Below are 57,671 nucleotides of genomic sequence, written 5' to 3' on the forward strand. Positions count from 1 at the left end.
ACCCCCCTCCTCTCAACCCGGGGGCCCCCCCCCCCGGCTCAGCCACCCCCCCGGGGCCGACTTGTAACCCTAAAACCCCCACGCCCGCGGGTGCTTCGGTGCTCAACCGATCCCCCGCCAGCCGTCGGGGTCCACCCCACCCGGCACAGGAGCCTCCTCGTCGTACGGCTGACGCGTGAACACGAACGACCCGAGGTCCAGATGACTCACGGTCCCGTCAGGCCGTCGTACGGCCCTCAGAAGCTCTCCGGCGTAGTAGCCCTCAAGTCCGGTCCAGGTGCCGTCACCGTTCGCCCGGAACCGCGAACGGCGGCCCGAGCCGGACAACGGCTCCAGCGCCACACTCCCGCCGGACGTCAACCGCAGCGCGAACGCATACGTCCCCCAGTACCAGGGCCCGAGCAACTCCATTACAGCTGCGTCGACTTCGGGCAGAGGACGCCACGGCTCCGGGATGCGCGGCTCGGCCTCGGCGACGATACGCACGAGATCGGCGCCGACAGTGGACAGCGGCGGCCCGGAGGTGCAGTTGGCCAGCACCACCGAGGCGACATCGTCGTCGATGCCGATGGTCAGGTTCGCGAGAAAGCCGGGCAGTGAACCGGAGTGCCCGATGAGCAGCCGGCCGTGCCGGTGCTGGATCTGCAGCCCGAGCCCGTACGAGGCCCCGTCAGCCACGTCCGCCGCCTCCACCGGCGCCGCGGGTGTCCGCATCTCCCGCACCGACTCGGCACTCAGGACCCGCTCGTCCCCCTGCGCCAGGAACACGGCGAACCGTGCCAAGTCAGCTGTGGTTGACCAGAGTTGGCCCGCTGAGGCCATCCGCCCGAGGTTCTCGCTGGGTTCGGGCAACAGGACGTCAGCCCAGGGGTGCACCGCCCAGCCACCCGCGTGGGGCGCCCGCGGGTGGGCGCTCGTGCCGTCGAGCCCCAGGGGCTCGAGCACTTCACGCCGCAGCACCTCCTCCCAAGGGGCTCCACGCAGCTTCTCGATGAGCGCGCCGAGCACGGTGTAGCCCGGGTTGGAGTAGTGGAAGCGGCGACCGACCGGATGCAGCTGGAGCTGCTCGCCCAGGACGTCGGCGAGTTCGGGGCGCAGCGATCCCGGGGTGCGCTCCCACCACGGGCCCGGCGACTCGGCCGCCAGTCCGCCGGTGTGGGCGAGGAGGTCGGCGATCGTGGCCTCCCCCGCGCCCGTGCCCGGCAGGTGTTTCTCCAGGGCGTCTCCCAGATCGAGGAGTTCCTCGTCGCGCAGCCGCAGCACAAGGACAGCCGTGAACGTCTTGGTGATCGAGCCGATGCGGTACTGCACGTTCTCGTCCGGGCCGTGTCCGTCCAGCGAGGTCCGCGCCCCGTGCCACACCGTCCGCCCGCCCCGGACGACCGCCGCGACCAGCGACGGCGCACGCCCTTCGGTCTGGGCCACGGCGATGCGGTGCAGCAGCGCCCGACGGGTACCGGGAAGCAGCTCTTCCTGAGAAGTCGTCATGCCCCCAGTCCATCCCGGGGGACACTCGGCCGTCGAGTTCATTTGCCCCTGGGAGGTCCGGGCGGGCGGATCAGGTCTGCGCCATGTCCACGAAGCGCGAGTAGTGGCCCTGGAAGGCGACCGTGATCGTCGCCGTCGGGCCGTTACGGTGCTTGGCCACGATCAGGTCGGCCTCGCCCGCGCGCGGCGACTCCTTCTCGTAGGCGTCCTCGCGATGCAGCAGGATGACCATGTCGGCGTCCTGCTCGATGGAGCCGGACTCACGAAGGTCGGAGACCATCGGCTTCTTGTCGGTGCGCTGCTCGGGACCACGGTTGAGCTGGGACAACGCGATCACCGGGACCTCCAGTTCCTTGGCGAGCAGCTTGAGGTTACGGGACATGTCCGAGACCTCCTGCTGACGGTTCTCGGCGCGCTTGGAGCCGCCCGACTGCATCAGCTGGAGGTAGTCGATGACGACCAGGCGGATGTCGTTGCGCTGCTTGAGGCGGCGGCACTTGGCGCGGATCTCCATCATCGACAGGTTCGGGGAGTCGTCGATGAACAGCGGTGCGGCGGAGACGTCGGGCATCCTGCGGGCCAGGCGAGTCCAGTCCTCGTCGGTCATCGTCCCGGAGCGCATGTGGTGCAGGGCGACCCGGGCCTCTGCGGAGAGCAGACGCATCGCGATCTCGTTGCGCCCCATCTCGAGGGAGAAGATGACGCTCGGCAGATTGTGCTTGATGGAGGCGGCCCGGGCGAAGTCCAGCGCGAGCGTGGACTTACCCATGGCGGGACGCGCGGCGATGACGATCATCTGCCCGGGATGCAGGCCGTTGGTGAGCGAGTCGAAATCGGTGAACCCGGTGGGCACACCCGTCATCTCGCCGCTGCGGGAGCCGATCGCCTCGATCTCGTCGAGCGCGCCTTCCATGATGTCGCCGAGCGGCAGGTAGTCCTCGCTGGTGCGCTGCTCGGTGACCGCGTAGATCTCGGCCTGGGCCCGGTTAACGATCTCGTCGACGTCGTCGTCGGCCGCGTATCCCATCTGGGTGATCCGCGTGCCCGCCTCGACCAGCCGGCGCAGCACGGCGCGCTCGTGGACGATCTCCGCGTAGTACTCGGCGTTGGCCGCCGTCGGCACCGTCTGGACGAGGGTGTGGAGATACGAGGCCCCGCCGACCTTGTTGATCTCACCGCGCTTGGTGAGCTCCGCGGCGATCGTGATGGGGTCGGCGGGCTCGCCCTTGGCGTAGACGTCGAGGATGGCCTGGAAGATCGTCTCGTGGGCCGGCTTGTAGAAGTCGTGTCCCTTGAGGATCTCGACGACGTCGGCGATGGCGTCCTTGGACAGGAGCATGCCGCCGAGAACGGACTGCTCGGCGTCGAGGTCCTGCGGCGGCACGCGCTCGAAGGACGTTCCCCCGCCGTCCCACGAGCCGTTGTCGCGGCCTCGGTCGTGCTGCTCGTCACGGCCCCGGCCTCCGTCGCCACGTCGGCGGGAGGCGGGCAGACGATCGCTAGGCCCGCTGTCGGCCCACGGATCGTCCAAGGGCTCGGAAATACTCACCGAGCCACCTCCTCCCGTCCGCAGAGCGGACCTAGCCATGCCCTAAGTTCTACGGCACGGCACTGACAAATGAGAGGCCCAACTCCGGTTGTGGCGCGTCAGGTTTGGGAGGGTTTCCCAGCCGACGAACGGAGCGGGCGCCGGACCACCGTAGGCCCGCGGGCACCGTCAGCCAATCTGGTTATCCACAGGCCATGTGGACGACGGCCCGGATGCTGTGGAGAACTCCGCAAAACCTGTGCACGACGCGGTGGACAGGCCTGTGAACAAGCTCTGCCACCTTCCATGAAGCGGCGTCTGACCTGCACCTTTCCCGTCCACCGGCTGTGCAGAAGAAAAACTTCCCCAGTCAGACCAAGATCGCTTCGAACTGCGCGCGAAAGAGTGCACGGCGAACCGAGAGGTAAGGGTCACAAAAGCTTTGCATCTCTTACCTGTGGACGATTAGATTGATGCTCATGACACAGGCTCCCGCGACTCCCCAGGCCACCAGGCGACAGCACGACCGAGAGATCGTCGCGCTGGCCGTGCCGGCCTTCGGCGCACTCGTCGCCGAGCCCCTGTTCGTCATGGCCGACAGTGCGATCGTCGGCCATCTGGGCACCGCCCAACTCGCCGGACTCGGCGTCGCCTCGGCCCTGCTGACGACAGCGGTCAGCGTCTTCGTCTTCCTCGCCTACGCCACCACGGCCGCCGTGGCCCGGCGCGTCGGCGCCGGCGACCTCCAGGCCGCCATACGGCAGGGCATGGATGGAATCTGGCTGGCTCTGCTTCTGGGTGCCGCCGTCATCGCGGCCGTGCTGCCCACCGCGCCGGCCCTGGTGAACCTCTTCGGCGCCTCCGACACTGCCGCCCCTTACGGGTCCACCTATCTGCGCATCTCGGCTCTCGGCATCCCGGCCATGCTCGTCGTCCTGGCCGCGACCGGTGTGCTGCGCGGCCTGCAGAACACGAAGACTCCTCTTTATGTCGCCGTCGCGGGCTTCGTCGCCAACGCCGGCCTCAACGCGGGCCTTGTCTACGGCGCCGGCCTCGGCATCGCGGGCTCCGCCTGGGGAACCGTCACCGCGCAGTGCGGCATGGCGGCGGTCTACCTCACGGTAGTCGTCCGGGGCGCCCGCCGACACGGCGCCTCCTTGCGTCCCGACCTGGGCGGAATCAGGGCTTCGGCTCAAGCCGGCGTGCCGTTGCTGGTCCGGACCCTTTCCCTGCGGGCCATCCTGATGATCGCCACTGCGGTCGCCGCCCGGCTCGGCGACGCGGACATCGCGGCCCACCAGATCGTCCTCTCCCTGTGGAGCCTCCTGGCCTTCGCCCTCGACGCGATCGCCATCGCGGGACAGGCCATCATCGGCCGCTACCTCGGTGCCGAGGATGCCCGGGGAGCCCGTCAGGCGTGTCGGCGCATGGTGGAGTGGGGCATCGCCGTGGGCATCGTCCTCGGAGCGTTGGTCGTGATCGCACGACCGGTGTTCCTGCCGCTGTTCACGAACGACCCTGCCGTCAGGGACGCCGCTCTGCCGGCTCTGGTGATCGTCGCCCTCTCACAACCGATCTGCGGGATCGTCTTCGTCCTGGACGGTGTGCTGATGGGCGCGGGAGACGGCCCCTATCTGGCGGGAGCGATGCTGACCACCCTTGCGGTGTTCGCCCCGGTGGCGCTCCTCGTGCCCACGCTGGGCGGCGGGCTGACGGCCCTGTGGGCAGCGATGACGTTGATGATGGCCGTACGGATGCTGACCCTGTGGCTCCGTGCTCGCTCGGGCCGTTGGCTGGTGACCGGCGCGACCCGTTGAGCAGCGGGTCAGGCTCACCGTTTGCCCGTTTCACGTGAAACATCGCGAGCCCAGCGCTGCCTCAGCGACCGCGACACCCAACCTGAACACGAACACGGACGCGAAGAGGGGCCGCCCGACCGGGGCGACCCCTCTCTCAGCTACTCAGCCGAGCACGGCGTCAGGCCGCGACGACCTCGATGTTGACCTTGGCGGCAACCTCGGGGTGCAGACGCACGGACGTCTCGTGGGCGCCCAGCGTCTTGATCGGCGCGCCCAGCTCGATGCGGCGCTTGTCGACATCGGGGCCACCGGAAGCCTTGATCGCGGAAGCGATGTCGGCCGGGGTGACGGAACCGAAGAGACGACCGGCGTCGCCGGAGCGAACGGCCAGACGGACCCTGACACCCTCGAGCTGGGCCTTCACCTGGTTGGCCTGCTCGATGGTCTGGATCTCGTGGATCTTGCGAGCACGACGGATCTGCTCGACGTCCTTCTCGCCACCCTTGGTCCAGCGGATAGCGAACTTCCGCGGGATCAGGTAGTTGCGAGCGTAACCGTCCTTGACGTCGACGACGTCGCCCGCGGCACCGAGGCCGGAGACCTCGTGGGTGAGGATGATCTTCATGTGTCGGTCACCCTTCCCTTATCGCGCAGTGGAGGTGTAGGGCAGCAGCGCCATCTCACGGCTGTTCTTCACGGCCGTGGCGACGTCACGCTGGTGCTGCGTGCAGTTGCCGGTCACGCGGCGGGCACGGATCTTGCCGCGGTCGGAAATGAACTTCCGCAGCATGTTCGTGTCCTTGTAGTCCACGTACGTGACCTTGTCCTTGCAGAAAGCGCAGACCTTTTTCTTCGGCTTGCGCACAGGCGGCTTCGCCATGGTGTTTCTCCTGTGTGATCAAGAAGTTTGGGTACGACCCGCCCTCCGGCCCGAGGCCTAGAAGGGGGGCTCGTCCGAGTAGCCGCCACCGCCGCCGCCGGAGTTTCCACCCCAGCCGCCACCGCCGCCCTGGTTGCCACCGGCGGGAGCACCGGTCGCCCACGGGTCGTCGGCAGGAGCGCCGCCGCCCTGCTGGCCGCCACCGGGGCCGCCGCCCCAGCCGCCGCCACCCTGGCCGCCACCGCCGCCGTAACCGCCCTGACCCTGCCCACTGCGGCCGGCGGTCTTGGTGACCTTGGCCGTGGCATTGCGCAGGCTGGCGCCGACTTCCTCGACGTCCAGTTCGTAGACCGTGCGCTTGACGCCCTCACGGTCCTCGTAGGACCGCTGCTTCAGCCGGCCCTGCACGATGACGCGCATGCCTCGCTGGAGCGACTCGGCGACGTTCTCCGCCGCCTGACGCCAGACGGAGCAGGTCAGGAACAGGCTCTCGCCGTCCTTCCACTCGTTCGTCTGACGGTCGAAGGTGCGGGGGGTGGACGCGACACGGAACTTCGCGACCGCCGCACCGGAAGGGGTGAAGCGCAGCTCGGGGTCATCGACAAGGTTGCCGACGACCGTGATGACGGTCTCGCCTGCCATGGGGGAACCTCTCGGCGGGTTTGCTGCTGGCTGCTTGTGCTGCTACTCGAATCCCGGGATCCGGCTGAGCGGGAGAGCTCAGTGGGTCTCGGGACGGAGGACCTTGGTCCGGAGGACCGACTCGTTCAGGTTCATCTGGCGGTCGAGCTCCTTGACGACCGCAGGCTCGGCCTGCAGGTCGATGACCGAGTAGATGCCCTCGGGCTTCTTCTTGATCTCGTACGAGAGACGACGACGGCCCCAGGTGTCGACCTTCTCGACCTTGCCGTTGCCCTCACGGACGACGGAGAGGAAGTTCTCGATCAGGGGGGCGACAGCGCGCTCCTCCAGATCGGGGTCGAGGATGACCATCACCTCGTAGTGACGCATGTGGAACCCACCTCCTTTGGACTCAGCGGCCACGGTCGTTCCGTGGCAGGAGGGTTGTGATGCGTACGCAACGGTATCGGCCGCCACTGACAATCAGGGGTGACCTCGCGGTTTACCCGAGCTGGCCTGGGCAGACACCAATGCAGACGGTACAGACTACCCGCACACCGGCTTCCGGTTGAAATCCGGCCCGGGGGACCGTCAGTCTGTACACATCGGGTGTGTATGGCGCTACGATGCGCCGCCTTTCGCAGGAGGTGCCCCATGGCACAGGCATTGCGACCCAACACCGCCGAAGGCCTTTTCGCCACGGACGGCAAGTCCCACCCGCTCCAGGACACGCTGCTCGCGGTGACCCTGGTGCTCGGCGTGATCGCGTTCGTGACCTGCTTCTTCGACAACCTGCACCTGCTCAGCTCCTGGACCGGTCTGGTGGGCATCCTCACCGGCGCCTACGGACAGTGGATCTCGGAGACGACCCGCGAGCGCTTCGGCCTGATCCTGGGCCTCGGCGCCTCCGGAGTCGGCTTCTTCCTCGGCATGGCGCACGGCGGCCTCTTCGGCGGGGTCATCTGAAGCCAGGGACACCGTTCTCCCAACTTGATACAAAGCACCGCGGAACGCCTCGGCGGCCCATGAGCCGGGGCGAGGGTTCCGTACGCCCAGCCGGGGCGCGCGCAAGGCGCAGTAGGCTTCGGCGCGAGAGCCGGAGCCCCTGTACCCATGGGGACACACCAGCCCGAGGAGCGCCCCGAATGAGCCTGACCCTGAGGACGATCAGTCGCGAGCAGCATCTGGCGTACATCCAGAGCCTGCCGTCGGCGAGCCACATGCAGGTTCCGGCCTGGGCTGACGTCAAGGCGGAGTGGCGCTCCGAGAGCCTCGGCTGGTTCGACGAGCGGACCGGTGAACTCGTCGGCGCGGGCCTCGTCCTCTACCGCCAGCTGCCCAAGATCAAGCGTTATCTCGCCTATCTTCCCGAGGGCCCGGTCATCAACTGGTTCGCGCCAAATCTGACCGAGTGGCTGGAACCGATGCTGGCGCACCTCAAGCACCAGGGCGCCTTCTCGGTGAAGATGGGCCCGCCGGTGATCATCCGACGCTGGGACGCGAACTCCATCAAGCAGGGGATCCAGAACCCGGACGTGAAGCGGCTGCGCGACATCGAGGCCGACTTCATCGAGCCGCGCGCCTTCGAGGTGGCGGACAAGCTGCGCCGCATGGGCTGGCAGCAGGGCGAGGACGGCGGCGCCGGCTTCGGTGACGTACAGCCGCGCTACGTCTTCCAGGTGCCGCTGGCCAACCGCTCCCTGGAAGAGGTCCACAAGAACTTCAACCAGCTGTGGCGCCGCAACATCAAGAAGGCCGAGAAGGCCGGCGTCGAGGTCGTCCAGGGCGGCTATCACGATCTCGAGGAATGGCAGCGGCTGTACGAGATCACCGCTGTGCGCGACCACTTCCGGCCCCGCCCGCTGTCGTACTTCCAGCGCATGTGGACGGCCCTCAACACCGAGGACCCCAACCGCATGCGGCTGTACTTCGCCCGCCACAACGGCGTGAACCTCTCGGCCGCGACCATGCTGATCGTCGGCGGCCACGTCTGGTACTCCTATGGTGCCTCCGACAACATCGGCCGTGAGGTCCGGCCCTCGAACGCGATGCAGTGGCGGATGCTGCGCGACGCCTACGCGCTCGGCGCGACCGTCTACGACCTGCGGGGCATCTCCGACTCGCTGGACGAGACCGACCACCTCTTCGGCCTCATCCAGTTCAAGGTCGGCACGGGCGGCCAGGCGGCCGAGTACCTCGGTGAGTGGGACTTCCCGCTCAACAAGCTGCTCCACAAGGCGCTCGACATCTACATGTCGCGTCGCTGACGTAGCGTTCTTCGCTTCAATAGCTCCCATACCTCTGATACACCGCAGCGACCAGAAAGGTTCCAGGTCCGGCCATGGCGCTCACGCTCTACGTCGACACCGCGCGCTGGCGGGCGCACCACAAGCACGTGCAGGAGCAGTTCCCGGGTCTCGTCCCGGTCTGCAAGGGCAACGGCTACGGGTTCGGGCACGAGCGGCTGGCGGAGGAGGCCACGCGGCTGGGGTCCGACGTCCTCGCCGTGGGCACCACGTACGAGGCCGCGCGCATCAAGGACTTCTTCGGTGGTGACCTGCTGGTGCTGACGCCGTACCGGCGTGGCGAGGAGCCCGTGCCGCTGCCGGACCGGGTCATCCGCTCGGTGTCGTCCATCGACGGCGTGTACGGCCTCGTGGGCGCCCGGGTGGTGATCGAGGTGATGTCCTCGATGAAGCGCCACGGCATCAGCGCCCAGGACCTCCCTCAACTGCACGCCGCCATAGAGAATGTGCGCCTCGAAGGCTTCGCCATCCACCTGCCGCTGGACCGCACGGACGGCTCGGACGCCGTCGAGGAGGTCATCGGCTGGATGGACCAGCTGCGGGCGGCCCGGCTGCCGCTGCACACGATGTTCGTCAGCCACCTCAAAGCCGAGGAACTCCACCGTCTGCAGCAGCAGTTCCCGCAGACCCGCTTCCGCGCCCGGATCGGCACCCGGTTGTGGCTGGGGGACCATGAGGCCACCGAGTACCGCGGAGCGGTCCTGGACGTCACGCGCGTGGCCAAGGGGGACCGTTTCGGCTACCGCCAGCAGAAGGCGGCCTCGGACGGCTTCCTGGTGGTCGTGGCGGGCGGTACGTCGCACGGGGTGGGCCTGGAGGCCCCGAAGGCGCTGCACGGCGTCATGCCGCGCGCCAAGGGCGTCGCCCGGGCCGGTCTCGCCACGGTGAACCGGAACCTTTCGCCGTTCGTCTGGGGCGGCAAACAGCGGTGGTTCGCGGAGCCGCCGCACATGCAGGTCTCCATCCTCTTCGTTCCGTCGGACGCGCCCGAGCCCAAGGTCGGCGAGGAGCTGGTGGCCCATCTACGGCACACCACCACGCAGTTCGACCGCATCGTCGATCGCTGAGCCACAGGCCGGAGCAGCCGAAAGGCCGTACACGAGCACTCCGTGTACGGCCTTTGGCGTGGGCCTTCTGCGTCCTGTTCGCTCAGAGCGAACCGTCCCTCGGGGGTGTGGCGCCGTGACTGCCCCACTCCACCTGCGGCCCGTCGAAGTGGGCCCCGTGCTGCGGAGGATGGGCGGCGGCTCCCAGGGCGAAGACGTCCTCCGCCCCGTCGAGTACGCCTCCTGAGGGGTCGTCGTCACCGGACCGGCGTACCGGGTCCCGTTCCGGCATGAGGATGTCGCGCACGACGACGGCGCACAGGAAGAGCGTCCCCAGGATGTGGACGGCGATGGCCCACTGGTAGCCGACCTCGGGCAGTCCCTTGTGGGCGTTCCCGCTGGTCGTGTACGCGAGGTACATCCAGATCCCGAGGTAGTACACGACCTCGCACGCCTGCCAGATGAGAAAGTCCCGCCACTTGGGCCGGGCCAGCACCGCCAGCGGGACGAGCCACAGGACGTACTGCGGCGAGTAGACCTTGTTGGTGACGATGAAGACCGCGACGATCAGGAATGCCAGCTGAGCGAAGCGCGGGCGGCGGGGAGCGGTCATCGTGAGCACCGCGATGCCGATGCAGCCGAGCACCACCAGTGACGTGGCCAGGTTGTTGACCGTGTCGGTGGAGAGCGGGCTGGTCGAGTGCTGGGCCATGATCAGCCAGAAGGATCCGAAGTCGACGCCCCGGTCATGGCTGAACTTGTAGAACTGCACCCAGCCGTCCCAGGCGAAGAGCATCACCGGGATGTTCACCACGAACCAGGAGACGACCGCGCCTGCCAACGCCTTCCCGAAGTCCTTCCACTTGCCGGCGCGCCAGCACAGCAGAAACAGCGGCCCCAGCAGGAACACGGGATAGAGCTTGGCGGCCGTGGCAAGGCCCAGGAGGACGCCGAAGGCGACGGGGCGACTCCGGGACCACATCAGCATCGCCGCGGCCGTCAGAGCGACCGCCAGGAGGTCCCAGTTGATAGTGGCGGTGAGCGCGAAGGCGGGCGCCAGAGCGACCAGCAGACCGTCCCAGGGGCGGCGCGCATGTGTGCGGGCCACGCAGACCACGATGACCGCCGCGCACACCATGAGCATCCCGGCGTTGACCATCCAGTACCACTGTTCCTGGTCCTGGATGCTGCCGCTGCCGGGTGTGAGCCAGGCGGCCACCTCCATGAACACGCCGGTCAGCACCGGGTATTCGAGGTACGGCATGTCGCCGGGAAGCTTGTCGAAGTACGGCACGAGCCCGTCGGCGAATCCGCGTCCCTGGTAGAGGTGCGGGATGTCCGAGTAACAGGCCTTCGTGTACTGGGAGCTGGCGCCGAAGAACCAGGCGCTGTTGTAGCAGGGCGCCTTCTGGATCATTCCGAGGGCGAACATGCCGATCGCGACGAGCGCGACGACCCGGACGGGGGTCCACCAGGACGTCCCGAGCAGGGCGCGCCGCCCGAGGGGGCCGCCGATCAGCTCGCTGCCGGCCGTGGCGACCTTGTCCTCCTTGGTCGGCCGCACCAGGTCCGCTCCGTGCACGCTCGCTTGCGTCGATTCTGCGCTGGGCATGTCGCACATCCTGCCGTACATGTCTGGGAATACGCCGAGGGCCGCCCCACCCTCTCAGGTGCGGCGGCCCTTGTTTCACGTGAAACATGTGCATGTTTCACGTGAAACACCCTTACTGGGCGTTTTGACGGCTAGCCGCCCCCGCCTCCGAACAGGCCTCCATTGCCGTTGCCTCGGCTGTTGCCGGTCCCGGAGGTGTCCGTCGCCGTCGGCGTCGAGGTCACGCCTCCGTCCGTGCCGCCAGTGTTGGTGCCGCCGGTGTCCGTGCACTGCCAGCTGAACCGGCAGGTCTGGCTCGGCGAGGGACTCGGACTGGTCAGCGTCTGGCTGGGGGTCGGGCTCGGGGTCGGGCTCGACTCCGGGGTGTTCTCGACCGTCGGAGTGGGCGTCGGGCTCGGCACGTCGTTGACGACCTCACCGATGGGCTCCGGCGTCGGGAAGTCCTTCGCCGGCTCGTTCGCCAGTGCCTCCGCCATGTAATCGTGCCAGATCTCCGCCGGGAACGACGCACCGTGGATCTTCTTCTGACCACCCGTTCCGTACATCTCCAGGAAGGTGCGGTTCTTCTGGGTCTCGTCGTCGTTGTACCGGAACATCGTGATCGCCGTGGACAGCTGCGGGGTGTAGCCGATGAACCAGGCTGACTTGTTGCCGTCCGTCGTACCGGTCTTGCCTGCGACCTCACGTCCCGGCAGCTGCGCGGCGGTACCCGTGCCCTTGTCGACCACGGTCCTCAGCACGTCGGTGACGTTGTTGGCCACGGCCGGAGTGAAGGCCTCATTGGGCTTGTCCGTGTGGGTGAAGACCGTGCCGTCCTTGCTGGTGACCTTGGTGACGGAGAACGGATCACGCTGCTGGCCGCTGGCCGCGAAGGTGGCGTAGGCGCCCGCCATGCGGATCGCGCTCGGGTCGGAGATACCGATGGAGAAGGACGGGAAACTGGTGCCGGCCAGGCTGCTCTGCTTCAGCCCCGCCAGGATGGCCGCCTGCTTGACCTTGTCCAGGCCGACGTCCATGCCGAGCTGCACATAGGCGGAGTTCACCGACTCACGCATCGCCTCGCGCAGGTCGATCTGGTAGTTGGGCGGATTGCCGTACGACTCGTTGCCGTCGTTGGTCTGCAGCCACTCCTGTCCCTTCTCGTTCTTCCAGACCGTCCCGTCGTAGTCCTTGATCTTCAGCTTGTTCTTGCCGCTGTACAGACTCTTGGGGGAGACCTGGGTCCGCTCGTCCTGTGCCTGCTCCGGGCCGAGGCTCTTGTCCCGGACACCCCACTGCATCGCCGCCGCGAGCACCAACGGCTTCATGGTCGAGCCGATCTGGGCACCGGTCTGGTCGGCGTTGTCGGTGAAGTGCTTGGTCGCGTCCTCACCGCCGTAGATCGCCTTGATGGCACCGGTGGTCGGGTCCACGGAAGCGCCGCCGAACTGGACGTGGGTGTCCGTGTTCGGGCGCTGCTTGGGCTTGATGTTGGCCTTCTGGACCTTCGTGATCGAGGTCTGGAGCTCCTTGACCTTCTTCTTGTCGAAGGTCGTGTAGATCGAGTAGCCGCCCTTCTGCAGGTCATCGGCCGTGATCTTGGTGTTGTTGACCAGGTACGCCTTGGCAAGGTCGACGAGGTAGCCGACCTGGCCGCTCAGCTTGTTGTTGGAGCGGGGGTTCTGCCAGGTGGGAAGGGTGGTGTACTTGGCCCGGTCCGCGGCGCTCAGATGGCCGTACTGCACCATCTTGTTCAGGGTGTCCTGCATCTGGGCCAGGGCCCGCTTCTGGTTCGCCTCAGGGGTGGCGGACGGGTCGAGGGACGTCGCGCCGGCCGGGTCGTAGTACGTGGCGCCCTTGAGCATCGCGGCCAGGAAGGCGCACTCGCCGGGGTTCAGGTCGACGGCGTCCTTGTTGAAGTAGGCGCGCGCGGCCGCCTGGATGCCGTACGCCCCGCGCCCGTAGTACGCGGAGTTCAGATACCCGGCCATGATCTCGTCCTTGGAGACCGTGGTGCCGACCTTGATCGAGACGAAGATCTCCTTGAGCTTGCGGGAGATGGTCTGCGACTGGTCGTTCAGCATCGCGTTCTTCACGTACTGCTGGGTGATGGTGGAGCCGCCCTGGGTCTCACCGCCCCTGGCCATGTTGAACACGGCCCGCGCGATGCCCTTCGGGTCGACGCCGCTGTCGGAGTAGAAGGTCTTGTTCTCCTGGGAGATGACGGCGTACTGCATCTCCTTGGGGATCTGCGAGAGGTTGACGTTCTGACGGTTGATCTCGCCACCCGTGGCGACCATCTCGCTGCCGTCGGACCAGTAGAAGACGTTGTTCTGGGCCGTCGCCGTCTTCGCGAGGTCCGGAACGCCCACCATGGCGTAGGCGATGCCCGCGGCGGCCACCAGGCTGCCGAAGAACCCGATGAAGAGCCCGCTCACCAACTTCCAGGACGGCACCCAGCGCGCGGCGCCGTACTTTCCCGCGCGCGGGTAGTCGATGAACCGCTTCTGGGGAGGACCGACTGCCCGTCCCCGCCCAGGTGCGGGTCCGCCGCGTCGACCTCCGCGGGCGGGCTCGGCCGTTCTGCGGCGGCCCCCTGCGTTTCTCTGTGCGGCGCGGCGGGCGTCGGCTCGGCCTTCGTACGACCGTTCCTCGCCACCCAACTCCTGGCCCAGCCCGTAATCGGCCGGGGACCCGGTGGCGCCTCGCGGTGCCGCACGGCGGCCGGAGGACGAGCCGGACTGGCCGCGTCGGGCCGCGGCACGTCCGCCTCCCTGCGGCTGCGGCGGTTTGCGACGGTGCTCGCTCATCGAACGACTACTCCTCGGGCAGGCGCACCCGTGCGCGCCTGGAAACGGCAGCTGGTTTCCGGTCCCCCCGAAGTACGGATGTGGTCGATCCCGCATTCATCCGTACGGCACCCAGGACGACGACGCCCCCTCGCGTCACTCGGTTCCCGGTGGTGTGCATGGCGCACAGACTACGCACCGTCAAAACCCGCCGAGTTCCCAAGTTCGCCCTAAACCAGACAACTTGCCTCGGATGAATAAGTGGTGTGATCCCGTTCACCGTCTCCCCACTTGTCCCATCCGGAAGGCCGTTCTATCGTCATGATGTATCGAGTCGATACATCGGAGCGAGATAAAGGCGAGGAGGCGAGGGGATGAGCCGGAGGTCCGGGATCCTCGAGTTCGCCGTCCTCGGCCTGCTCCGCGAGTCCCCGATGCACGGATACGAGCTGCGCAAGCGGCTCAACACGTCACTGGGCGTGTTCCGCGCGTTCAGCTACGGGACGCTGTACCCCTGCCTCAAGACGCTGGTCGCCAACGGCTGGTTGACCGAGGAGTCGGGCAACGCTCCTGAGGACGCCCTCGCCGCACCACTCGCAGGGCGTCGCGCCAAGATCGTCTACAGGTTGACGGCGGAGGGCAAGGAGCACTTCGAGGAGCTGCTGTCGCAGACGGGCCCCGACGCGTACGAGGACGAGCACTTCGCCGCCCGCTTCGCCTTCTTCGGGCAGACGTCACGCGACGTGCGCATGCGCGTGCTGGAGGGCCGCCGCAGCCGGCTGGAGGAGCGCCTGGAGAAGATGCGTGTCTCCTTCGCCCGCACCCGGGAGCGCCTCGACGACTACACGCTTGAGCTCCAGCGCCACGGGATGGAGTCCGTGGAGCGCGAAGTGCGCTGGCTGAACGAGCTCATCGAGAGCGAGCGGGCCGGACGGGACCTCAAGGGTCCTGCCTCCGGGGGGCCCGCTCGGCACGACACCACATCTGGAGCGCCGGGCGTCCTGCCCCGGCCCGGGGACACCCCCGGGCCGGATACGCCCGACGACACCGCCACGTGAGCGCCCAGTCAGGGCCTCACTCGTACACACAGGGAGCAACCGGAATGGGTTCGGTTCGCGTAGCCATCGTCGGCGTGGGCAACTGCGCCGCGTCGCTGGTGCAGGGAGTCGAGTACTACAAGGACGCCGACCCGGCGTCGAAGGTCCCCGGCCTGATGCACGTGCAGTTCGGTGACTACCACGTCAAGGACATCGAGTTCGTCGCCGCGTTCGACGTGGACGCCAAGAAGGTCGGCCTTGACCTGGCGGACGCCATCGGCGCCTCCGAGAACAACACCATCAAGATCTGCGACGTACCGAACACCGGTGTGAAGGTCCGGCGCGGCCACACCCTCGACGGCCTCGGCAAGTACTACCGCGAGACCATCGAGGAGTCCGAGGCCGAGCCGGTCGACGTCGTCAAGGTCCTCAAGAAGAAGCAGGTCGACGTCCTCGTCTGCTACCTGCCCGTCGGCTCCGAGGACGCGGCGAAGTTCTACGCCCAGTGCGCCATCGACGCCAAGGTCGCCTTCGTCAACGCCCTTCCGGTCTTCATCGCCGGCACAAAGGAGTGGGCCGACAAGTTCACCGAGGCGGGCGTCCCGATCGTCGGCGACGACATCAAGTCGCAGGTCGGCGCCACCATCACGCACCGCGTCATGGCGAAGCTGTTCGAGGACCGCGGCGTCGTTCTGGACCGCACGATGCAGCTGAACGTCGGCGGCAACATGGACTTCAAGAACATGCTCGAGCGCGACCGCCTCGAGTCCAAGAAGATCTCCAAGACCCAGGCCGTCACCTCCCAGATCCCCGACCGGGACCTCGGCGAGAAGAACGTCCACATCGGTCCGTCCGACTATGTGGCCTGGCTCGACGACCGCAAGTGGGCCTACGTCCGCCTCGAGGGCCGCGCGTTCGGCGACGTCCCGCTGAACCTGGAGTACAAGCTCGAGGTCTGGGACTCCCCGAACTCCGCCGGGGTCATCATCGACGCCCTGCGCGCCGCGAAGATCGCCAAGGACCGCGGCATCGGCGGCCCGATCCTGTCGGCCTCCAGCTACTTCATGAAGTCCCCGCCGGTCCAGTACTTCGACGACGAGGCCCGCGAGAACGTCGAGAAGTTCATCAAGGGTGAGGTCGAGCGCTAAGCGGCTCGCAGCGCCACGCACTGAAAACGCTCCTGCCAGGGCTCCAGAGGGTCCCCGGGCCACGTGCCCGGGGACCCTCCCCGTATGTGAGGCTGTGCCCCATGTCCGTCGTCCGCGACCTGCGCGTCCTGCTCCGCTTCCGGAACTTCCGACGACTGCTCGCCGTACGACTGCTCTCCCAGGGAGCCGACGGGGTCTACCAGATCGCGCTGGCCGCCTACGTGGTCTTCTCGCCGGAGAAGCAGACCTCGGCCGCCGCGATCGCCTCCGCGATGGCGGTCCTGCTGCTCCCGTACTCCTTGGTCGGCCCCTTCGCGGGCGTTCTCCTGGACCGCTGGCGCCGTCGCCAGGTCTTCCTCTACGGCAACCTGCTGCGCGCCCTGATGGCCTCGGCCACGGCCGTTCTGATCCTCACCCACGTCCCGGACTGGCTCTTCTACGCCTCCGCGCTCTGCGTCACCGCCGTCAACCGCTTCGTCCTCGCGGGCCTGTCCGCCGCACTGCCCCGCGTCGTGGACGAGGAGCGGCTCGTGATGGCCAACTCCCTGTCGCCGACCGCCGGGACGCTCGCCGCGACCGCCGGCGGAGGTCTCGCCTTCGTCGTACGGCTGGTGGTGGCCGACTCGGACGCCGCCGTGGTGCTGCTGGGCGCCCTGCTCTACCTGTGCGGGGCGTTCGCCTCACTGCGCCTGGCCCCCGGACTGCTCGGGCCCGACCAGGAGTTGCTACCGCCGCGCCTCGGTACAGCACTCGCCGGCACCGCTCGCGACCTGGCGGCAGCGGTACGGCACCTGACCGCCCCAACGCGCCGGGAGGCGGCCTGGGCGCTCCTCACGATGACGCTGATGCGGTTCTGCTACGGCGCCCTGCTGGTCATGCTGCTGATGCTGTGCCGATACGCCTTCTCCTCGAACGCGGACGACGGACTGCGGCTGCTGGGACTGGCCTTGGGGACGTCCGCAGCCGGCTTCTTCGCGGCCGCGGTCGTGACGCCCTGGGCGGCTGGACGGCTCGGCCCCGGCCGCTGGATCGTCGTATGCGCAGCGAGTGCCGCGGTTCTGGAGCCTGCCCTCGGGCTCCCGTTCGCCGTCGGCCCCATGCTCGTCGCGACGTTCGTCCTGGGTCTGACGACGCAGGGAGCGAAGATCGCGACGGACACGATCGTGCAGTCCCGCGTCGACGACGGCTTCCGCGGGCGGATCTTCTCCGTCTACGACGTCCTGTTCAACATCGCCTTCGTCGGCGCTGCCGCGGTCGCCGCACTGATGCTGCCACCGGACGGCCGTTCCACGACCGTGGTCGTCGCGGTCGCCGTTACCTACGGAGCAATTGCTGCGACTATGGCCCACTTTGAGCGCCGTAAGTGTCACATGAAGGCCACAGAGTCCATCTGAGTCACAGCAGTGTCAGTGGCGGCCGGTAACTTACCTGCGTCTTACGCGCCTCTTATGTGCGCAGCTCATTCACTTTCAGGGGGACACCCACGTGACCACTCCGCCTCAGGGCCAGAACCCGTTCGCTCAGGGCCAGCAGCCCTACGGCCAGACGCAGCCTCAGACGCCGTATCCGCCGCACGCCGCCTATCCGCAGCAGCCGGGTCAGACCGGACAGCCCGGGTTCCCCCCGCCGGGGGCCGCGCCGTACGCCCCGGTTCCGGCGCAGCCTCGCCGTAAGCTGAGCTTCAAGGCGATCAAGAACATCGTCATCGTCGCGGTCGTGGCCGTCGCGGCCATCGTGGGCTACATAGCCAGCCAGGACGACGCGAACACCGCCAAGGTCGGCGACTGCATGCACCGCGGCAGCACCTCCGACACCAACCCGGACCTCGAGGTGGTCGACTGCGGCTCGTCGAAGGCCCAGTACGTGGTGCTGGCGAAGGTGAAGGGTTCGTACTCCACCGAGCTCTCGGCGTCGACGAAGTGCGAGGCCGCGGCCAAGGACTTCCAGTACACGTACACCGAGTCCGGCGACGGCAGTGACTTCCTGCTCTGCCTGAAGGACCACAAGTAACAAGGACGCGCAGCCATGGGGCGGTGTTTCACGTGAAACACCGCCCCGTCGCATGTCCGGCGGCGGCATGTTTCACGTGAAACATGCCGCCGTTTCACACAGAGGCTCAGCTCTGCTCGGCCCACCACTCCTTGAGCGCGGCCACCGCCGTGTCGTGTTCCATCGGTCCGTTCTCCAGCCGCAGTTCCAGCATGTGCCGATAGGCCCGGCCGATGACCGGGCCCGGCGCGACACCCAGGATCTCCATGATCTGATTGCCGTCCAGGTCCGGGCGGATGGAGTCCAGCTCCTCCTGCTCCTGGAGTTGGGCGATGCGCTCCTCGAGACCGTCGTAGGCGCGGGACAGTGCCGCCGCCTTCCGCTTGTTCCGGGTGGTGCAGTCCGAGCGGGTCAGCTTGTGGAGCCGGCCGAGGAGAGGGCCGGCGTCACGGACATAGCGGCGGACCGCGGAGTCCGTCCATTCACCCGTGCCGTATCCGTGGAAGCGCAGGTGGAGTTCGACCAGACGTGAGACGTCCTTCACCAGTTCGTTGGAGTACTTGAGCGCCGTCATGCGCTTCTTGGTCATCTTCGCCCCGACCACCTCGTGGTGGTGGAACGAGACGCGTCCGTCCTTCTCGAAGCGGCGAGTACGCGGCTTTCCGATGTCATGCAGGAGCGCCGACAGGCGCAGGGTGAGATCGGGACCGTTCTCCTCCAGCTCGATCGCCTGTTCCAGGACGATGAGCGTGTGCTCGTAGACGTCCTTGTGACGGTGGTGCTCGTCGCTCTCCAGTCGCAGGGCCGGCAGCTCGGGCAGAACGTGGTCGGCGAGGCCGGTGTCGACCAGGAGGGTCAGACCCTTGCGTGGATTGTCGGACAGGATCAGCTTGTTGAGCTCGTCCCGAACTCGCTCCGCCGAGACGATCTCGATCCGCCCCGCCATCTCCTTCATGGCCGTCACGACCTCGGGAGCCACCTCGAAGTCGAGCTGAGCGGCGAAACGTGCCGCGCGCATCATCCGCAGCGGGTCGTCCGAGAAGGAGTCCTCGGGGGTGCCGGGGGTGCGCAGCACACGGGCGGCGAGATCGGCGCGTCCGTCGTGGGGATCGATGAACTTCTGCTCGGGAAGCGCGAGAGCCATCGCGTTCACCGTGAAGTCCCGCCGGACGAGATCTTCCTCGATCGAGTCGCCGTACGACACCTCGGGCTTGCGCGAGGTGCGGTCGTACGCCTCGGACCGGTAGGTCGTGACTTCGATCTGGTAGCCGTCTTTTTGCGCGCCGACCGTGCCGAAGGCGATACCCACCTCCCACACGGCGTCCGCCCAGGGCCGGACGATCTTGAGGACGTCCTCGGGGCGGGCGTCGGTAGTGAAGTCGAGGTCGTTGCCGAGCCGTCCCAGCAGCGCGTCCCGGACCGAACCGCCGACGAGGGCGAGCGAGAAGCCGGCCGCCTGGAAGCGGCGGGCGAGGTCGTCTGCGACAGGGGCGACCCTCAGCGCCCCTTCCGGCGTGCTGGACGGGGTCTGCTTCAGGGCAGGGGCGTTGTCTTCGTTGGCGTTCGGCACAACAGAAGAGGGTACGTGGCCCGTACGACCGTGGGCGCCTCCATTAAACGTGCACAACCCCGTGGTCCTTATACAGGCACATATGGGACGGGACGCTCTTGTTCCCCGATCTTGTGGAGCAGTCCGCGGCACTTCCCCTCAGCGCGCATCGTTACCATGCGTGGACGCACATTGCGACGACCACTGACGACGACGAGGGACGGGCGAGCGCGTGGCCGAGGCGGCAGACTTCCAGGGGACGAGTCCCTCACCTGCCCGCCGCTGGCTGCGGCGCTCCGGGGCGCTGCTCGCCGGGGCACCGCTGCTGGCCGGTCTGCTGCAGCTGCCCGCCGCGAGCCACGCGGACGCCGAGGGCCGGACCTCCCTGCAGGACGCCTCCGGCTCCGGCTCGGTCGCCATCGCCCTCGACTCCCTCAGTCCGACCGTCCCCACGGACGGCGACACCCTCACCGTGTCCGGGACGGTGACCAACAACGGCAAGCAGGCGGTCACCGACGCCCATGTGGGACTGCGCGTCGGCCCCGAGCTGACCACGCGTTCCGGCATCGACAGCGCCGCCCGCGACAGCGACAGCCTCCAGGGCCCCACCGGCACGGAGGTGGGCGGCAAGTATGTCGAGGACTTCGCCAAGCTCACCCCGGGGGTCGCCGAGCCCTTCAGCATCTCCGTGCCGGTCGACAAGCTGGACCTCGGTGACGACGGGGTGTACCAGTTCGCGGTCTCGCTCTCCGGCCAGACCTCCGCCCAGCCGTGGAACCAGGTTCTCGGTGTCCAGCGAACCTTCCTGCCCTGGCAGCCCGACGCCGCGGACACCAAGACGAAGACGACGTTCCTGTGGCCTCTGGTCTCCGACGTCCACATGACGGCGGAGACCGGGTCGAACCAGCAGCAGACGCCGGTCTTCCTCAACGACGACCTCGCCAAGGCGATCTCCCCCGGCGGCCGCCTGGACGAGATGCTCTCGCTGGGCAAGAACCTCGACGTGACCTGGGTCATCGACCCCGACCTGCTGGCCTCCGTCGACGCCATGACCGGCAGCTACAAGATCCAGACCGCGGGCGGCACCACGGCGGGCACGCACCAGGCGATCGCGAAGCAGTGGCTCGACGAGCTGCAACAGGCGGTGGCGGACAAGGAGGTCGTCGCCCTCCCCTTCGCCGACCCGGATCTGGCCTCCCTCGCCCACAACGGCACCAGCGTCACCGGCTCGCTGAGCCACCTCAAGGAAGCCACGGACGTCGCCGCCACCACGGTGAAGACGGTGCTGCACGTCACCCCGACGACCGATTTCGCCTGGCCCGTGGACGGCGCCGTCGACCCGTCGATCGTGAAGGTCGCCACCTCCGCCGGCGCCGACCAGATCATCGCCCGCAGCGACAGCCTCCAGGAGACCGGCGGCCTGTCGTACACGCCCTCCGCCGCCCGTCCGATCGGTGGCGGCGTCACGGCGGTGGTCGCGGACTCCCGTCTGTCGACGGCCTTCCAGGGCGATCTGACCAAGGCCGCCGCGTCCACGCTGGCCGTGCAGAGGTTCCTCGCCCAGAGCCTCGCCCTGAACACCCAGACGAACAAGCAGCGCAACATCGTCGTCGCCCCGCAGCGCATCCCGACGACGCGCCAGGCCCAGGCCATGGCCGAGGCGGTGACGGACCTCGAGGCCGGGAACTGGTCCCAGTCCGAGAAACTCACGGCGGCCGCGAAGGCCAAGCCGGATCCCGCCGCCACCACCAAGGTGCCGTCGGCCTCGGAGTACCCCTCCTCGCTGCGCAGGCAGGAGCTGCCGCGCTCGGCCTTCGAGCAGATCGCGGGCACCCGGGACAAGCTCGACAACTTCCGGGTGATCCTGAGCAACGAGTCACGGGTGGTGACCCCCTTCGGGCGGGCCATGAACCGCGAGATGTCCACGTCGTGGCGCGGCCGCCCGTACGCCGCGCAGAGCTTCCGCACCGACGTCGACACCTACCTCACCGGCCTGACCGGCCAGGTCAAGCTGATCGACAAGTCCGACACCAAGCTGTCCGGACGCAGCGCCACGATCCCCGTCACCGTCCAGAACAACCTGGTGCAGGGCGTCCAGCACCTGGTGCTGCGGCTCACTTCGAACAGCCCCACCCGCCTCAAGATCGGCGATGACGCCTACGACGAACAGCCCATCGCGGTCTCCGGCGGCCACAGCCAGACGGTGAAGTTCACCACGACGGCCAAGGCCAACGGCCAGGCGACCGTGACGGCCCAGCTGTACACGGAGGACGGTCAGAAGTACGGCGGCCCGGTCTCCTTCGAGGTCAAGGTCACCGAGTTCACGGCCACCGTGATGCTGGTCATCGGCGGCGGCTTCCTGCTGCTCGTCCTCGCCGGTTTCCGCATGTACACCCAGCGCAAGCGGGCAGCTGCCCGCGAAGCCGCGGAGAACGGTCCGGACGACACGGCGGCCGAGGGCGACGAGGGACCGGAGAACCCAGAGGGCCCCGACAGCCGTCTCAAGGAGGAGTCGGGCACCGATGCCCGGGCAGACGACCCGCAGCAGCCGAGTGACCCGACAGCGGACACCGCAGCGGAAAGCACGGACCCGTCCGGCACGGGTGAGAGAGTGGACCGTTGAGGATGTCGTGGCCGTGGGCCCGGGACTATGAGGTGGGGTAACCATGAACGCGCCGTACGACGGTGACCGCGGCCAGGCCGCGGGCAGCTCGGGGTATCCCGAGGGCCCGCCGCCCGAGCCCGGTCAGGTGCCGCCGCAGCCGCCCGCCGACATGTACCTCCAGGACGCCTATGCCCAGGACCCCTACCGCGCACAGGACCTGGCGGCGCAGGATCCCGTCGCCGAGGCGCTCTACGACCGTGCCGCGCACCCTCCGCCTCCCCCGGGCAGCTACCAGCCGCAGCAGCCGCTGTACGCCCAGCCGCCCCAGTCGCCGTACGCCCCCGACCCGCGCATGTGGGCACGGCCCCCGGCGCCCGAGCCGGACGGCGCGACCCAGTACCTGCCGCACGGCGACGACCCTCGGACCACCCAGTACGTCGGTGTCGACGATCTGGTGACCCGGGCCGGCGAGGAGCGTCCCGAGCACGACGCCTTCGCGCACCTCTTCCGGGACCAGCAGCAGGGCGCAGGACCTCTGACGCCCGAAGCCCTGACGGTGCCGGGCCCGGCGACCGCTCCGGGTGCGCAGACCCCCGCGTCGGCGCCGGTCGACGACCAGACCATGAACCTCACCCCCGCGCCCGCCGCGCCCCCGGCCGCCGCCGCAGCTCCGGCCGCGAAGAAGGGCGGCCGGGCCTCCGGGCTGCTGCAGTCCAGTGCCGTCATGGCCGCGGGCACGATGGTCTCCCGCCTCACCGGCTTCATCCGCTCCGCACTGATCGTCTCGGCGCTCGGCACCGCGCTCCTCGGCGACACCTTCCAGGTGGCCTACCAGCTGCCGACGATGATCTACATCCTCACCGTGGGCGGCGGCCTCAACTCCGTCTTCGTCCCACAGCTGGTGCGGTCGATGAAGGAGGACGAGGACGGCGGGGAGGCCTTCGCCAACCGTCTGCTGACCCTCGTGATGGTCGCGCTGGCCGCTCTCACCGTGGTCGGCGTCCTCATCGCGCCGATCCTGGTGCGGATGCTGTCGAACCCCGTGGCGAGCGATCCCGCCGCCAATGAGGTCGCCATCACCTTCACCCGGTACTTCCTGCCCTCGATCTTCTTCATGGGCGTCCACGTGGTGATGGGTCAGGTGCTCAACGCCCGCGGGAAGTTCGGCGCCATGATGTGGACGCCGGTCCTCAACAACATCGTCATCATCGTGACGCTCGGCATGTTCCTGTGGGTGTACGGCACCTCCAGGGACTCCGGCATGAGCGTCACCACCATTCCGCCGGAGGGGCAGCGGCTCCTCGGCATCGGCGTCCTGCTCGGACTCGTCGTCCAGGCGCTGGCGATGATCCCCTACCTGCGCGAGACGGGCTTCCGGCTGCGGCTGCGCTTCGACTGGAAGGGCCACGGTCTCGGCAAGGCGGCGATGCTCGCCAAGTGGACCGTGCTCTTCGTCCTCGCGAACCAGGCGGGCGCGCTCGTCGTCACCCAGCTGGCCACCGCAGCCGTCAAGGACACGAACATCGCCGGGACCGGCTTCTCCGCCTACGCCAACGCCCAGCTCATCTGGGGCCTGCCACAGGCCATCATCACGGTCTCCCTGATGGCCGCCCTTCTACCCCGCATCTCGCGCTCGGCCGCCGAGGGCGACGGCGGCGCCGTCCGCGACGACATCTCCCAAGGCCTGCGCACCACGGCCGTCGCGATCGTGCCGATCGCCTTCGGCTTCCTCGCCCTCGGCATCCCGATGTGCACGCTCATCTTCGGCACGTCGGGCACGGGCGCCGCCACCAACATGGGCTACATGCTGATGGCCTTCGGTCTCGGTCTCATCCCGTACTCCGTGCAGTACGTCGTCCTGCGCGCCTTCTACGCCTACGAGGACACCCGAACCCCCTTCTACAACACGGTCATCGTGGCCGCGTTCAACGCGGCTGCCTCCGCCCTCTGTTATCTCGTGCTGCCGGCCCGCTGGGCCGTGGCCGGCATGGCCGCCGCCTACGGCCTCGCCTACGCCATCGGCGTCGGTGTCGCCTGGAACCGGCTGCGCAAGCGGCTGGGCGGCGACCTGGACGGCGCCCGTGTCCTGCGGACGTACGCCAGGCTCGGCATCGCCTCGGTGCCCGCGGCCGCCCTCAGCGGCGCCGCCTGCTACGGAATCGGCCACGCGCTCGGCCAGGGCGTCGTCGGGTCCTTCGCCTCGCTGCTGGTCGGTGGGGCGGTCCTGCTCGGGACCTTCTTCCTCGCGGCTCGCAAGATGCGCATCGAGGAGCTCAACTCGCTGGTCGGCATGGTCCGCGGGCGTCTGGGGCGCTGACGCGGGGGTACGCGCACAACCATCGTCCGCCACCGCGTGTCGTGCATAGCGGCGGACTGTGGGCACAATTGGTTTCGGCGTCGGACGGCGCGCACGGATGGCGGTCGGCGCGCAATGGATGGGGAGGCAGGGACGACGGTGGCGGAACGGAGCACGGCTGCCGTCGACGTGGCAGACAACAGCGGCGACGAGCCGCTGACCGCACAGGCGGACCAGTCCACGGCCGACGGGGTGGCCCAGAACCGGGAGCGGGACACGGAGATCGACGAGGCACAGGGGAGTGGCGGGACCGAAGGTTCCGGGGAGGCCTCAGCGCCCGAGCTGCACAGCGGTCACAAACTCGCCAGACGGTACCGCCTGGAGGAGTGCGTCACCCGTCTGGACGGATTCAGCAGTTGGCGGGCCGTGGACGAGAAACTCCGCCGCGCCGTCGGCGTCCACATCCTGCCCGCGGATCACGCGCGGGCACGTTCCGTACTGGCCGCGGCCCGTTCCTCGGCGCTGCTCGGTGATCCGCGCTTCGTGCAGGTGCTGGACGCGGTCGAGGAGAACGACCTCGTCTACGTCGTCCACGAGTGGCTCCCCGACGCCGTCGAGCTGACCACCCTCCTCGCCCCGGGCCCGCTCGAGGTGTACGAGGCCTACCAGATGGTCAGTCAGATCGCCTCGGCGATGGCTGCCGCACACCGTGAGGGCCTGGCCCATCTGCGCCTGAACCCCAACGCCGTGCTGCGCACCTCGACCGGCCAGTGGCGCATCCGCGGCCTCGCCGTGAACGCCGCGCTGCGCGGCATCAGCTCCGCCACCCCGCAGCGCACGGACACGGAGGCCATCGGCGCGCTGCTGTACGCGGCACTCACCCAGCGCTGGCCGTACGAGAGCGACGCCTACGGTCTGTCCGGGCTGCCCAAGGACGTCGGCCTGATCGCGCCGGACCAGGTGCGGGCGGGCGTGCACCGCGGCCTGTCCGAGCTCAGCATGCGCGCGCTGGCCAACGACGGGGCGACCGCGTCCCGGCACGAGTCTCCCTGCACGACGCCGGAGGAGCTGGTGAAGGCGATCGGCGAGATGCCGCGCATCCGCCCGCCGGAGCCGGCGTTCACCGCACCGCCGGAGTACCAGCGCACGACCTACCAGCAGGGCACCTACGGCCGTCCGGCACCGCGTCCGGGCGCCACCCAGCCCGTCCCGTCACCGCCGGCCCCGCTGCAGAGTCGTACCGGCAGGGCACTGAAGTGGGCCGTGTCGGCGCTCCTCATCGCCGCGCTGGGGCTGGGCAGTTGGCAGCTCGCGGAAGTCCTCATGGACAGCGGCAACAAGTCCGACGACACCAACAAGACCCAGACGACGGACGGCAACGACAAGAACAGCAAGGCCCCGAAGCCGGTCAGGACCCTCGCCATCCAGGGAGCGCAGGAATACGTCGCCAAGGGCGACGCACAGCACCCCAACGACGTCGACAAGACCTACGACCACGACAGTTCCACGTACTGGCGCACCGCCAGCTACAAGGACGGTCCGAACATGAACCCCCTCTTCAAGCCCGGCGTCGGTATCGTCTACGACTTCGGCTCGAAGCAGGAGGTGTCCGCCGCCTCGATAGGGCTTCTGTTCGGCGGCAACCACACGACCGTCACGCTGTACGCGACCGATTCCATGAGTTCGTCGGTTCCGCTGGCGTCGATGACGAAAATGGGCTCGGTGACGACGACGGGAACGACCGCCAAGGTGACGGTCACCAAGCCGGTGAAGAGCCGGTACGTGCTCGTCTGGTTCACGGCCCTGCCGTACGCGCCGGGAGACTCGTACAGCGGCGTGGGATACAAGCAGGCCATAACCGACCTGAAGTTCACAGGCTGAGCACGTCGTACACGGGAGGGGGTCCGATGGCAGATGGGAACGCATATGGCGACGCAAGCGATCAGGATCTTCTCACCCGCCATGTAGAGGGCGACCCGGACGCCTTCGGTGAGCTCGTACGTCGGCATCGGGATCGTCTCTGGGCCGTGGCGCTGCGGACGCTGGGCGACCGTGAGGAAGCCGCCGACGCCGTTCAGGATGCGCTCGTGTCCGCCTACCGGGCCGCCCACACCTTCCGCGGACAGTCGGCCGTCACGACCTGGCTCCACCGCATCACGGTGAACGCCTGTCTCGATCGCGCCCGCAAGGCTGCCTCGCGCAAGACCGCTCCGGTCGACGACACCGAACGGCTGGAGCAGCTGCTGGAGCCGCACGAGGAAGCGTCGGCTCCAGCGGAGCGCAACGACCTGCACCGCCAGCTGCTGGAGGCGCTCGGCACCCTCCCGCCCGACCAGCGTGCCGCCCTCGTCCTCGTGGACATGCAGGGATACCCCGTCGCCGAAGCCGCCGCCATGCTCGACGTCCCGACCGGAACCGTCAAGAGCCGCTGCGCCCGTGGCAGAGCGAGACTCCTGCCGCTGCTCACCCATCTCCGGCCGGAAAGCGCCGGTACAGGAAAAGAACAGGGTGAAAGGCGGAACCGGACTCAGGGGACATCCGTCCCACCGGCAGCGGGGCCGCCGACTGCCGCTCCACGTGATAACGGGCCAAGCGATTCAGCTGCTGTGAAGGGCGGAGGTGGGCGATCGTGACATCCACGACGGACAGGGCCGGGCACCCGGACGTCGCCGAGATCTCCGACCTCACCGAGGGACTCCTTCCCGCGACCCGTACCGCCGACATACGGCAGCATCTCGACGCGTGCGAACTCTGCGCGGACGTCTATGCGTCCCTGGAGGAGATCAGGGGACTGCTTGGCACGCTTCCCGAACCACCTCAGATGCCCGCCGACGTCGCCGGTCGCATCGACGCCGCCCTCGCCGCGGAGGCCCTCCTCCTGGGCGCCACCGCACCTGACACCGACGACAGCGCTCATGTTTCACGTGAAACATCGGCAACCGCGGATCGTCCCTCCGGGCGGGCACGGGTCTCGACGACCGGTCCGGGCCGTAAGAACCGCAAGAGGGCGGCACGTCGCAGGATCGCCGTTCTCGGTGGCGTCTTCGCGATCGCCGCACTGGGACTCGGATCCGTACTGATCGCCACGCTCGACGACGGCAAGCCCTCCCGTCCGGAAGCCGGCGGCCGACAGACCGCGACGGCGGACACCTTCTCCGACAGCAGGCTGGAGAAGCAAGTGACCGACCTCCTCGCCAAGGCGCAGACCCGGGGACGCGGCTCCTCCGCTCCGCACAGCAGCGTGGGCGTGCAGAGTGACCCTGGCCTCGTCTCGCCCAAGATCGACCGTGCGCCCTCGGTGCCTCCTTGTATCCAGAACGGCATCGGCCGCAATGATGTGGCGCTGGCGACCGAGGCGGTCACCTACAAGGGCACCCACGCCCTGCTCGTCGTTCTATCCGATCCCTCGGACAGCACGAAGGTGAACGCGTACCTCGTCGACACGGCGTGTGTCTCCCATCCGCAGACGAAGGCCAAGGTTCTGCTGAGGCAGTCCTACATCCGGCCGTAGCGCCGAAGCTTCGTCTGCGTCTCCGGTGGTATCCCGTACGGTGTCGCGTCTTCACGCGTTCCGGTGCCATGCCCCGTGTACCCGGACACAGCGGGAATGCGCGCCCCTTAGGATCCGTTGGGTGGGGTGAGAGTTCCGAAAGGCGCTCCCGCCGGTCCGACGACGCAGACCAGAGACGAGGAAACTAGCCGTGAGCGACGTCCGTAACGTGATCATCATCGGCTCCGGGCCCGCCGGCTACACGGCGGCGCTCTACACCGCGCGCGCGTCGTTGAAGCCGCTGGTCTTCGAGGGCGCCGTCACCGCCGGTGGTGCGCTCATGAACACCACCGAGGTGGAGAACTTCCCCGGCTTCCAGGACGGCATCATGGGCCCCGAGCTCATGGACAACATGCGCGCCCAGGCCGAGCGCTTCGGCGCCGAGCTCGTCCCGGACGACGTGGTCTCCGTCGACCTGACCGGTGAGATCAAGACCGTCACGGACACCGCCGGCACCGTGCACAAGGCGAAGGCCGTCATCGTCACCACCGGCTCGCAGCACCGCAAGCTCGGCCTGCCGAACGAAGACGCGCTGTCGGGTCGCGGTGTCTCCTGGTGTGCCACCTGTGACGGCTTCTTCTTCAAGGACCAGGACATCGCCGTGATCGGCGGCGGCGACACCGCGATGGAGGAGGCCACCTTCCTCTCCCGCTTCGCCAAGTCCGTGACGATCGTCCACCGCCGGGACACCCTGCGCGCCTCGAAGGCGATGCAGGATCGCGCCTTTGCCGACCCGAAGATCAAATTCGTATGGGACAGCGAGGTCGCCGAGATCCAGGGTGACCAGAAGCTGGCGGGTCTGAAGCTGCGCAACCTCAAGACCGGCGAGCTGAGCGACCTGGCGGTCACCGGCCTGTTCATCGCGATCGGCCATGACCCGCGCACCGAACTCTTCAAGGGCCAGCTCGACCTGGACGAGGAGGGCTACCTCAAGGTCGACGCCCCCTCGACCCGCACCAACGTGACCGGTGTGTTCGCCGCCGGTGACGTCGTCGACCACACCTACCGCCAGGCGATCACCGCCGCCGGCACCGGTTGCTCCTCCGCTCTCGACGCCGAGCGTTTCCTCGCGGCCCTGGCGGACGAGGAGCAGGCCGAGCCCGAGAAGACCTCCGTCTGACCCCCTTCCGCCCCACCGCACACCAGTAAAAGGAGCCCCCGCAGTGGCCGACCTGAAGAACGTGACCGACGACTCCTTCGAGCAGGACGTCCTCAAGAGCGACAAGCCCGTCCTGGTGGACTTCTGGGCCGCCTGGTGCGGTCCGTGCCGCCAGATCGCCCCGTCGCTCGAGGCGATCGCCAAGGAGTACGGCGACAAGATCGAGGTCGTCAAGCTCAACATCGACGAGAACCCGGGTACGGCTGCCAAGTACGGCGTCATGTCCATCCCGACGCTGAACGTCTACCAGGGCGGCGAGGTCGCCAAGACCATCGTCGGTGCCAAGCCGAAGGCCGCGATCGTCCGCGACCTCGAGGACTTCATCGCTGAGTGATGTTTCACGTGAAACATGAAGGGGCCGACCCGTCCGGGTCGGCCCCTTCGCGTTGACACGGCCCGTCAGACCGTCAGAGAGGACGGAGCGCAGGCTCCTTCTGTACGGCCCCCAGGAGCCGGTCGAGCGCCATCTCGACGTCTTCCTTCCAGGAGAGCGTCGTCCGCAACTCCAGCCGCAGGCGCGGGTACGTGGGATGCGGCCGTACGGTCTTGAACCCCACCGCCAGGAGGTGGTCGGCCGGCAGAACACACGCGGGCTCCCTCCACCGAGCGTCTCCGAAGACTTCGATGGCCTTGAAGCCCCGGCGCAGGAGATCCTTGGCGACCGTCTGGACCATCACCCGGCCCAGCCCCTGCCCCTGGTAGCCCGGCATGATGAACGCGGTCATCAGCTGTACCGCGTCCGGCGACATGGGGCTCGTGGGAAACGCCGTGGAGCGGGGGACGTAAGCGGGCGGTGCATAGAGCACGAAGCCCACCGGAACGTCGTCGATGTACACGACCCGGCCGCATGATCCCCAGTCCAGCAGGACTGCCGAGATCCATGCCTCTTTCTCCAGCGCGGCCGTGCCCGCCTTTATCGCGGCCTCACCGCTGACGGGGTCCAGTTCCCAGAAGACACACGAGCGGCAACGCTTGGGAAGGTCCTGAAGGTTGTCCAGCGTGAGCGGTACGAGCCGACGCCCCATGAAGGCTGTTCCTCGCTTCCTTCGCCCGCAGCGTCGCGAGCGGCTGTCAGAGCGCTCCGTTCTCTCAGCAGGCTGCCGACGAAGCCGCCGACCGCGCCGAGTCCAAGGCCCGCGCCCACCAGCCCGGTGCGGCTCATCGTTCGCATGGCCCCTGCCCCCTCTCAGAGGTACTGCCAGGTGGATGCGCCATACCTGAACGCATCGTATCCACACAGCCATTCCATCGATACCGCCTGAAAGCAAAGAGCGGGCCGTGTCCGTACACACCGGACACGGCCCGCCTCGTCCACCGGCCGAGCGAGACCACTCGGCCTGCCCCGGACTGCCTAGGCCTCGGACTCCTCCGAGTCACCCTCCGCAAGGCCCTTCTGCAGGACCGGACCCTCGCCCGGGGCGAGCGTGCCAAGGATCCGCTCGAGGTCCTCCATGGAGGCGAACTCGACCGTGATCTTCCCCTTCTTCTGCCCCAGGTCGACCTTCACCCGCGTCTCGAAGCGGTCCGAGAGCCGGGTCGCCAGGTCACTGAGCGCCGGGGAGACCCGGGCACCGGCCCGCGGGCCCTTGGAGCGCTGAGCCGTCTGCGGCCGCGAGCCCATGAGGGTCACGATCTCCTCGACGGCCCGGACGGAGAGACCCTCGGCCACGATCCGGTGGGCGAGTCGGTCCTGCTCCTCCGAGTCCTCGACGGACAGCAGCGCCCTGGCGTGACCGGCGGAGAGGACCCCCGCGGCGACCCGCCGCTGGACCGCCGGCGAGAGCTTCAGCAGACGCAGGGTGTTGGAGACCTGAGGGCGTGAGCGACCGATGCGGTCGGCCAGCTGGTCGTGCGTGCAGTTGAAGTCCTTCAGGAGCTGGTCGTAGGCCGCGGCCTCTTCCAGCGGGTTCAGCTGCGCGCGGTGCAGGTTCTCCAGGAGGGCGTCCAGGAGAAGCTTGTCGTCCTCCGTGGCCCGCACGATCGCCGGAATCGCCTCAAGACCGGCCTCACGGCTGGCCCGCCAGCGCCGCTCACCCATGATGAGCTCATAGCGCGCGGGGCCGACCTGTCGAACGACGACCGGCTGGAGGAGCCCGACCTCCTTGATGGAGGTGACGAGTTCCTGCAGCGCGTCCTCGTCGAAGACGTCACGCGGCTGGCGCGGGTTCGGGCTGATGGAGTCGAGGGGAAGTTCCGCGAAGTGGGCGCCCATGGGAGCCGCGGGCGTCTCCGCGGCGCCGTACAGCGACGGCTCCTCGGTTTCATGTGAAACAGGCGGCAGCGTGGCCACCTTCGCCGCGGCCACTCCGCGCTCGGTCGTCAGCACCGGAACCGATGCGGGGGACGCGGAAGCCGCAGCCGGGGCCGGCGTCTTCTCCGTCGGGGCCGCGGGGATCAGTGCGCCGAGACCACGGCCCAAACCCCTCCGTCGCTCGCTCACTGAATCCCCTCCACCATGCTCGGGTTGCTCTGGGCGCCGATATGGGCCTGCGTCGGGTCGTAGCTGACGCCGACACCCTTCAGAGCGATTTCTCGTGCCGCCTCAAGATAGGACAAGGCACCACTGGACCCCGGATCATAGGTCAGCACTGTCTGTCCGTAGCTCGGCGCCTCGGAGATGCGGACCGAGCGGGGAATGCTCGTCCGCAGCACCTCGTCGCCGAAGTGGGTGCGCACCTCTTCCGCGACCTGCGACGCGAGTCGCGTCCGGCCGTCGTACATGGTGAGCAGGATCGTCGAGACATGCAGGGCGGGGTTGAGGTGCCCCCGCACCAGGTCGACGTTGCGCAGCAGTTGCCCCAGACCCTCCAACGCGTAGTACTCACACTGGATCGGGATGAGCACCTCCGCGCCGGCGACCAACGCGTTGACCGTCAGCAGACCGAGTGAGGGCGGGCAGTCGATGAGGATGTAGTCCAGCGGATGCTCGTACGCCTGGATCGCCCGCTGCAGTCGGCTCTCCCGCGCCACCAGGGACACCAGCTCGATCTCCGCACCGGCGAGATCGATGGTGGCGGGCGCGCAGAAGAGTCCTTCGACATCGGGGACGGGCTGAACGACTTCGGCCAGCGGTTTGCTGTCGATCAGCACGTCGTAGATGGACGGCACTTCGGCATGGTGGTCGATTCCCAGGGCCGTGGACGCGTTGCCCTGGGGGTCGAGGTCGACCACGAGGACACGGCCGCCGTGCACAGCCAGCGAAGCGGCGAGGTTGACCGTAGTCGTCGTCTTCCCCACGCCGCCCTTCTGGTTGGCGACCACGATGATGCGGGTCTGCTCGGGCCGTGGCAGGCCCTCGCCGGCGCGATTCAGCGCCTCCACCGCCAGTTGGGCAGCACGACCGATCGGAGTGTCGTCCATCGGGGGCGGTGTTTCACGTGAAACATCCTCCCCCATCGACTCGGTACGGGGACCGGGGACCGGATCGGTCATCGGTCCCGCGATGTTGGCGTCGGACCGCAAGGATTCACTCTCCTCGACTTCAGGCTCGCAATGAACAGAGCCTCCCATGTCTTCGGGGTTGTGAACCAGTGAGGCCTGTTGTTCTGTGGAGAAATCCACCTCTGTGGACAACTTCACACCCTCATCGAGTGAACCAAGGGGCTTTCGGTCGCGGGGTTCGGCCGCAGCGCGGCCCCGGCTGATAATGCCGTGCAACAGTGAGCGACGTTTCACGTGAAACACGATGCACAGCAGCCGTGATCGAACTGTCGCGACACTCCGGCGTGCGTAGGTTCGGCAGCTTGTGTGGAGTACGTCTCGTCGTCAGGACGGATCAGCGGCGTCGGCGCGCGCGACCGGTGCGAGCGGCCTTCGCGCGCTTGGCCGCGAACCGCACACCGCCGGGGCTCTCACCGACCTCGACCCGGACGACCGTGGACAAGGGATCCACCACTCCCTCACCCACATGCAGGATGGAGGTCTCCACGGCACCGAGCTTGCTGAGCGCAGTGGTGGCACTCTTGAGCTCCTCCTCCGCGGTGTCCCCCTTGAGCGCCAGCATCTCGCCGTACGGGCGCAAGAGCGGGATTCCCCAGGTGGCCAGTCGGTCCAGCGGGGCCACCGCTCGCGCCGTCACCACATGGACCGGAGTGATCTTGCCCATGACCTCCTCGGCGCGGCCGCGGACGACCGTCACATGGTCCAGGCCCAGCAGTTCCACGACCTCGGTGAGAAAGGTGGTCCGCCGCAGCAAGGGCTCCAGCAGCGTGATCTTCAGGTCCTCCCGGACGAGCGCCAGGGGAATGCCTGGCAGGCCGGCCCCGGAGCCGACGTCGCACACGGTGACGCCCTCGGGCACGACCTCCGAGAGCACCGCACAGTTCAGCAGATGCCGCTCCCACAGGCGGGGCACTTCCCGTGGGCCGATCAGCCCCCGCTGCACACCCGCCTCGGCGAGCAGCTCCGCATAGCGCACCGCGTCCGCGAAGCGATCGCCGAACACCTCACGCGCATGCTCGGGCGCAGGGGGGAGTTCCGCTGCCTCCGTCACGGGGACCGTCCTTCCGTACCGCACCGGCGTACCCGGCGCCGACCACCAGAACTATCAGGCTGACAAAGACCGGCCCCGTCTGCGCAACAGACGGGGCCGGAGGGACGTGGGGGACCGATCAGGCGGGAAGTACGACGACGAAGCGCTGCGGCTCCTCGCCCTCGGACTCGCTGCGCAGGCCCGCGGCCTTGACCGCGTCATGCACCACCTTGCGCTCGAACGGCGTCATCGGCTGCAGCTTCACCGGCTCGCCGCTGTTCCTCACATCGGCGGCGGCCTTGGCACCCAGCTCGGACAGCTCGGCACGCTTCTTGGCCCGGTAGCCCGCGATGTCCAGCATCAGCCGGCTGCGGTCCCCGGTCTCCCGGTGGACGGCCAGGCGCGTCAGCTCCTGCAGCGCCTCCAGCACCTCGCCGTCACGGCCGACCAGCTTCTGCAGGTCTCGGCTCCCCGCGTCGCTGATGATCGAGACAGCGGCGCGGTCGGCCTCGACGTCCATGTCGATGTCGCCGTCGAGATCGGCGATGTCCAGCAGACCCTCGAGGTAGTCCGCCGCGATCTCGCCCTCCTGCTCCAGGCGGGTCAGGGTGTCTGCACCCTCGGCAGCGGCGGAGGTGGTGCCTTCCGTCACGGGATGGGCTCCTTCTTACTTCTTGGACGGGGACTTGGGGCGCTGCGGGCCTTTGCGCTGCCCGGACTGGGCCTTGCTGCGGGTGCCGCCGGCGCCGGGCTGTGGAGCGGCCTTCTTGGCAGGGGCGGCAGGCTTGGCGTCCTCGGGCTCGTCGGACTTGCTCAGCGAGGTGGTCTCACCGGCGGGCTTGGCACCGCCGGTCTGCCGCTGGGCCTTGGTCTGACGCTTGGGCTGCTGGCGCTTGGGGGCGGCGGTGCCGGTCGTGGGCGTACCGTCCTCGGTCTGGACCGCCACGGCGCTGTCGCTCTTGACCACGGTGCCGTCGGCCTGGGCCGCGAGGCCCGCCTTGTTCAGACCGTTGATGAACTTGCGCTCGAACTCGTTGCGGTCGCGACCCTTGGCGACGATCGCCTTGACGATCGTCTTCTCGCTGCGGCGACGGACCTTGCCGTGCTGCGTGACGTGCTTGGTCAGGCGCTCCAGGTAGGCGGCCTGGGCCTTGGAACCCGGGGTGGGGTTGTTGTGGATGACGTACATCTGCTGGCCCATGGTCCACACGTTGGTGGTCAGCCAGTAGACGAGGACACCGACCGGGAAGTTGATGCCGAAGACGGCAAACATGACCGGGAAGACGTACATCAGCATCTTCTGCTGCTGCATGAACGGCGTCTTCACCGTGGTGTCGACGTTCTTCGTCATCAGCTGGCGCTGCGTGTAGAACTGCGAGGCCGACATCAGGACGATCATGACCGCGGTGACGACCCGGACATCGGCGACCGTGGCGCCCAGGGCGTGGACAGTGGCGCTGCCGTCCTTGAACTTCGCGGCGAGCGGCGCCCCGAAGATGTGCGCCTTACGGGCGCTGGCCAGCAGCGAGTCGTTGATGACGCCGATGGTCTTGCCCGAGGCGATGCCGTTGAGCACGTGGTACAGGGCGAAGAAGAACGGAGACTGCGCCAGGATGGGAAGGCACGAGGAGAGTGGGTTGGTGCCCGTCTCCTTGTACAGCTTCATCATCTCTTCGGACTGACGCTGTTTGTCGTTCTTGTAGCGCTCCTGGATCTTCTTCATCTCCGGCTGGAGCGTCTGCATGGCCCGCGTCGACTTGATCTGCTTCACGAAGAGCGGGATCAGGCAGATACGGATCAGGATCACCAGGGACACGATCGACAGGCCCCAGGCCCACCCGGTGTCGGGGCCGAAGATGGCGCCGTACATCTTGTGGAACTGGACGATGACCCATGAGACGGGTGTCGTGATGAAGCTGAAGAGGCTGGCAATCGTGTCCACTAATCATGCTCCTTGGGCATGGGACGAGGTCTCTGCGGCCGGGCTCGAAGGAGGATTCTCTTCGGTGCTCGAAACAGGATTCTCTTCGGTGACCGGTTCGGCGGCGGAGGGCCCGCCCCTGCGTGCGCGCCAGGCGTCACGCAGCATTTCGTGCCACCGCGGACGCTTGCGCTCAGGGACATGGTCCACACCGCCCAGCGACCACGGATTGCACCGCAGGATGCGCCAGGCCGTGAGCGCCGTGCCCTTGATGGCGCCGTGGCGGTCGATGGCCGTGTAGCCGTAGTGGGAACACGACGGGTAGTACTTGCACACCGGTCCGAGCAGCGGACTGATCGTCCACTGGTACAGCTTGATCAGAGCCAGCAGCGGGTACTTCATCGCGCGCCCCCTCCCAGCAGCCGCTCCAGGGCGGCATCCAGGTCTCGGGCCAGTTGTGCATGGTCGGCGTCGCCCGCACCGGGCAGCGCTCGTACGACTACCAGGCTACCGGGGGGAAACAGGGCGACTCGATCGCGCATCAGATGACGAAGCCTGCGCTTCACCTTGTTGCGGACCACCGCTCCACCCACGGCCTTGCTGACGACGAAACCCGCACGCGTCGGGGGAGCGCTCTCCCCAGGCGCGTGCGGGTCCGTGGCACCGCTACGAAGATGGACGACGAGGGACGGGCGGCCGGCCCGGCGCCCTCGTCGTACCGCGGTCGCGAAGTCCTCGCGCCGCCTCAGCCGGTTCTCGGTGGGCAGCACGACGGCATGACCTGACCGGGATCAGGCGGACAGACGGGCGCGACCCTTGCTACGGCGGGACGCGAGAATCGCGCGGCCGGCACGGGTGCGCATACGCAGCCGGAAGCCGTGGGTCTTCGCGCGACGACGGTTGTTCGGCTGGAAGGTGCGCTTGCTCACTCGGGGGCTCCAGAAATCAAATCGGTGGTTGCGGGTGCCGTCCTGGCTGTCACCGTGCGCCCACGAGTAGCTCGCAGTTACGCCCGAGTGCACCGCTTCCCGATCACCTTCAGCGATCTGTGCCCTTCGGAGGCAGGCGGCAGCAGCCATCGACAACTCGACCTGGTCACGGTACGCGCGGCTACGCCATCCGGTCAAACCAGGAGTCACGGAGAGACACTATCCACAGCCTGGGGACAACAACTTGAACCGCACCCGTCGCCCTGACTACCGTGGCTGAACTCCGATTCGTTCCCTTGACCCCTTGTTCTTGGCTCCACCCCATTTGAATCCCGACCCGTCCCACAACCACACGTTCGTGGGACTCGTGAGAGAGCGTGCCCTGTGGCTGACGTACCTGCCGATCTTGCCGCAGTGTGGCCACGAGTACTGGAGCAGCTTCTCGGCGAGGGGCGCGGGCAGGGTGTGGAGACGAAGGACGAGCACTGGATCCGGCGCTGCCAGCCGCTCGCGCTCGTCGCGGACACCGCCCTGCTCGCCGTACCGAACGAGTTCGCGAAGGGTGTGCTCGAGGGGCGCCTCGCGCCGATCGTCAGCGAGACGCTGAGCCGCGAGTGCGGCCGCCCGATCCGTATCGCGATCACCGTCGACGACTCCGCCGGCGAACCCCCGGCCCCGCCGGCGCCCCCGGTCCGCTCCCAGCCGCGCTACGAGGAACCGGAACTCCCCTCGGGCCAGTACGACGGCTCCTACGACAACCAGTACGAGGGGTACGGCCGCCACCGCGCCGACGATCGCCACCAGACGCGCGCCGAGCAGCTGCCCGGCGGCCCGGGCGACCAGCTGCCACCCCCGCGCGCGGACCAGCTGCCCAGCCCGCGCCCGGCCTACCCCTCCGAGTACCAGCGTCCCGAGCCCGGGGCCTGGCCGCGCCCCTCCCAGGACGAGTACAGCTGGCAGCAGCAGCGCCTCGGATTTCCGGAGCGCGACCCCTACGCCTCTCCGTCGCAGGACTCCTACGGCTCCCCGCAGGACTCGTACGCCCCGCCGTCCCAGGACTACCGTCCGCAGTCGATGGAAAGGCCGCCCTACGACGGCCAGCGCCCCGACTACGACCAACCGCGCCCCGACTACGACCGCGACGGCCGGAGCGAGTACGACCGCGCCCCCCGCCGGGAGCTGCCCGAGCCGCCGTCCGGCTCGGGGCACGTCCACCGCGGCGGCCCCGTCGGCCCCAACCTGCCCACCACCGGCGCCCCCGGCCCGCTGGCCGCGAAGCCCGCGCCGGCCACCGGTCCCGGTGAGCCCACCGCGCGCCTGAACCCGAAGTACCTCTTCGACACGTTCGTCATCGGGGCCTCCAACCGCTTCGCGCACGCGGCCGCGGTCGCCGTCGCCGAAGCACCGGCGAAGGCCTACAACCCCCTGTTCATCTACGGGGAGTCGGGCCTCGGCAAGACCCATCTGCTGCACGCCATCGGGCACTACGCGCGCAGCCTCTACCCGGGCACGCGGGTGCGCTACGTGAGCTCGGAGGAGTTCACCAACGAGTTCATCAACTCCATCCGCGACGGCAAGGGCGACAGCTTCCGCAAGCGCTACCGCGAGATGGACATCCTGCTCGTCGACGACATCCAGTTCCTCGCGGACAAGGAGTCGACGCAGGAGGAGTTCTTCCACACCTTCAACACGCTCCACAACGCCAACAAGCAGATCGTGCTCTCCAGCGACCGGCCGCCCAAGCAGCTGGTCACGCTGGAGGACCGGCTGCGGAACCGTTTCGAGTGGGGCCTGATCACCGACGTCCAGCCGCCCGAGCTGGAGACGCGCATCGCGATCCTGCGCAAGAAGGCGGTGCAGGAGCAGCTCAACGCCCCGCCCGAGGTGCTGGAGTTCATCGCCTCCCGCATCTCGCGCAACATCCGCGAGCTGGAGGGCGCGCTGATCCGGGTGACGGCGTTCGCCTCGCTCAACCGGCAGCCGGTGGACCTGGGTCTGACCGAGATCGTCCTCAAGGACCTGATCCCCGGCGGCGAGGACTCCGCTCCCGAGATCACGGCCGGCGCCATCATGGCGGAGACCGCGCGGTACTTCGGGCTGACGGTGGAGGACCTGTGCGGCACCTCGCGCGGCCGGGCCCTGGTCACCGCCCGGCAGATCGCCATGTACCTGTGCCGTGAGCTGACCGACCTCTCGCTGCCGAAGATCGGCGCCCAGTTCGGCAACCGCGACCACACGACCGTCATGCACGCGGACCGCAAGATCCGCAATCTGATGGCCGAGCGACGCTCCATCTACAACCAGGTGACCGAGCTGACGAACCGCATCAAGAACGGCTGATCCAGCCGCACTCACGCCGTCGAGGGCGCTCCCGGGACCGATCCCGGGGGCGCCCTTCGTCGTCCTGCGGACACCCGCTGTTCGATTAACCGCCGGGTTACGGCCTCTCTCCACAGATCCGGTGACTTTTTCCCGTCCACATCCTGGGGACTGCGAAGTTGTCCAGAGCACGGTCCACAGGCAACCTGTTGAAAGACGATCACCCCAGTTCAGGTGGCTGTGGATTCGTGGACGGAGGATCTCCACAGACTGTGGACAGGCGGAAGATCCACAGGCTGTGCATCGAGTTGTCCACCGGCAACCCACAGGCCGGGCCCTGTTGTCCCCAGCGAATCGGCACTTCTCCACATGCCTGTCCACTGTTCGGCAACGTGACGCGCCTGATCACCGCGTCGAGTGAAAGGCGTCACACGAAGGTGCCGGGTTGGGCTGTGGGAAACGTGGGTAAAGCTGGGGACGGCGCTGGGGAGAAGTCGCCTCAGGCTGTGCACGGGGTGTGCAGAACTTTCCGTTCTCCACAGAACCCCGGAGTTGTCCACCGCCTCCGCCCACAGGGCCAGTGGACAAAATCTCGCCTCTGAGCTGGGAAAACGGGGTTATCCACGGTATCCACAGCCCCTACTACTACTCCCGACTAGAGAGAGCGAGAAGTTCGTTTCGAAGAGGGTCCTGTGCACAACTCGCCGTCCGGCTCCCGGCTGCCCCTCGTCACGACTTGACCCCGACGGGCACCTACTGTCAGTGCCGTGCGTCAGACTGTTCCCCGGTGTCCTTCCCACCACCGGGGCCGACGACACCGAGACAGACGACGAAGCCAGGCAGGCCGTAGAAGCGCCGGCAACAGCAGGAGGCGGCAACAGTGAAGATCCGGGTGGAACGCGACGTACTCGCGGAGGCAGTGGCCTGGGCGGCACGCAGCCTCCCGGCCCGTCCGCCGGCGCCTGTCCTCGCCGGCCTCCTGCTGAAGGCCGAGGACGGGGCTCTGAGCCTGTCCAGCTTCGACTACGAGGTCTCCGCGCGGGTGTCGGTGGAGGCGGAGGTCGAGGAGGAGGGCACGGTCCTCGTCTCCGGCCGGCTGCTCGCCGACATCTGCCGGGCGCTCCCCAACCGCCCGGTGGAGATTTCCACAGACGGTGTACGGGCGACGGTGGTCTGCGGTTCCTCGCGGTTCACACTCCACACCCTGCCTGTGGAGGAGTACCCGTCCCTGCCGCAGATGCCGAACGCGACGGGCACGGTGCCGGGTGAGGTCTTCGCCTCCGCGGCCGCCCAGGTGGCCATCGCAGCGGGCCGTGACGACACGCTGCCCGTCCTCACCGGTGTGCGCATCGAGATCGAGGGCGACACGGTGACGCTGGCCTCCACCGACCGCTACCGCTTCGCGGTCCGCGAGTTCCTGTGGAAGCCGGAGAACCCGGAGGCCTCCGCGGTCGCTCTGGTGCCCGCCAAGACGCTCTTGGACACGGCCAAGGCGCTGACCAGCGGTGACAGCGTGACCCTGGCGCTGTCCGGCTCGGGCGCGGGCGAGGGCCTGATCGGTTTCGAGGGCGCCGGACGGCGCACGACCACCCGCCTCCTCGAGGGCGACCTCCCGAAGTACCGCACGCTGTTCCCGACGGAGTTCAACTCGATCGCCGTGATCGAGACCGCTCCCTTCGTGGAGGCCGTCAAGCGCGTGGCCCTGGTCGCCGAGCGCAACACCCCGGTGCGGCTCAGCTTCGAGCAGGGCGTGCTCATCCTGGAGGCCGGCTCCAGCGACGACGCACAGGCTGTGGAGAGGGTCGACGCGCACCTGGAGGGCGACGACATCTCGATCGCCTTCAACCCGACCTTCCTGCTGGACGGCCTGAGCGCGATCGACTCCCCCGTCGCCCAGCTCTCCTTCACCACGTCCACGAAGCCCGCCCTGCTGAGCGGCAAGCCGGCCCTGGACGCGGAGGCGGACGAGGCCTACAAGTACCTGATCATGCCGGTCCGGCTGAGCGGCTGACTCGGCGGGAGTTGTCCACAGGCCGTGGAGAAGGTCTTCCCGGCCTTGGGGAAACCCGCAGGTCGGGGCGTACATATGAGCGTGTATGCCCACAGCTGTGCGTGAGCGCCCGGGTTTAGGCTCGGACATGGGTACGAACAGGTGCCTCACACGCCACACAGCAACCTAAGGATCAACACTGATGGAGCTCGGTCTCGTCGGCCTCGGCAAGATGGGCGGCAACATGCGCGAGCGGATCCGCCGCGCGGGCCACACCGTCGTCGGATACGACCGCAACCCGGACCTCGCGGATGTCCACAGCCTGAAAGAGCTTGTGGAAGGCCTCGCGGCCCCGCGCGTGATCTGGGTGATGGTCCCGGCCGGTGCCCCCACCCAGTCGACGATCGACGAGCTGGCCGAGCTCCTTGAGCCGGGCGACGTCGTCGTGGACGGCGGCAACTCCCGCTGGACGGACGACGAGAAGCACGCCGAGGAGCTCGCGGCCAAGGGCATAGGCTTCGTCGACTGCGGTGTCTCCGGCGGCGTCTGGGGTCTGGAGAACGGCTACGCGCTGATGTACGGCGGCGACGCGGAGGACGTCGCCAGGGTGCTGCCGGTCTTCGACGCCCTCAAGCCCGAAGGGACGTTCGGCGCGGTGCACGCCGGCAAGGTCGGCGCGGGCCACTTCGCGAAGATGGTCCACAACGGCATCGAGTACGCGATGATGCAGGCCTACGCCGAGGGCTGGGAGCTGCTGGAGAAGGTCGACTCCGTCACGGACGTGCGCGAGGTCTTCCGCTCCTGGCAGGAGGGCACGGTCATCCGTTCCTGGCTGCTGGACCTGGCGGTCAACGCCCTCGACGCGGACGAGCACCTGGACAGGCTGAAGGGTTTTGCACAGGACTCCGGCGAGGGACGCTGGACTGTGGAAGCAGCCATCGACAACGCCGTGCCGCTCCCGGCGATCACGGCCTCCCTCTTCGCGCGGTTCGCGTCGCGCCAGGAGGACTCTCCGCAGATGAAGATGATCGCGGCGCTGCGGAACCAGTTCGGCGGCCACGCGGTCGAGACGAAGTAATCCACAGGGCTGCGCGAGCAGTCCACAACCTGGGGGAGGTCGGCGACCGACCATGCACGTCACGCATCTGTCGCTGGCCGACTTCCGCTCGTACGCCCGGGTCGAGGTCCCGCTCGACCCGGGCGTCACCGCCTTCGTCGGTCCCAACGGCCAGGGCAAGACCAACCTCGTCGAGGCGGTCGGCTACCTCGCCACCCTGGGCAGCCACCGGGTCGCCTCCGACGCCCCCCTGGTGCGCATGGGCGCCGACCGCGCGGTGATCCGGGCACAGGTCAGGCAGGGCGAGCGGCAGCAGCTGGTCGAGCTGGAGCTGAACCCGGGCAAGGCCAACCGGGCCCGCATCAACAGGTCCTCGCAGGTCAGACCCCGTGACGTGCTCGGCATCGTACGGACCGTGCTGTTCGCGCCCGAGGATCTCGCTCTGGTCAAGGGCGACCCCGGCGAGCGGCGTCGTTTCCTCGACGAGCTGGTCACCGCCCGTTCCCCGCGTATGGCCGGCGTCCGCTCCGACTACGAGCGGGTGCTCAAGCAGCGCAACACCCTGCTGAAGTCGGCCGCCCTCGCCCGGCGGCACGGCGGCCGCTCCATGGACCTGTCCACCCTGGACGTCTGGGACCAGCATCTCGCCCGCGCGGGCGCCGAGTTGCTCGCCCAGCGCCTCGACCTGATCGCCGCGCTCCAGCCGCTCGCCGACAAGGCCTACGAGCAACTGGCCCCCGGCGGCGGCCCGATCGCCCTCGACTACAAGCCCTCGGCGCCCGGTGAGGCACACACGCGTGAGGACCTCTGCGAGCAGTTGACGGCGGCGCTCGCCGAGGCACGCAAGCAGGAGATCGAGCGGGGCGTCACCCTCGTGGGACCGCACCGGGACGATCTGCTGCTCAAACTGGGCCAGTTGCCGGCCAAGGGGTACGCCTCGCACGGCGAGTCCTGGTCGTACGCGCTGGCACTGCGCCTGGCCTCCTACGACCTGCTGCGCGCCGAGGGCAACGAACCGGTGCTGGTCCTCGACGACGTCTTCGCCGAGCTGGACACCCGCCGCCGGGAACGGCTGGCCGAGCTGGTCGCGCCCGGCGAGCAGGTGCTGGTGACGGCCGCCGTCGACGACGACGTACCGCACGTGCTGGCGGGTACCCGGTTCTCCGTGGCGGACGGGACGGTGGAGCGCGTATGACGGACCGGGAACCCACCCCTGACAAGGCCGCCGAGCCCAGTGGCGTCGACCTCGCGCGCGTGGCGCTCAGGGCGGCGAAGGAAGCGGCACGCGCGCGGGGGGACGCGGCGCAGCAGAAGAAGCAGGCGCGGCGAGGGGGGCTGCGCTCCGGCGCGCGCGCCGACGGACGCGACCCCATGGCGCTCGGCGCCGCGATCAACCGGCTGATCACCGAACGGGGTTGGGAGACGCCGGCCGCGGTGGGCGGGGTGATGGGCCGCTGGCCGCAGATCGTCGGCGAGGACGTGGCCAAGCACTGCGAGCCGGAGAAGTACGACGAGGACGAGCGGGTGCTCTTCGTGCGCTGCGACTCCACGGCCTGGGCGACGAACCTGCGCCTGCTGGCCCCCACCCTGGTCGCCCGGCTCAACGAGGACCTGGGGCACGGAGCGGTGAGGGTGATCAAGGTGAACGGCCCCAGTGGCCCCGCCCGTCACTACGGCCCCCTGCGCGCCCCGGGCAGCACCGGACCCGGCGATACCTACGGGTGACAGACCTCACATCCGGCGCCCCGCGGCGGTGCCGCCGTACCGCCGCGGGGCGCCTTGTCGTACCACCGCACGCGGTTGCGAATCGCGACCTGACTCCCAAGTAGCCAGGGGTTGACAGCCGAAAGCGCTGAGTGCCTGCTTGAGCCTCTTGGAGCCCCGCTCCGCATATGGGGAGTCGGACGAGACCGGTTGAGGGCGCCACATGAGGACTCAGGTACCGGCAAACCCCCATCACTGTCGGCGCTACCGGTAGACTGGAAGCCAATCCCGCCCCATTCGTGGGGACCGCCCGGGAAAAGCTGAGCAACGCTGATCAAGGCTTACCAACGCAACATGCCGCAGCCGCTCCGGCAACCCGCCGACGAGCCCGGCTCGTGCTGTGCCAGAAAGGGCGCTTCGTGGCCGATTCCGGCAACCCCAACGAGAACATCCCGTCCACCGACGCCGGCGAGAACGGCGCGGTGACCTCGTCGAACGGCGAGGCCACCGCCTCGTACGACGCCAGCGCCATCACCGTCCTCGAGGGGCTGGACGCGGTCCGCAAGCGCCCCGGTATGTACATCGGTTCGACCGGTGAGCGGGGGCTGCACCACCTCGTGTACGAGGTCGTCGACAACTCGGTCGACGAGGCACTGGCCGGCTATGCGGACACCATCGACGTCACGATCCTCCCGGACGGCGGCGTGCGCGTCGTCGACAACGGCCGTGGCATCCCGGTGGGCATCGTCGCCTCCGAGGGCAAGCCGGCCCTCGAGGTCGTGCTGACCGTGCTGCACGCGGGCGGCAAGTTCGGCGGCGGCGGCTACGCGGTCTCCGGCGGTCTGCACGGCGTGGGTGTCTCCGTCGTGAACGCGCTGTCGTCGAAGGTCGCCGTCGAGGTGAGGACCGACGGCCACCGGTGGACGCAGGACTACAAGATGGGCGTCCCGACGGCGCCGCTGGCCCAGCACGAGGCCACCGAGGAGACCGGCACCTCGGTCACCTTCTGGGCCGACCCGGACATCTTCGAGACCACCGAGTACTCCTTCGAGACGCTCTCGCGGCGCTTCCAGGAGATGGCGTTCCTCAACAAGGGTTTGACGATCAAACTCACTGACGAGCGCGAGTCGGCGAAGGCGACCTCCGGTGCCGACGAGGCCGGTGCGGACGAGAAGGCCGAGGTCAAGACCGTCACGTACCACTACGAGGGCGGCATCGTCGACTTCGTGAAGTACCTCAACTCCCGCAAGGGAGACGTGGTGCACAACACCGTCATCGACCTCGAGGCCGAGGACAGGGACAAGAGCCTGTCCCTCGAGGTCGCCATGCAGTGGAACAGCGGTTACAGCGAGGGCGTGTACTCCTTCGCCAACATCATCCACACGCACGAGGGCGGTACGCACGAGGAGGGCTTCCGCGCGGCCCTGACCTCGCTCATCAACAAGTACGCGCGCGACAAGAAGCTGCTGCGCGAGAAGGACGACAACCTCACGGGTGACGACATCCGCGAGGGTCTGACCGCGATCATCTCGGTGAAGCTGAGCGAGCCGCAGTTCGAGGGCCAGACGAAGACCAAGCTCGGCAACACGGAGGCCAAGACCTTCGTGCAGCGGGCGGTCTACGAGCACCTCAACGACTGGCTGGACCGCAACCCGGTCGAGGCGGCGGACATCATCCGCAAGGGCATCCAGGCGGCCACCGCGCGCGTGGCGGCCCGCAAGGCCCGCGACCTGACCCGCCGCAAGGGCCTGCTGGAGTCGGCGTCGCTGCCCGGCAAGCTCTCCGACTGCCAGTCGAACGACCCCATCAAGTGCGAGATCTTCATCGTCGAGGGTGACTCCGCCGGCGGCTCGGCCAAGTCCGGCCGCAACCCGCAGTACCAGGCGATCCTCCCGATCCGCGGCAAGATCCTCAACGTCGAGAAGGCCAGGATCGACAAGATCCTGCAGAACCAGGAGATCCAGGCGCTGATCTCGGCCTTCGGCACCGGAGTTCACGAGGACTTCGACATCGAGAAGCTGCGCTATCACAAGATCATCCTGATGGCGGACGCCGACGTCGACGGCCAGCACATCAGCACCCTGCTGCTGACCTTCCTGTTCCGCTTCATGCGGCCGCTGGTCGAGGCCGGACACGTGTTCCTGTCACGTCCCCCGCTCTACAAGCTCAAGTGGGGCCGGGACGAGGTCGAGTACGCCTACTCCGACCGCGAGCGCGACGCCCTGGTGGAGCTCGGCCGGCAGCGCGGCAAGCGCATCAAGGAAGACACCATCCAGCGCTTCAAGGGCCTCGGTGAGATGAACGCCGAGGAACTGCGCGTGACGACCATGGACCAGGAACACCGCGTGCTCGGCCAGGTCACCCTCGACGACGCCGCCCAGGCCGACGACCTGTTCTCGGTGCTGATGGGCGAGGACGTCGAGGCCCGGCGCCAGTTCATCCAGCGCAACGCCAAGGACGTCCGCTTCCTCGACATCTGAGTCGGTCTCAGCTGACCGCACCAGGAAGGATCTTCACCAGCAATGGCCGACGAGAACACTCCTGTCACCCCTGAAGAGGGCGGCGACCTCGTGATGCGCATCGAGCCCGTCGGGCTCGAGACGGAGATGCAGCGCTCGTACCTGGACTACGCGATGTCCGTCATCGTGTCCCGCGCGCTGCCCGACGTCCGGGACGGCCTCAAGCCAGTCCACCGTCGCGTCCTGTACGCCATGTACGACGGCGGCTACCGCCCCGAGCGCGGCTTCTACAAGTGCGCCCGTGTCGTCGGCGACGTCATGGGCAGCTACCACCCGCACGGCGACTCCTCGATCTACGACGCGCTGGTTCGTCTCGCGCAGCCGTGGTCGATGCGGATGCCGCTGGTGGACTCCAACGGCAACTTCGGCTCTCCGGGCAACGACCCGGCGGCGGCCATGCGCTACACCGAGTGCAAGATGGCGCCGCTGTCGATGGAGATGGTCCGTGACATCGACGAGGAAACCGTCGACTTCATGGACAACTACGACGGCCGTTCCCAGGAGCCGACCGTCCTGCCCGCCCGTTTCCCGAACCTGCTGATCAACGGCTCGGCCGGCATCGCGGTCGGCATGGCCACCAACATCCCGCCGCACAACCTGCGCGAGGTCGCGGCCGGCGCCCAGTGGTACCTGGAGAACCCGGAGGCCTCGCACGAGGAGCTCCTGGACGCCCTGGTCGAGCGCATCAAGGGCCCCGACTTCCCCACCGGCGCCCTGGTGGTGGGCCGCAAGGGCATCGAGGAGGCCTACCGCACGGGCCGCGGCTCGATCACCATGCGCGCGGTCGTCGAGGTCGAGGAGATCCAGAACCGCCAGTGCCTGGTGGTCACGGAACTGCCCTACCAGGTCAACCCCGACAACCTTGCGCAGAAGATCGCCGACCTGGTGAAGGACGGCAAGGTCGGCGGCATCGCGGACGTCCGCGACGAGACGTCCTCGCGCACCGGCCAGCGCCTGGTCATCGTGCTGAAGCGGGACGCGGTCGCCAAGGTCGTCCTGAACAACCTCTACAAGCACACGGACCTGCAGACCAACTTCGGCGCCAACATGCTGGCGCTGGTCGACGGCGTGCCGCGCACCCTGTCGCTGGACGCGTTCATCCGGCACTGGGTGGCGCACCAGATCGAGGTCATCGTCCGCCGTACGCGCTTCCGGCTGCGCAAGGCCGAGGAGCGGGCGCACATCCTGCGCGGCCTGCTCAAGGCCCTGGACGCCATCGACGAGGTCATCGCGCTGATCCGGCGCAGTGAGACCGTCGAGATCGCGCGCACCGGCCTGATGGACCTCCTGGAGATCGACGAGATCCAGGCCAACGCCATCCTCGAGATGCAGCTGCGCCGGCTCGCGGCCCTGGAACGGCAGAAGATCGTCCAGGAGCACGACGAACTCCAGGCGAAGATCAACGAGTACAACCAGATCCTGGCCTCCCCGGTCCGCCAGCGCGGCATCGTCAGCGAGGAACTCGCCGCGATCGTCGAGAAGTACGGCGACGACCGCAAGACCATGCTGGTGCCCTACGACGGCGACATGTCCATCGAGGACCTCATCGCCGAGGAGGACATCGTCGTCACCGTCTCGCGCGGCGGCTACGTCAAGCGCACCAAGACGGACGACTACCGCGCCCAGAAGCGCGGCGGCAAGGGCGTGCGCGGCACGAAGCTGAAGGAAGACGACATCGTCGACCACTTCTTCGTCTCCACCACGCACCACTGGCTGCTGTTCTTCACCAACAAGGGGCGGGTCTACCGGGCGAAGGCGTACGAGCTTCCCGACGCCGGCCGTGACGCGCGCGGCCAGCACGTGGCGAACCTGCTCGCCTTCCAGCCGGACGAGGCGATCGCCGAGATCCTCGCCATCCGCGACTACGAGGCGGCGCCCTACCTGGTGCTGGCCACCAAGGGCGGTCTGGTCAAGAAGACGCCTCTGAAGGATTACGATTCGCCCCGTTCCGGCGGTGTCATCGCCATCAACCTCCGTGAGACGGAGGACGGTTCCGACGACGAACTGATCGGTGCCGAACTCGTCTCGGCCGAGGACGATCTGCTTCTGATCAGCAAGAAGGCACAGTCGATCAGGTTCACCGCCACCGATGAGGCACTGAGGCCCATGGGGCGCGCCACCTCGGGTGTCAAGGGCATGAGTTTCCGTGAGGGAGACCAACTGCTCTCGATGAATGTTGTTCGACCCGGTACGTTCGTGTTCACTGCCACAGACGGTGGGTACGCGAAGCGGACCGCCGTCGACGAGTACCGCGTCCAGGGTCGCGGCGGTCTGGGTATCAAGGCCGCCAAGATCGTCGAGGACCGCGGCTCGCTCGTCGGCGCGCTGGTGGTCGAGGAGACCGACGAGATCCTCGCCATCACGCTGTCGGGCGGTGTGATTCGTACGCGAGTCAACGAGGTCAGGGAGACGGGCCGTGACACCATGGGCGTCCAACTGATCAACCTGGGCAAGCGCGATGCCGTCGTCGGCATCGCTCGTAACGCCGAGGCGGGACGCGAGGCGGAGGAAGTCGACGGCGACGTGGCCGTGGACGACACCGCGGAGGGTGCCGTGACCACCGGCACGGACGAGGGTGAGGCGCCCTCGGCCGAGTAGCACGAGGAGAGAGTCATCGTGAGCGGAGCCACGGGCGCCGGATCGGCCGGTACCCCCACGGGTACGGAAACGGACGGCGGCGGCCGTGGCTCCGCCGCGCGTGCGTCCGATCCGCACACGACTCAACTGCGCAAGGTGGAGGTGGAACCGACCAGTCCGCCTTCCGCCGACGCGCATGGATCACAGGGGGGAACTGTGACGGACACCCGGGGCGCGCAGGCCCAGCAGCCGGCCGGAGCGGGCCAGGCCAAGCACCAGCCTCCGGCCCAGCCGGCTCCGCCGCAGCAGCCGGCCTCTCCGCTCCCCGGCGAGCGGCAGCCGCAGCAGCCCGCCGGGCCGTACCACCCGCCGCAGGCCTACCCGAGCCAGACGCAGCCGGCCACCGGCGCCGTACGACGTCCTCGCACCGGCGCGCGCACCACGCCCCGCATCCGCAAGGCGCGTCTGCGCGTGGCGAAGGCCGATCCGTGGTCGGTGATGAAGGTGAGCTTCCTGCTCTCCATCGCGCTCGGCATCTGCACGATCGTGGCGTCCGCCGTGCTGTGGATGGTCATGGACGCGATGGGCGTGTTCTCGACCGTCGGCGGCACCATCTCGGAGGCGACCGGCTCCAACGAGTCCAACGGCTTCGACCTGCAGTCCTTCCTGTCGCTGCCGCACGTCCTGATGTTCACGTCGATCATCGCGGTCATCGACGTCGTCCTCGCGACGGCGCTCGCGACCCTCGGCGCGTTCATCTACAACCTGTCCGCGGGCTTCGTCGGAGGCGTCGAGCTGACGCTCGCCGAGGACGAGTGAGGGTCCCGCTCCGCGGAGCGGGACTATCGATTTTGGGACTGCCCACGTCGTGCGCTAATCTTCAGGAGTCAGCGCGCGGGACACACACCGCAGAGCGCGGCGGGGCTATAGCTCAGTTGGTTAGAGCGCATCCCTGATAAGGATGAGGCCACAGGTTCAAATCCTGTTAGCCCCACCAGCGAAAAGACCCCCAGTCCATACGGGCCGGGGGTCTTTTGCGTCTCCGGGTGACATCAACACGTTCCCGGATGACACCGACCGGGGCGGGTACGAAAACGCCCGACCGCTGGCGACGGGGGATGCACCAGCGGTCGGGCTATGGCCAAGGGTAACAAGGTCGGTTGTCCGGCGGGAGCCAACTGCTCGGGGCGAACCGAGAGTTGTGATCCGGATCACCGGGTTCCGCCGTCAGTCCTCCGCGCACGGGGGGTCGTACGAGAGCCGCGGCAGGTACTCGTGCCACTTCTGCGGCGTGAGCACGCCCCGGGTGGTGGAGCAGATGTGGCGTACGGCGGCATCGACGTCGAGGTTCCACAGGCGGACCGTGTCGGCGCCGCTGGAGACGCCGAGGAGATGGCTTCTGGGGCTGAAGGCAAGGAAGTTGCCGGTCTTGGCGTTCGGGCTCATCGACTGGCCGATGGGCGCCGCGTCCGAGGGGTCGGCGACGTTCCACAGCCGCACGGTGTTGTCATTGCCGCCGCTCGCCAGGGTGCGGCCGTCCCGGCTGAACGTCAGCGACACCACCGCCTCGGTGTGGCCGGTGAGCGGGGAGCCCAGGATCCTTGCCCGGGACGCGTCGGTGACGTTCCACAGGCGGACGGTGTCGTCGTCGCTGCCACTGGCCAGGGTGTGGCCGTCCGGGCTGTAGGCGAGCGTGTTGACCGGGCCGAGGTGCCCGGTGAGCGGAGAGCCCGTCAGGCGCGGCCGCCGGGGGTCGGTGACGTTCCACAGCCGTACGGTGCCGTCCGCGCTGCCGCTGGCGAGGGTGCGGCCGTCGGGGCTGTAGGCGAGGGCGTTGACGTAGCCGGTGTGGCCGGTGAGGGGCTTGCCCAGTCGGCGGGGGCGGGCCGGGTCGCCGATGTCGAGCAACTGGATGGTCCGGTCGTCGTGGTCGACCGCCAGCGTGCGCCCGTCGGGGCTGAGGCCGAGCGCGTCGGCGCCGGCGTACCGGGTCAGCAGTTCGACGGCCGGGCCGTACGGGACGGGGTGCGCGGGATCGGCGACGTTCCACAGCTGGACCGAGTTCGTGGTTCCCGTCAGCGCGATGAGCGTGCGGTCGTCGGGGGAGAACACCATCGAGCGGGGGGTGCGGTCCTTGGTCGCGAAGGGCTCGCCCAGCGCCACGGGGCGCGCCGGCTCCGTCACGTTCCACAGCCGGATCCTGCCGTCCTCCGCGGCGGTGGCGAGGACCTTCCCGTCCCGGCTGAACGCCCCGATCCGGCCGATCATGTCCGACGCCGGTATCGACCACAGACGGACCTTGCTGTCCCCGCTGCCGGTGGCCAGCGTCCGCCCATCGGGGCTGAAGCCGACGGCGTACATCTCACCGCTGCTGCCCGCGAGCCGCTCACCGACCTGCGAGGGGTAGGCGGGATTGCTGACGTTCCACAGGCTCGCCGTGCTGTCCGCGCTGCCCGCCGCGATCATCGAGCCGTCCGGGCTGAAGGCCACGGACCACACAGGGCCGGTGTGACCGATCAGAGGCTCACCGAGGGAGCTCGGGTGCTCCCGGTCGGCGACGTTCCACATCCGGACCGTGTCGTCCGAACTGCCGCTGGCGAGCGTCCTGCCGTCGGGGCTGAAGGCGACGGAGTGCACGGTCTGGGTGTGCCCGGTGAGGGGCGTGCCCACGGAGCGCGGATCCCGCGGGTCGCTGACGTCCCACAGGCGGACCGTGTCGTCGTCGCCGCCGGACGCCAGGGTCCTGCCGTCCCGGCTGAACGCGATCGAACGAACCGCGTCGGTGTGCCCCTTGAGCGTGGTGAGCGAGACGGGGCGGTGAGGGTCGGTCACGTTCCACAGCCGTACGGTGTGGTCCTCGTCGGCGGTGGCGAGCGTGTGCCCGTCGGGGCTGAAGGCGGCCAGGAAGATCGTGCCGTCGTGACCCGTCAGCGGCGGGCCCAGGGAGTGCGGATGGCGCGGGTCGCTGACGTCCCACAGCCGTACGGTGCCGTCGTCCCCGGCACTTGCCAGGGTGCGGCCGTCCGGGCTGAAGACGGCGCTGCTCACCCAGCTCGTGTGGCCGGTGAGGGGCTTGCCCAGTGGCTTGGGCCGGGTCCGGTCGCTGACGTCCCACAACCGGACCGTGTGGTCGTAACTGGCGGTGGCCAGGTGCCGTCCGTCCGGGCTGAAGGTGGTCAGGTAGACGGCGCCGGTGTGGCCGAGGAGCGGTGTGGCCAGGGGCGCGTTCACGATGGAGATCAGGCGATTGCGCGTGCCCTCGTCATTTCCGCGCAGCCGGTGGGCGACCAGGTCGAGCTGGGCCGACAGCGAGGGGTCCGTGGCCTGGACGCGGTCGGCCTCGGCGAGCACCTGCTGGAAGACGGCGTCGTCGCGCTGCTGCCGGGCTACGACGGCGGAGCCGACGGCGACGACGGCGAGCACGACCAGCGCCGAGACGGCGGCGCGGCTGATCAGCAGGGTGCGCTTGCGCAGCCGCACGGAGGCGGCGAGGAAGTCCACCGCGCTGCGGGTCAGGAACGTGTCACCCGCCGATCTGGCCCAGCCGCGGGCCTGCTCCAGCCGGGAGCCCCGGTACAGCAGCGAGGAGTCCCGGGCGGAGCCCTCCCAGGCCCGGCCGTCCTCCTCCAGCTGCTGGCGCAGCAGGTTGCCGTTCCTGTCCTCGTCGATCCAGTCCCGCAGCCGCGGCCAGGCGTGCAGCAGCGCCTCATGGGTGATCTCGACGGTCTCCGCGTCCAGGGTCACCAGCCGGGCGCGCACCAGAGCCTCGAGCGACTCCTCCGTCGCTTCGGGGTCCGTCGACTCCCGCGCCAGCTGGCGCCGCGTCCCGCGCCGCCGGGTGGCCTGGGTGTCCTCGCCCAGCCGTACCAGCCTCAGCAGCAGCAGTCGCGCGGCCGCTCGGGCCGCCGGGTCCAGGCCGGACCAGGCGCGCTCGGCGGTCGCCGCCACCGCGCCCTGGATGCCGCCGGCCGCCCGGTAGCCGGCCAGCGTCAGCCGCCCCGCCTTGCGCCGTTGCCAGGTGGCGAGCAGGGCGTGGGACAGCAGGGGCAGCACACCGGCGTCATGTGCCCCGCGGGGCCCGTCGGCGCTCACCTCGCGGACGATCAGCTCCGCGAGCCCCGGCTCCAGCTCCAGTCCGACGGCCTTGGCGGGACCGGTGACCGCCTCGCGCAGTTCCGTGGTGGTGAGCGGGCCGAGCACCATGTGCCGGTGCTGCAGCGCGTCGGCCAGTTCGGGATGGGAGAGGCACTGCTCGTAGAAGTCGGCGCGGATGCCGAGGACCACGAGGACGGGCGCCGCTTCGTCGGGGCCCGCGGGTGAGCAGGCGGCGTCCAGGGCCTGCACGAAGATGCGGCGGGCCGTTTCGTCCGTGCAGAGGGTGAAGGACTCCTCGAACTGGTCGACGATGACGACCGGGCGGCTCATGCCGGAGCTCTCTCGCTTGCCCCAGACCGCGACGGCCTCTCGCACGTCCCGGCTGAATCCTTCGGTCCCCGGCTCCGCCGCGGCGAGGACGTCCGCGAGCTCCGGTATCCGTCCGGTCAGCTCCCCCAGGGGGTCCGCCCCCGGCACGAACTGGACCACCGTCGTCGTACCGATGCCCTCGTCCCTCAGCACGCCGCTCTGCAGCGCGGGCACCAGGCCGGCGTGCAGCAAAGAGGACTTCCCCGCCCCGGAAGCGCCGACGAGCATGATCAGGCCGCCCGTCCGCTCCACCGCGCGGAGCTGGTCGACGAGGGACTCGGTGCTCCGCTCCCGGCCGAAGAACCAGCGGGCGTCCTGCTCGCGATAGGAAGCCAGACCCCGGTACGGACACACCCCGGTGACGGCGGGAGCCTCGGCCGACAGCCCTTCCTCCACGGCTGTCGGTGTGGCGGGCCGCTCCCCGGCCGGGTCGGCCACGGCGCGCTCCCACAGGCGCTGCCACTGAGCCATGTCGTACAGTCCCGCGGACACAGGAGCGGGCCGCGCTCGGCGGGCCTGGGGGATCAGGATGTGCAGTACCGCGGCGAGGGCGACGAACTGGGCCGGCACGTTCTTCGCCCGTCGCCAGTCACTGATCCGCTGGGCGGACACCCGCACGGGCCGCCCTCGCTCATCGACCCGCTGCAGCTGTACGACCGCCTCGGCGACCCGCGCGAGGGGAGGATTACCGGCCTCCTTGTACAGCAGCGCGAGCCGTTCCGCGAAGGCTGTACGTGCCCCTGAGTCGGGACTCAAGGCCTCCACCCCTAACCTCCACCGCGTTTGACATCCGGACCGGAAAACTCACTTTATACGGCTGACCTGCGGTTTAAGGGAGCGGATGGTGACCGGAATCTCCTCGTCGGCGCACCGAACTGGCAGGATCCCGACCCGGTAGCCAACCTGTCACGCTTCGTCCACGCAGGCCATCGGCTCAGCGTTCGGAGGGGCAGCGCATGCCGCCATCGGTTCTCGGCCAGCTTTCATCGGGAGATCCGGAGGGCGGCGCCGGCCCGGCCGACTGAGAGATCCGTGGCGTTCGGCGCCGGTCCCCACGAGGGGAGGGACCGGCGCCGAACGGCGCGGGCATCCGGGGATGCGCCCGCCGATGTTTCACGTGAAACACGGCCTGGCGCCGGGTGCCCGCTTCACATCCACCCCACCTCGGAAGCCGCGACCACCGCGAGTTCCTCGGCTGCGTCGGCAGCCGCATTGAGTGCGATGTCTCGGCCCGCCGCTACTCCGCCGGCCGCGACCGCCGCGGCCCGCGAGGCGGCGAGAGCGGCTCGCAACGCGGCGAGGGATCCGTCACCGTCCGCCGCTTGGGCCACCTGAGCGGCCAGTGCGGCCGTGGCGGCCGCGTTCCGTGCGCAGCGGGCGTCGGCGGCCGGGTCGGCGGTGCCGACGGTGAGCGCGTCGAGCGACTGGGCGCAGAGGCGCAGGGCGTGGGCGGCCCGCCCGACAGGGCTCTTCGGCACGAACTCGGCGTCGGACTGGTCCACTCCGGCGTGTCGGCATGCGGCCACGGCGCGGTCGTACGCGCTCCGCGCGCGGGTGCGGTGCGCCGTGCGGAGCCACTCCGCGGACCTCGTCGTACCCACCTCTTCGACTTCGCTCATCTCCGCCTCCCTGTCCAGGACGTGCACTGGTCCTGCCCGCCCCCGAAGCCGCTTTCGCCGCGCGTGGGCGCCGCAGGCGCGGGCAGGGTGACACGCCGGGCGTGAAGAGAACAGCAGAAGGGCGGCCTGGTTATCTGACGGTCCGTCAGCTATGGTCGCCCTGCCGTGCAGCCTCCGAAGGGGTGATTCCGTGGAGACACGACCCGAGAGTCCGCAGCCGACCGGTGCCCCGCGCTGGGTCGCGTTTTCCTACCGGCCCTCCTCGGCCTCCTGGCGGACGTGCGCGGAATCACCCCACCGCGCTCCCGTCCAGTACGCCCTCGGCGAGATGGCGCACACGGTACGCGCGCGTGGAGAGGACCTGACGGTCAGCCTGTGGGGCCCGAAGGACGGAGCCTGGCAGCGCTACGACGTCTCCACGGCGACGGCGCCCGCCGCGACGCTCGAGGCTCCTCCCACGGGCCCGGAGAAGCCGAGCAGGCTCGCGGAGCGCATGGACGACCGCCGGCAGCAGGTCATCATGGCCGGCCTGGGCAAGGCGGGACTCTACGACCTCACTCAGGACGACTGGGCGGCGGTGGAGAGCGTCGTGGACCGGCTCGACGAGGCGACCGTGCGCCGGCTCGCCCAGTGGCTCGCGTCGGCGGGACGTGCGCAGGGCGCTCAGGACGCCGAATAGCTCCAGCCCAGGGAGGCGAGAGCCCGCGCCCTCTCCTCCACCACCGCCATGCGCGCCGCCCGCTCGGCCGGGTCCGCATGCGCCGCCTGCCCGGTCACCTGTCCCTCCCACTTCCGGTAGAGCAGCCCCGGCTCGCGGGTGAACCAGCCCCGGCTCACGCCGTTCAGCGCCAGCAGCAGTCCTGTGTCCTCGGAGGCGGGCAGGGCCATCCACCCGCCGAGCGCCAGCAGCAGGTCCCGTCGGACGAAGAGGGTCGCGGGGTGGACCTGGGCGCGGAAGTCGTTCGCCCGCCAGAAGTCGAGCACGGTCCCGCGCTCGACGGGGCCCTCGTCGGGGTCGTCCGCGAAGCCGACGGTCGAACCGTCCGGCAGCAGGTCAAGGGCGCGTGACGTCGCCCAGCCGAGGGTCGGGTCGGACTCGAGAGCCGCCAGGTCGCGCGCCAGCGCCCCCGCCGTGAGCAGGTCGTCGGCGTCCAGCACTTTCACGTACGCGGCCTCGGTGTGCGCGAGGGCGATGGTCCGGGCGACTCCAGGACCGCCGGGCCGCCCCTGGAGAAAGGTCACCCGCTCGTCGTCGGGAACGCAGGGGCGCACCGCGTCCGTCCTGCCGTCCTCCTGGACCACCCAGTGCCACTCCCAGCCCTCGGGGAGCTCCTGGGCGTACAGAGACTTGTAGGCGTCCCCCAATAACTCGGCCGATGGGGGATGGACGGCGGTGACGACGAGGATGTGGGGCATGGGCCCAGGCTACGGGCCGCCCAGAGGGGGCGATCAAGGGTGCACCACGACGTGAGGACCTCCGGCCGGCATACGGCTGGAGGTCTTCAACAGGCGGTTGTGTGTACGCAAGTTCGCCGTTACGTCGGGTGCGTCGGGGAGGGAGGAGAGGCGTTGAATCTCAGTGCTGAAGAGGCTCGGTGCTGAGGAGGGTCGGCCGGGATCGAAGACGATCGGCCGGCAGCGAAGAGGAGCGTGTCTCAGCGCTGAAGGGGAGCCGTGGCGAGGTCCGCCGGGGCGCAGAGGGGGGTGGCCTGTTCGGGCAGAAGGGTCTCCGCGCTCGCGTCGGCGTCCGTGCGGGGACGGTGGCGGCAGCTCGGGGACTTGCCATGGGCCTCGGCCCGGATGCGCTGCTTCATCGTGGGGGGCAGGGCTCGTGCGAAGAGCCAGGACCAGTGCTGGGACGGTGTCGGCATCGTCACGGGGTGCGCGGTGCCGCTCGTGCTGTTGCCGGTCGCCTCGGTCTGCGCTACGGCCGCGGTGGCGGTCGAGGTGGCGAGTCCGAGCGCCGCACACAGCGCGAGGAAGACGGTGACGATGGTGGTCCACAGCTTCATGACCTGGTTCCGGGCCATGGCCCCTCACTTTCGGGTTGGGCGATTTGCGTACTTTCCTCATGATGTGTATGGGGGCCGGGAAGTGGTGGACCGACGCCCCTGGCGCGTCGATCTTCGGATGAACACCACCCGGATGGGTGCAAACAGCCAGAAAAGTGGAGAAGAGTCCCCTAAGAGGGACCAAAGTCGCTGTCCGTGGAGGTGTGATCACCCTCAGATCGGAGCGGTCGACTCCGGTTCTACTGCGGTATCGGGACCGGGAGTTGAGGCCGGACGCAGGTCACCGATCGGTATCGGTCGGTGTGTATAGTCGGGCGCCAGAGGTCCCCTACGTCAAGGAAAGACGAGGTCGCGCGGTGAAGAAGCTTCTCCTGGTCGCACTGGCCGCCATCGGCGGGCTCCTCGTGTACCGCCAGATCCAGGCGGATCGCGCCGAGCAGGATCTGTGGACGGAGGCGACTGACTCCGTGCCCACGGGTTCGTGAGCACTGACATCCGATTCTGAAAAACCCCGGCCGTCAGAACGGTCGGGGTTTTGCGTTGCCCGGATGACGCGCCGCCTCCCGGGGCAGGATGGGCGACGGTCCCACGGTCCGGGCAACGACGAGGGGTGGCACGTGATGGGGCGGCGTACGGGGTGGTGGCGCTCGAGACCGGGGCACGGCAGACCTTTGGTACACGCGCGCGTGGCGGCCGCCGGAGCGGTGC

48 protein-coding genes and 1 tRNA gene (1 of these 49 running past the window's edge) are annotated in these 57,671 nt (G+C 68.7%); 27 read left to right on the top strand and 22 right to left on the bottom strand.

What is annotated here, in order from left to right; translation table 11 throughout:
- Positions 1-102: 102 nt before the first annotated feature.
- Together ABZ453_RS38525 and dnaB are read right to left on the bottom strand one after the other, a co-directional pair.
- Complete coding sequence (locus tag ABZ453_RS38525; protein ID WP_359022702.1) at positions 103-1,488, bottom strand: serine hydrolase domain-containing protein; 1,386 nt, start codon at positions 1,486-1,488, stop codon at positions 103-105.
- 70 nt (positions 1,489-1,558) lie between these two features.
- Positions 1,559-3,037: a replicative DNA helicase gene (dnaB, locus tag ABZ453_RS38530; protein ID WP_359022704.1), complete on the bottom strand. Its 1,479-nt coding sequence runs from the start codon at positions 3,035-3,037 to the stop codon at positions 1,559-1,561.
- 458 nt (positions 3,038-3,495) lie between these two features.
- On the opposite strand from dnaB, the gene ABZ453_RS38535 reads away from it, so the two are divergent.
- The gene (locus ABZ453_RS38535; RefSeq protein ID WP_359022706.1) at positions 3,496-4,833 is read left to right on the top strand and encodes an MATE family efflux transporter; all 1,338 of its coding nucleotides are present in this window, start codon (positions 3,496-3,498) and stop codon (positions 4,831-4,833) included.
- A 160-nt stretch (positions 4,834-4,993) separates the two neighbouring features.
- On the opposite strand, the gene rplI is transcribed toward ABZ453_RS38535, so the two are convergent.
- From rplI to rpsF, 4 genes are all read right to left on the bottom strand, one after another.
- Positions 4,994-5,440 carry a 50S ribosomal protein L9 gene (rplI, locus tag ABZ453_RS38540; protein WP_359022708.1) on the bottom strand — a complete coding sequence of 149 codons (447 nt, stop codon included), beginning with the start codon at positions 5,438-5,440 and terminating at the stop codon, positions 4,994-4,996.
- A gap of 18 nt (positions 5,441-5,458) precedes the next feature.
- Complete coding sequence (gene rpsR, locus ABZ453_RS38545; RefSeq protein ID WP_003949403.1) at positions 5,459-5,695, bottom strand: 30S ribosomal protein S18; 237 nt, start codon at positions 5,693-5,695, stop codon at positions 5,459-5,461.
- Positions 5,696-5,752: 57 nt separating this feature from the next.
- Positions 5,753-6,337, bottom strand: a complete 585-nt coding sequence (locus tag ABZ453_RS38550; RefSeq protein WP_359022710.1) for a single-stranded DNA-binding protein — start codon at positions 6,335-6,337, stop codon at positions 5,753-5,755.
- 78 nt (positions 6,338-6,415) lie between these two features.
- Complete coding sequence (rpsF, locus tag ABZ453_RS38555; protein WP_005482942.1) at positions 6,416-6,706, bottom strand: 30S ribosomal protein S6; 291 nt, start codon at positions 6,704-6,706, stop codon at positions 6,416-6,418.
- A 264-nt stretch (positions 6,707-6,970) separates the two neighbouring features.
- On the opposite strand from rpsF, the gene ABZ453_RS38560 reads away from it, so the two are divergent.
- The 3 genes from ABZ453_RS38560 to ABZ453_RS38570 all read left to right on the top strand — a co-directional run bounded on the left by ABZ453_RS38560 (position 6,971) and on the right by ABZ453_RS38570 (position 9,689).
- The gene (locus tag ABZ453_RS38560; protein ID WP_359022712.1) at positions 6,971-7,282 is read left to right on the top strand and encodes a hypothetical protein; all 312 of its coding nucleotides are present in this window, start codon (positions 6,971-6,973) and stop codon (positions 7,280-7,282) included.
- 179 nt (positions 7,283-7,461) lie between these two features.
- Positions 7,462-8,583, top strand: a complete 1,122-nt coding sequence (gene femX, locus ABZ453_RS38565; protein WP_133048339.1) for a peptidoglycan bridge formation glycyltransferase FemX — start codon at positions 7,462-7,464, stop codon at positions 8,581-8,583.
- 74 nt (positions 8,584-8,657) lie between these two features.
- On the top strand, positions 8,658-9,689 hold the full coding sequence (locus tag ABZ453_RS38570; protein WP_208780357.1) for an alanine racemase: 1,032 nt from the start codon (positions 8,658-8,660) through the stop codon (positions 9,687-9,689).
- Positions 9,690-9,771: 82 nt separating this feature from the next.
- Here the strand turns inward: ABZ453_RS38570 and ABZ453_RS38575 are convergent, their stop codons facing one another.
- Both ABZ453_RS38575 and ABZ453_RS38580 read right to left on the bottom strand, forming a co-directional pair.
- A complete protein-coding gene (locus ABZ453_RS38575; protein ID WP_359022715.1) occupies positions 9,772-11,280 on the bottom strand; it encodes a glycosyltransferase 87 family protein in 1,509 nt (502 codons plus the stop codon).
- Between the two features lie 131 nt (positions 11,281-11,411).
- Complete coding sequence (locus ABZ453_RS38580; RefSeq protein ID WP_359022717.1) at positions 11,412-14,069, bottom strand: transglycosylase domain-containing protein; 2,658 nt, start codon at positions 14,067-14,069, stop codon at positions 11,412-11,414.
- 353 nt (positions 14,070-14,422) lie between these two features.
- Between ABZ453_RS38580 and ABZ453_RS38585 the strand changes: the two genes are divergently transcribed.
- From ABZ453_RS38585 to ABZ453_RS38600, 4 genes are all read left to right on the top strand, one after another.
- On the top strand, positions 14,423-15,106 hold the full coding sequence (locus tag ABZ453_RS38585; protein ID WP_359022719.1) for a helix-turn-helix transcriptional regulator: 684 nt from the start codon (positions 14,423-14,425) through the stop codon (positions 15,104-15,106).
- 44 nt (positions 15,107-15,150) lie between these two features.
- Positions 15,151-16,233 (top strand): inositol-3-phosphate synthase, encoded by a 1,083-nt coding sequence (locus tag ABZ453_RS38590; RefSeq protein WP_359022721.1) that lies wholly within the window; start codon positions 15,151-15,153, stop codon positions 16,231-16,233.
- 101 nt (positions 16,234-16,334) lie between these two features.
- Positions 16,335-17,627 carry an MFS transporter gene (locus ABZ453_RS38595; RefSeq protein ID WP_359022723.1) on the top strand — a complete coding sequence of 431 codons (1,293 nt, stop codon included), beginning with the start codon at positions 16,335-16,337 and terminating at the stop codon, positions 17,625-17,627.
- Between the two features lie 91 nt (positions 17,628-17,718).
- Entirely contained in the window at positions 17,719-18,243 is a 525-nt protein-coding gene (locus ABZ453_RS38600) for a hypothetical protein (protein WP_359022725.1), read from the top strand.
- Between the two features lie 106 nt (positions 18,244-18,349).
- Here ABZ453_RS38600 and ABZ453_RS38605 read toward each other — a convergent pair whose 3' ends face one another.
- Positions 18,350-19,759, bottom strand: a complete 1,410-nt coding sequence (locus tag ABZ453_RS38605) for a CCA tRNA nucleotidyltransferase (protein ID WP_359022810.1) — start codon at positions 19,757-19,759, stop codon at positions 18,350-18,352.
- A gap of 244 nt (positions 19,760-20,003) precedes the next feature.
- On the opposite strand from ABZ453_RS38605, the gene ABZ453_RS38610 reads away from it, so the two are divergent.
- The 7 genes from ABZ453_RS38610 to trxA all read left to right on the top strand — a co-directional run bounded on the left by ABZ453_RS38610 (position 20,004) and on the right by trxA (position 29,715).
- Positions 20,004-22,394: a DUF6049 family protein gene (locus ABZ453_RS38610; RefSeq protein ID WP_359022727.1), complete on the top strand. Its 2,391-nt coding sequence runs from the start codon at positions 20,004-20,006 to the stop codon at positions 22,392-22,394.
- Between the two features lie 43 nt (positions 22,395-22,437).
- On the top strand, positions 22,438-24,693 hold the full coding sequence (gene murJ, locus ABZ453_RS38615; RefSeq protein WP_359022729.1) for a murein biosynthesis integral membrane protein MurJ: 2,256 nt from the start codon (positions 22,438-22,440) through the stop codon (positions 24,691-24,693).
- A 138-nt stretch (positions 24,694-24,831) separates the two neighbouring features.
- Complete coding sequence (locus ABZ453_RS38620; protein WP_359022731.1) at positions 24,832-26,553, top strand: serine/threonine protein kinase; 1,722 nt, start codon at positions 24,832-24,834, stop codon at positions 26,551-26,553.
- A 26-nt stretch (positions 26,554-26,579) separates the two neighbouring features.
- A complete protein-coding gene (gene sigM / locus ABZ453_RS38625) occupies positions 26,580-27,305 on the top strand; it encodes an RNA polymerase sigma factor SigM (RefSeq protein WP_359022733.1) in 726 nt (241 codons plus the stop codon).
- Positions 27,302-28,183 (top strand): hypothetical protein, encoded by an 882-nt coding sequence (locus ABZ453_RS38630; protein ID WP_359022735.1) that lies wholly within the window; start codon positions 27,302-27,304, stop codon positions 28,181-28,183. Before sigM ends, ABZ453_RS38630 begins: the two co-directional genes overlap by 4 nt.
- 190 nt (positions 28,184-28,373) lie before the next feature.
- Complete coding sequence (trxB, locus tag ABZ453_RS38635; RefSeq protein ID WP_359022737.1) at positions 28,374-29,342, top strand: thioredoxin-disulfide reductase; 969 nt, start codon at positions 28,374-28,376, stop codon at positions 29,340-29,342.
- A 43-nt stretch (positions 29,343-29,385) separates the two neighbouring features.
- A complete protein-coding gene (gene trxA / locus ABZ453_RS38640) occupies positions 29,386-29,715 on the top strand; it encodes a thioredoxin (protein ID WP_058924306.1) in 330 nt (109 codons plus the stop codon).
- A gap of 73 nt (positions 29,716-29,788) precedes the next feature.
- On the opposite strand, the gene ABZ453_RS38645 is transcribed toward trxA, so the two are convergent.
- From ABZ453_RS38645 to rpmH, 9 genes are all read right to left on the bottom strand, one after another.
- The gene (locus ABZ453_RS38645; protein WP_359022740.1) at positions 29,789-30,406 is read right to left on the bottom strand and encodes a GNAT family N-acetyltransferase; all 618 of its coding nucleotides are present in this window, start codon (positions 30,404-30,406) and stop codon (positions 29,789-29,791) included.
- Positions 30,407-30,732: 326 nt separating this feature from the next.
- The gene (locus tag ABZ453_RS38650; protein WP_359022742.1) at positions 30,733-31,821 is read right to left on the bottom strand and encodes a ParB/RepB/Spo0J family partition protein; all 1,089 of its coding nucleotides are present in this window, start codon (positions 31,819-31,821) and stop codon (positions 30,733-30,735) included.
- The gene (locus tag ABZ453_RS38655) at positions 31,818-32,891 is read right to left on the bottom strand and encodes a ParA family protein (RefSeq protein WP_208780343.1); all 1,074 of its coding nucleotides are present in this window, start codon (positions 32,889-32,891) and stop codon (positions 31,818-31,820) included. The genes ABZ453_RS38650 and ABZ453_RS38655 overlap by 4 nt, the downstream gene beginning before the upstream one ends.
- 265 nt (positions 32,892-33,156) lie before the next feature.
- The gene (gene rsmG, locus ABZ453_RS38660; protein WP_359022744.1) at positions 33,157-33,873 is read right to left on the bottom strand and encodes a 16S rRNA (guanine(527)-N(7))-methyltransferase RsmG; all 717 of its coding nucleotides are present in this window, start codon (positions 33,871-33,873) and stop codon (positions 33,157-33,159) included.
- Positions 33,874-33,991: 118 nt separating this feature from the next.
- The gene (locus ABZ453_RS38665) at positions 33,992-34,504 is read right to left on the bottom strand and encodes a R3H domain-containing nucleic acid-binding protein (RefSeq protein ID WP_359022746.1); all 513 of its coding nucleotides are present in this window, start codon (positions 34,502-34,504) and stop codon (positions 33,992-33,994) included.
- 15 nt (positions 34,505-34,519) lie between these two features.
- Positions 34,520-35,794 carry a membrane protein insertase YidC gene (gene yidC, locus ABZ453_RS38670; RefSeq protein ID WP_359022748.1) on the bottom strand — a complete coding sequence of 425 codons (1,275 nt, stop codon included), beginning with the start codon at positions 35,792-35,794 and terminating at the stop codon, positions 34,520-34,522.
- A gap of 3 nt (positions 35,795-35,797) precedes the next feature.
- Complete coding sequence (yidD, locus tag ABZ453_RS38675) at positions 35,798-36,175, bottom strand: membrane protein insertion efficiency factor YidD (RefSeq protein WP_208780332.1); 378 nt, start codon at positions 36,173-36,175, stop codon at positions 35,798-35,800.
- On the bottom strand, positions 36,172-36,543 hold the full coding sequence (rnpA, locus tag ABZ453_RS38680; protein WP_133048360.1) for a ribonuclease P protein component: 372 nt from the start codon (positions 36,541-36,543) through the stop codon (positions 36,172-36,174). The genes yidD and rnpA overlap by 4 nt, the downstream gene beginning before the upstream one ends.
- Before the next feature lie 21 nt (positions 36,544-36,564).
- Positions 36,565-36,702 carry a 50S ribosomal protein L34 gene (gene rpmH, locus ABZ453_RS38685; protein ID WP_003956500.1) on the bottom strand — a complete coding sequence of 46 codons (138 nt, stop codon included), beginning with the start codon at positions 36,700-36,702 and terminating at the stop codon, positions 36,565-36,567.
- A gap of 384 nt (positions 36,703-37,086) precedes the next feature.
- Here rpmH and dnaA point away from each other — a divergent pair, with 384 nt between their 5' ends.
- The 9 genes from dnaA (at position 37,087) to ABZ453_RS38730 (ending at position 49,865) form a co-directional block, all read left to right on the top strand.
- Positions 37,087-39,042 (top strand): chromosomal replication initiator protein DnaA, encoded by a 1,956-nt coding sequence (gene dnaA / locus ABZ453_RS38690; RefSeq protein ID WP_359022751.1) that lies wholly within the window; start codon positions 37,087-37,089, stop codon positions 39,040-39,042.
- Positions 39,043-39,901: 859 nt separating this feature from the next.
- Positions 39,902-41,032 (top strand): DNA polymerase III subunit beta, encoded by a 1,131-nt coding sequence (dnaN, locus tag ABZ453_RS38695; protein WP_359022753.1) that lies wholly within the window; start codon positions 39,902-39,904, stop codon positions 41,030-41,032.
- Between the two features lie 181 nt (positions 41,033-41,213).
- On the top strand, positions 41,214-42,089 hold the full coding sequence (gene gnd / locus ABZ453_RS38700; RefSeq protein ID WP_359022755.1) for a phosphogluconate dehydrogenase (NAD(+)-dependent, decarboxylating): 876 nt from the start codon (positions 41,214-41,216) through the stop codon (positions 42,087-42,089).
- 52 nt (positions 42,090-42,141) lie between these two features.
- The gene (gene recF / locus ABZ453_RS38705; RefSeq protein WP_359022757.1) at positions 42,142-43,263 is read left to right on the top strand and encodes a DNA replication/repair protein RecF; all 1,122 of its coding nucleotides are present in this window, start codon (positions 42,142-42,144) and stop codon (positions 43,261-43,263) included.
- The gene (locus ABZ453_RS38710) at positions 43,260-43,793 is read left to right on the top strand and encodes a DciA family protein (protein WP_359022759.1); all 534 of its coding nucleotides are present in this window, start codon (positions 43,260-43,262) and stop codon (positions 43,791-43,793) included. The genes recF and ABZ453_RS38710 overlap by 4 nt, the downstream gene beginning before the upstream one ends.
- Before the next feature lie 374 nt (positions 43,794-44,167).
- Positions 44,168-46,252, top strand: a complete 2,085-nt coding sequence (gene gyrB, locus ABZ453_RS38715) for a DNA topoisomerase (ATP-hydrolyzing) subunit B (RefSeq protein ID WP_359022761.1) — start codon at positions 44,168-44,170, stop codon at positions 46,250-46,252.
- Between the two features lie 42 nt (positions 46,253-46,294).
- Positions 46,295-48,889: a DNA gyrase subunit A gene (gyrA, locus tag ABZ453_RS38720; protein WP_359022763.1), complete on the top strand. Its 2,595-nt coding sequence runs from the start codon at positions 46,295-46,297 to the stop codon at positions 48,887-48,889.
- Between the two features lie 18 nt (positions 48,890-48,907).
- Positions 48,908-49,687, top strand: coding sequence for a DUF3566 domain-containing protein (locus ABZ453_RS38725; protein ID WP_359022765.1), 780 nt, complete (start codon positions 48,908-48,910; stop codon positions 49,685-49,687).
- 101 nt (positions 49,688-49,788) lie between these two features.
- Positions 49,789-49,865 (top strand) — tRNA-Ile (locus tag ABZ453_RS38730).
- Positions 49,866-50,095: 230 nt separating this feature from the next.
- On the opposite strand, the gene ABZ453_RS38735 is transcribed toward ABZ453_RS38730, so the two are convergent.
- The gene (locus ABZ453_RS38735) at positions 50,096-54,097 is read right to left on the bottom strand and encodes a hypothetical protein (protein WP_359022767.1); all 4,002 of its coding nucleotides are present in this window, start codon (positions 54,095-54,097) and stop codon (positions 50,096-50,098) included.
- 383 nt (positions 54,098-54,480) lie between these two features.
- Positions 54,481-54,951 (bottom strand): hypothetical protein, encoded by a 471-nt coding sequence (locus ABZ453_RS38740; RefSeq protein ID WP_359022769.1) that lies wholly within the window; start codon positions 54,949-54,951, stop codon positions 54,481-54,483.
- A 190-nt stretch (positions 54,952-55,141) separates the two neighbouring features.
- Here ABZ453_RS38740 and ABZ453_RS38745 point away from each other — a divergent pair, with 190 nt between their 5' ends.
- Complete coding sequence (locus ABZ453_RS38745) at positions 55,142-55,630, top strand: hypothetical protein (RefSeq protein WP_359022771.1); 489 nt, start codon at positions 55,142-55,144, stop codon at positions 55,628-55,630.
- On the opposite strand, the gene ABZ453_RS38750 is transcribed toward ABZ453_RS38745, so the two are convergent.
- Positions 55,615-56,367 (bottom strand): glycosyltransferase, encoded by a 753-nt coding sequence (locus ABZ453_RS38750; RefSeq protein WP_359022773.1) that lies wholly within the window; start codon positions 56,365-56,367, stop codon positions 55,615-55,617. The two genes, ABZ453_RS38745 and ABZ453_RS38750, sit on opposite strands and share 16 nt — an antisense overlap.
- A 239-nt stretch (positions 56,368-56,606) precedes the next feature.
- On the bottom strand, positions 56,607-56,981 hold the full coding sequence (locus tag ABZ453_RS38755; RefSeq protein WP_359022775.1) for a DUF6344 domain-containing protein: 375 nt from the start codon (positions 56,979-56,981) through the stop codon (positions 56,607-56,609).
- Between the two features lie 338 nt (positions 56,982-57,319).
- On the opposite strand from ABZ453_RS38755, the gene ABZ453_RS38760 reads away from it, so the two are divergent.
- Together ABZ453_RS38760 and ABZ453_RS38765 are read left to right on the top strand one after the other, a co-directional pair.
- Entirely contained in the window at positions 57,320-57,448 is a 129-nt protein-coding gene (locus tag ABZ453_RS38760; RefSeq protein WP_003999697.1) for a DLW-39 family protein, read from the top strand.
- 201 nt (positions 57,449-57,649) lie between these two features.
- Positions 57,650-57,671, top strand: partial view of a hypothetical protein gene (locus ABZ453_RS38765; protein WP_359022777.1) — the 5' portion only. The gene runs 1,235 nt beyond the window's last position; only the first 22 of its 1,257 coding nucleotides appear in the window; its start codon is at positions 57,650-57,652; its stop codon lies beyond the right edge, outside the window.

The sequence above is a fragment of the Streptomyces sp. NPDC005799 genome, from assembly GCF_040630525.1.
Classification (GTDB): domain Bacteria; phylum Actinomycetota; class Actinomycetes; order Streptomycetales; family Streptomycetaceae; genus Streptomyces; species Streptomyces griseorubiginosus_B.

What these genes read in the sequence shown, in the direction of transcription:
- ABZ453_RS38525 (WP_359022702.1), bottom strand. Translation starts at nt 1,488, where the DNA reads ATGACGACTTCTCAGGAAGAGCTGCTTCCCGGTACCCGTCGGGCGCTG.
- ABZ453_RS38535 (WP_359022706.1), top strand. Translation starts at nt 3,496, where the DNA reads ATGACACAGGCTCCCGCGACTCCCCAGGCCACCAGGCGACAGCACGAC.
- rplI (WP_359022708.1), bottom strand. Translation starts at nt 5,440, where the DNA reads ATGAAGATCATCCTCACCCACGAGGTCTCCGGCCTCGGTGCCGCGGGC.
- rpsR (WP_003949403.1), bottom strand. Translation starts at nt 5,695, where the DNA reads ATGGCGAAGCCGCCTGTGCGCAAGCCGAAGAAAAAGGTCTGCGCTTTC.
- ABZ453_RS38550 (WP_359022710.1), bottom strand. Translation starts at nt 6,337, where the DNA reads ATGGCAGGCGAGACCGTCATCACGGTCGTCGGCAACCTTGTCGATGAC.
- rpsF (WP_005482942.1), bottom strand. Translation starts at nt 6,706, where the DNA reads ATGCGTCACTACGAGGTGATGGTCATCCTCGACCCCGATCTGGAGGAG.
- ABZ453_RS38560 (WP_359022712.1), top strand. Translation starts at nt 6,971, where the DNA reads ATGGCACAGGCATTGCGACCCAACACCGCCGAAGGCCTTTTCGCCACG.
- femX (WP_133048339.1), top strand. Translation starts at nt 7,462, where the DNA reads ATGAGCCTGACCCTGAGGACGATCAGTCGCGAGCAGCATCTGGCGTAC.
- ABZ453_RS38570 (WP_208780357.1), top strand. Translation starts at nt 8,658, where the DNA reads ATGGCGCTCACGCTCTACGTCGACACCGCGCGCTGGCGGGCGCACCAC.
- ABZ453_RS38575 (WP_359022715.1), bottom strand. Translation starts at nt 11,280, where the DNA reads ATGCCCAGCGCAGAATCGACGCAAGCGAGCGTGCACGGAGCGGACCTG.
- ABZ453_RS38580 (WP_359022717.1), bottom strand. Translation starts at nt 14,069, where the DNA reads ATGAGCGAGCACCGTCGCAAACCGCCGCAGCCGCAGGGAGGCGGACGT.
- ABZ453_RS38585 (WP_359022719.1), top strand. Translation starts at nt 14,423, where the DNA reads ATGAGCCGGAGGTCCGGGATCCTCGAGTTCGCCGTCCTCGGCCTGCTC.
- ABZ453_RS38590 (WP_359022721.1), top strand. Translation starts at nt 15,151, where the DNA reads ATGGGTTCGGTTCGCGTAGCCATCGTCGGCGTGGGCAACTGCGCCGCG.
- ABZ453_RS38595 (WP_359022723.1), top strand. Translation starts at nt 16,335, where the DNA reads ATGTCCGTCGTCCGCGACCTGCGCGTCCTGCTCCGCTTCCGGAACTTC.
- murJ (WP_359022729.1), top strand. Translation starts at nt 22,438, where the DNA reads ATGAACGCGCCGTACGACGGTGACCGCGGCCAGGCCGCGGGCAGCTCG.
- sigM (WP_359022733.1), top strand. Translation starts at nt 26,580, where the DNA reads ATGGCAGATGGGAACGCATATGGCGACGCAAGCGATCAGGATCTTCTC.
- ABZ453_RS38645 (WP_359022740.1), bottom strand. Translation starts at nt 30,406, where the DNA reads ATGGGGCGTCGGCTCGTACCGCTCACGCTGGACAACCTTCAGGACCTT.
- ABZ453_RS38655 (WP_208780343.1), bottom strand. Translation starts at nt 32,891, where the DNA reads ATGGGAGGCTCTGTTCATTGCGAGCCTGAAGTCGAGGAGAGTGAATCC.
- yidD (WP_208780332.1), bottom strand. Translation starts at nt 36,175, where the DNA reads ATGAAGTACCCGCTGCTGGCTCTGATCAAGCTGTACCAGTGGACGATC.
- gnd (WP_359022755.1), top strand. Translation starts at nt 41,214, where the DNA reads ATGGAGCTCGGTCTCGTCGGCCTCGGCAAGATGGGCGGCAACATGCGC.
- recF (WP_359022757.1), top strand. Translation starts at nt 42,142, where the DNA reads ATGCACGTCACGCATCTGTCGCTGGCCGACTTCCGCTCGTACGCCCGG.
- ABZ453_RS38710 (WP_359022759.1), top strand. Translation starts at nt 43,260, where the DNA reads ATGACGGACCGGGAACCCACCCCTGACAAGGCCGCCGAGCCCAGTGGC.
- gyrA (WP_359022763.1), top strand. Translation starts at nt 46,295, where the DNA reads ATGGCCGACGAGAACACTCCTGTCACCCCTGAAGAGGGCGGCGACCTC.
- ABZ453_RS38740 (WP_359022769.1), bottom strand. Translation starts at nt 54,951, where the DNA reads ATGAGCGAAGTCGAAGAGGTGGGTACGACGAGGTCCGCGGAGTGGCTC.
- ABZ453_RS38750 (WP_359022773.1), bottom strand. Translation starts at nt 56,367, where the DNA reads ATGCCCCACATCCTCGTCGTCACCGCCGTCCATCCCCCATCGGCCGAG.
- ABZ453_RS38755 (WP_359022775.1), bottom strand. Translation starts at nt 56,981, where the DNA reads ATGGCCCGGAACCAGGTCATGAAGCTGTGGACCACCATCGTCACCGTC.